At 61.0% G+C, this 54047-nt stretch carries 57 protein-coding genes, 5 tRNA genes and 1 pseudogene (2 of these 63 running past the window's edge); 34 read left to right on the top strand and 29 right to left on the bottom strand.

Annotation, left to right across the window (positions count from 1 at the left end):
• Together murI and PspCFBP13509_RS20695 are read left to right on the top strand one after the other, a co-directional pair.
• Nucleotides 1–718: the 3' portion of a glutamate racemase gene (gene murI, locus PspCFBP13509_RS20700; RefSeq protein ID WP_065924050.1), read on the top strand. It extends 77 nt beyond the left edge of the window; only the last 718 of its 795 coding nucleotides appear in the window; the start codon falls outside the window, past its left edge; the stop codon is at nt 716–718.
• Between the two features lie 102 nt (nt 719–820).
• The gene (locus PspCFBP13509_RS20695; RefSeq protein WP_027606880.1) at nt 821–1339 is read left to right on the top strand and encodes an acyloxyacyl hydrolase; all 519 of its coding nucleotides are present in this window, start codon (nt 821–823) and stop codon (nt 1337–1339) included.
• Nucleotides 1340–1414: 75 nt separating this feature from the next.
• Here PspCFBP13509_RS20695 and PspCFBP13509_RS20690 read toward each other — a convergent pair whose 3' ends face one another.
• The 12 genes from PspCFBP13509_RS20690 to PspCFBP13509_RS20635 all read right to left on the bottom strand — a co-directional run bounded on the left by PspCFBP13509_RS20690 (nt 1415) and on the right by PspCFBP13509_RS20635 (nt 11422).
• On the bottom strand, nt 1415–1720 hold the full coding sequence (locus tag PspCFBP13509_RS20690) for a YkgJ family cysteine cluster protein (RefSeq protein ID WP_027606879.1): 306 nt from the start codon (nt 1718–1720) through the stop codon (nt 1415–1417).
• Between the two features lie 54 nt (nt 1721–1774).
• Nucleotides 1775–2263 (bottom strand): DUF2878 domain-containing protein, encoded by a 489-nt coding sequence (locus tag PspCFBP13509_RS20685; protein ID WP_137212622.1) that lies wholly within the window; start codon nt 2261–2263, stop codon nt 1775–1777.
• The gene (locus tag PspCFBP13509_RS20680; RefSeq protein WP_137212621.1) at nt 2256–3527 is read right to left on the bottom strand and encodes an SAM-dependent methyltransferase; all 1272 of its coding nucleotides are present in this window, start codon (nt 3525–3527) and stop codon (nt 2256–2258) included. Before PspCFBP13509_RS20680 ends, PspCFBP13509_RS20685 begins: the two co-directional genes overlap by 8 nt.
• On the bottom strand, nt 3514–4323 hold the full coding sequence (locus PspCFBP13509_RS20675) for a DUF1365 domain-containing protein (protein WP_065924053.1): 810 nt from the start codon (nt 4321–4323) through the stop codon (nt 3514–3516). Before PspCFBP13509_RS20675 ends, PspCFBP13509_RS20680 begins: the two co-directional genes overlap by 14 nt.
• Nucleotides 4320–5567 (bottom strand): NAD(P)/FAD-dependent oxidoreductase, encoded by a 1248-nt coding sequence (locus PspCFBP13509_RS20670; protein ID WP_137212620.1) that lies wholly within the window; start codon nt 5565–5567, stop codon nt 4320–4322. The genes PspCFBP13509_RS20675 and PspCFBP13509_RS20670 overlap by 4 nt, the downstream gene beginning before the upstream one ends.
• The gene (locus PspCFBP13509_RS20665; protein ID WP_137212619.1) at nt 5564–6346 is read right to left on the bottom strand and encodes an SDR family NAD(P)-dependent oxidoreductase; all 783 of its coding nucleotides are present in this window, start codon (nt 6344–6346) and stop codon (nt 5564–5566) included. Before PspCFBP13509_RS20665 ends, PspCFBP13509_RS20670 begins: the two co-directional genes overlap by 4 nt.
• Complete coding sequence (locus PspCFBP13509_RS20660; RefSeq protein ID WP_065924056.1) at nt 6343–6765, bottom strand: nuclear transport factor 2 family protein; 423 nt, start codon at nt 6763–6765, stop codon at nt 6343–6345. The genes PspCFBP13509_RS20665 and PspCFBP13509_RS20660 overlap by 4 nt, the downstream gene beginning before the upstream one ends.
• A complete protein-coding gene (gene phrB / locus PspCFBP13509_RS20655) occupies nt 6758–8200 on the bottom strand; it encodes a deoxyribodipyrimidine photo-lyase (protein ID WP_065924057.1) in 1443 nt (480 codons plus the stop codon). The genes PspCFBP13509_RS20660 and phrB overlap by 8 nt, the downstream gene beginning before the upstream one ends.
• Complete coding sequence (locus tag PspCFBP13509_RS20650; protein ID WP_065924058.1) at nt 8201–9130, bottom strand: MerR family transcriptional regulator; 930 nt, start codon at nt 9128–9130, stop codon at nt 8201–8203. It lies immediately after the preceding gene.
• A gap of 15 nt (nt 9131–9145) precedes the next feature.
• Nucleotides 9146–10111, bottom strand: coding sequence for a YbgA family protein (locus tag PspCFBP13509_RS20645; RefSeq protein WP_074843663.1), 966 nt, complete (start codon nt 10109–10111; stop codon nt 9146–9148).
• Between the two features lie 112 nt (nt 10112–10223).
• Nucleotides 10224–10439, bottom strand: a complete 216-nt coding sequence (locus PspCFBP13509_RS20640) for a TIGR02450 family Trp-rich protein (protein WP_065924060.1) — start codon at nt 10437–10439, stop codon at nt 10224–10226.
• The gene (locus PspCFBP13509_RS20635; protein WP_065948467.1) at nt 10436–11422 is read right to left on the bottom strand and encodes an NAD(P)/FAD-dependent oxidoreductase; all 987 of its coding nucleotides are present in this window, start codon (nt 11420–11422) and stop codon (nt 10436–10438) included. The genes PspCFBP13509_RS20640 and PspCFBP13509_RS20635 overlap by 4 nt, the downstream gene beginning before the upstream one ends.
• Nucleotides 11423–11634: 212 nt before the next feature.
• Here PspCFBP13509_RS20635 and PspCFBP13509_RS20630 point away from each other — a divergent pair, with 212 nt between their 5' ends.
• Both PspCFBP13509_RS20630 and hemH read left to right on the top strand, forming a co-directional pair.
• Nucleotides 11635–12534 (top strand): TIGR01777 family oxidoreductase, encoded by a 900-nt coding sequence (locus tag PspCFBP13509_RS20630; protein WP_137212618.1) that lies wholly within the window; start codon nt 11635–11637, stop codon nt 12532–12534.
• A 15-nt stretch (nt 12535–12549) separates the two neighbouring features.
• Nucleotides 12550–13575 (top strand): ferrochelatase, encoded by a 1026-nt coding sequence (hemH, locus tag PspCFBP13509_RS20625; protein ID WP_065924063.1) that lies wholly within the window; start codon nt 12550–12552, stop codon nt 13573–13575.
• Between the two features lie 118 nt (nt 13576–13693).
• Here hemH and PspCFBP13509_RS20620 read toward each other — a convergent pair whose 3' ends face one another.
• Both PspCFBP13509_RS20620 and algW read right to left on the bottom strand, forming a co-directional pair.
• The gene (locus PspCFBP13509_RS20620; protein ID WP_137212617.1) at nt 13694–15790 is read right to left on the bottom strand and encodes a TonB-dependent siderophore receptor; all 2097 of its coding nucleotides are present in this window, start codon (nt 15788–15790) and stop codon (nt 13694–13696) included.
• 112 nt (nt 15791–15902) lie between these two features.
• Nucleotides 15903–17057 (bottom strand): Do family serine endopeptidase AlgW, encoded by a 1155-nt coding sequence (gene algW, locus PspCFBP13509_RS20615; protein WP_053131789.1) that lies wholly within the window; start codon nt 17055–17057, stop codon nt 15903–15905.
• A 102-nt stretch (nt 17058–17159) separates the two neighbouring features.
• Here algW and PspCFBP13509_RS20610 point away from each other — a divergent pair, with 102 nt between their 5' ends.
• From PspCFBP13509_RS20610 to cysN, 3 genes are all read left to right on the top strand, one after another.
• A complete protein-coding gene (locus PspCFBP13509_RS20610) occupies nt 17160–17918 on the top strand; it encodes a Nif3-like dinuclear metal center hexameric protein (RefSeq protein WP_065948464.1) in 759 nt (252 codons plus the stop codon).
• 136 nt (nt 17919–18054) lie between these two features.
• Nucleotides 18055–18972 carry a sulfate adenylyltransferase subunit CysD gene (cysD, locus tag PspCFBP13509_RS20600; RefSeq protein WP_017137614.1) on the top strand — a complete coding sequence of 306 codons (918 nt, stop codon included), beginning with the start codon at nt 18055–18057 and terminating at the stop codon, nt 18970–18972.
• A 9-nt stretch (nt 18973–18981) separates the two neighbouring features.
• Nucleotides 18982–20880 carry a sulfate adenylyltransferase subunit CysN gene (gene cysN, locus PspCFBP13509_RS20595; protein ID WP_065924067.1) on the top strand — a complete coding sequence of 633 codons (1899 nt, stop codon included), beginning with the start codon at nt 18982–18984 and terminating at the stop codon, nt 20878–20880.
• 280 nt (nt 20881–21160) lie between these two features.
• Here cysN and PspCFBP13509_RS20585 read toward each other — a convergent pair whose 3' ends face one another.
• From PspCFBP13509_RS20585 to PspCFBP13509_RS20575, 3 genes are all read right to left on the bottom strand, one after another.
• On the bottom strand, nt 21161–22060 hold the full coding sequence (locus tag PspCFBP13509_RS20585) for an acyltransferase (RefSeq protein ID WP_137212616.1): 900 nt from the start codon (nt 22058–22060) through the stop codon (nt 21161–21163).
• Nucleotides 22061–24160, bottom strand: coding sequence for a phosphate acetyltransferase (gene pta, locus PspCFBP13509_RS20580; RefSeq protein WP_137212615.1), 2100 nt, complete (start codon nt 24158–24160; stop codon nt 22061–22063).
• A gap of 79 nt (nt 24161–24239) precedes the next feature.
• On the bottom strand, nt 24240–24530 hold the full coding sequence (locus tag PspCFBP13509_RS20575; RefSeq protein WP_065948463.1) for a DUF3565 domain-containing protein: 291 nt from the start codon (nt 24528–24530) through the stop codon (nt 24240–24242).
• Here PspCFBP13509_RS20575 and PspCFBP13509_RS20570 point away from each other — a divergent pair.
• A complete protein-coding gene (locus tag PspCFBP13509_RS20570; RefSeq protein ID WP_027606858.1) occupies nt 24529–25014 on the top strand; it encodes an FKBP-type peptidyl-prolyl cis-trans isomerase in 486 nt (161 codons plus the stop codon). The two genes, PspCFBP13509_RS20575 and PspCFBP13509_RS20570, sit on opposite strands and share 2 nt — an antisense overlap.
• 201 nt (nt 25015–25215) lie before the next feature.
• Here the strand turns inward: PspCFBP13509_RS20570 and rpsT are convergent, their stop codons facing one another.
• The gene (gene rpsT / locus PspCFBP13509_RS20565; RefSeq protein ID WP_003188401.1) at nt 25216–25494 is read right to left on the bottom strand and encodes a 30S ribosomal protein S20; all 279 of its coding nucleotides are present in this window, start codon (nt 25492–25494) and stop codon (nt 25216–25218) included.
• Nucleotides 25495–25747: 253 nt separating this feature from the next.
• On the opposite strand from rpsT, the gene murJ reads away from it, so the two are divergent.
• From murJ to ispH, 6 genes are all read left to right on the top strand, one after another.
• Nucleotides 25748–27286: a murein biosynthesis integral membrane protein MurJ gene (gene murJ / locus PspCFBP13509_RS20560; RefSeq protein ID WP_137212614.1), complete on the top strand. Its 1539-nt coding sequence runs from the start codon at nt 25748–25750 to the stop codon at nt 27284–27286.
• A gap of 119 nt (nt 27287–27405) precedes the next feature.
• Nucleotides 27406–28344 (top strand): bifunctional riboflavin kinase/FAD synthetase, encoded by a 939-nt coding sequence (ribF, locus tag PspCFBP13509_RS20555; RefSeq protein ID WP_065948461.1) that lies wholly within the window; start codon nt 27406–27408, stop codon nt 28342–28344.
• A gap of 14 nt (nt 28345–28358) precedes the next feature.
• Nucleotides 28359–31190 (top strand): isoleucine--tRNA ligase, encoded by a 2832-nt coding sequence (gene ileS / locus PspCFBP13509_RS20550; protein WP_065924073.1) that lies wholly within the window; start codon nt 28359–28361, stop codon nt 31188–31190.
• Nucleotides 31183–31695 carry a signal peptidase II gene (gene lspA / locus PspCFBP13509_RS20545; protein WP_027606854.1) on the top strand — a complete coding sequence of 171 codons (513 nt, stop codon included), beginning with the start codon at nt 31183–31185 and terminating at the stop codon, nt 31693–31695. The genes ileS and lspA overlap by 8 nt, the downstream gene beginning before the upstream one ends.
• Nucleotides 31696–31702: 7 nt before the next feature.
• Nucleotides 31703–32140 (top strand): FKBP-type peptidyl-prolyl cis-trans isomerase, encoded by a 438-nt coding sequence (gene fkpB / locus PspCFBP13509_RS20540; RefSeq protein WP_174562729.1) that lies wholly within the window; start codon nt 31703–31705, stop codon nt 32138–32140.
• 111 nt (nt 32141–32251) lie between these two features.
• Entirely contained in the window at nt 32252–33199 is a 948-nt protein-coding gene (gene ispH, locus PspCFBP13509_RS20535) for a 4-hydroxy-3-methylbut-2-enyl diphosphate reductase (RefSeq protein WP_027606852.1), read from the top strand.
• On the opposite strand, the gene PspCFBP13509_RS20530 is transcribed toward ispH, so the two are convergent.
• Nucleotides 33153–33734, bottom strand: coding sequence for a GspH/FimT family pseudopilin (locus PspCFBP13509_RS20530; protein WP_065924074.1), 582 nt, complete (start codon nt 33732–33734; stop codon nt 33153–33155). The two genes, ispH and PspCFBP13509_RS20530, sit on opposite strands and share 47 nt — an antisense overlap.
• Nucleotides 33735–33937: 203 nt before the next feature.
• On the opposite strand from PspCFBP13509_RS20530, the gene pilV reads away from it, so the two are divergent.
• The 5 genes from pilV to thiO all read left to right on the top strand — a co-directional run bounded on the left by pilV (nt 33938) and on the right by thiO (nt 37244).
• Nucleotides 33938–34423 carry a type IV pilus modification protein PilV gene (gene pilV, locus PspCFBP13509_RS20525; protein ID WP_065924075.1) on the top strand — a complete coding sequence of 162 codons (486 nt, stop codon included), beginning with the start codon at nt 33938–33940 and terminating at the stop codon, nt 34421–34423.
• Complete coding sequence (locus tag PspCFBP13509_RS20520; protein WP_065924076.1) at nt 34420–35121, top strand: prepilin-type N-terminal cleavage/methylation domain-containing protein; 702 nt, start codon at nt 34420–34422, stop codon at nt 35119–35121. Before pilV ends, PspCFBP13509_RS20520 begins: the two co-directional genes overlap by 4 nt.
• Nucleotides 35122–35128: 7 nt before the next feature.
• The gene (locus tag PspCFBP13509_RS20515) at nt 35129–35659 is read left to right on the top strand and encodes a pilus assembly PilX family protein (RefSeq protein WP_065924077.1); all 531 of its coding nucleotides are present in this window, start codon (nt 35129–35131) and stop codon (nt 35657–35659) included.
• An 11-nt stretch (nt 35660–35670) separates the two neighbouring features.
• On the top strand, nt 35671–36072 hold the full coding sequence (locus PspCFBP13509_RS20510) for a type IV pilin protein (protein WP_065948457.1): 402 nt from the start codon (nt 35671–35673) through the stop codon (nt 36070–36072).
• A gap of 62 nt (nt 36073–36134) precedes the next feature.
• Nucleotides 36135–37244 carry a glycine oxidase ThiO gene (thiO, locus tag PspCFBP13509_RS20505; RefSeq protein ID WP_065948456.1) on the top strand — a complete coding sequence of 370 codons (1110 nt, stop codon included), beginning with the start codon at nt 36135–36137 and terminating at the stop codon, nt 37242–37244.
• Here thiO and PspCFBP13509_RS20500 read toward each other — a convergent pair.
• Both PspCFBP13509_RS20500 and PspCFBP13509_RS20495 read right to left on the bottom strand, forming a co-directional pair.
• On the bottom strand, nt 37231–37464 hold the full coding sequence (locus tag PspCFBP13509_RS20500) for a PP0621 family protein (RefSeq protein ID WP_027606845.1): 234 nt from the start codon (nt 37462–37464) through the stop codon (nt 37231–37233). The genes thiO and PspCFBP13509_RS20500 overlap by 14 nt on opposite strands.
• Before the next feature lie 125 nt (nt 37465–37589).
• Complete coding sequence (locus tag PspCFBP13509_RS20495; protein WP_027606844.1) at nt 37590–38615, bottom strand: outer membrane protein assembly factor BamD; 1026 nt, start codon at nt 38613–38615, stop codon at nt 37590–37592.
• A 149-nt stretch (nt 38616–38764) separates the two neighbouring features.
• On the opposite strand from PspCFBP13509_RS20495, the gene rluD reads away from it, so the two are divergent.
• From rluD to PspCFBP13509_RS20460, 7 genes are all read left to right on the top strand, one after another.
• On the top strand, nt 38765–39727 hold the full coding sequence (rluD, locus tag PspCFBP13509_RS20490) for a 23S rRNA pseudouridine(1911/1915/1917) synthase RluD (protein WP_027606843.1): 963 nt from the start codon (nt 38765–38767) through the stop codon (nt 39725–39727).
• Complete coding sequence (gene pgeF, locus PspCFBP13509_RS20485) at nt 39724–40449, top strand: peptidoglycan editing factor PgeF (protein WP_065924078.1); 726 nt, start codon at nt 39724–39726, stop codon at nt 40447–40449. Before rluD ends, pgeF begins: the two co-directional genes overlap by 4 nt.
• A gap of 146 nt (nt 40450–40595) precedes the next feature.
• On the top strand, nt 40596–43160 hold the full coding sequence (gene clpB / locus PspCFBP13509_RS20480; RefSeq protein ID WP_137212612.1) for an ATP-dependent chaperone ClpB: 2565 nt from the start codon (nt 40596–40598) through the stop codon (nt 43158–43160).
• A gap of 303 nt (nt 43161–43463) precedes the next feature.
• A tRNA-Asn gene (locus PspCFBP13509_RS20475) sits at nt 43464–43539 on the top strand.
• A 9-nt stretch (nt 43540–43548) separates the two neighbouring features.
• Nucleotides 43549–43625 (top strand) — tRNA-Pro (locus PspCFBP13509_RS20470).
• A gap of 5 nt (nt 43626–43630) precedes the next feature.
• Nucleotides 43631–43706 (top strand) — tRNA-Lys (locus PspCFBP13509_RS20465).
• Nucleotides 43707–43800: 94 nt separating this feature from the next.
• Nucleotides 43801–43877 (top strand) — tRNA-Pro (locus PspCFBP13509_RS20460).
• Nucleotides 43878–44008: 131 nt separating this feature from the next.
• Here PspCFBP13509_RS20460 and PspCFBP13509_RS20455 read toward each other — a convergent pair.
• From PspCFBP13509_RS20455 to PspCFBP13509_RS20445, 3 genes are read right to left on the bottom strand one after another with little or no spacing between them, the layout of a single operon-like run.
• Nucleotides 44009–45307 (bottom strand): NAD(P)/FAD-dependent oxidoreductase, encoded by a 1299-nt coding sequence (locus tag PspCFBP13509_RS20455; protein WP_065924079.1) that lies wholly within the window; start codon nt 45305–45307, stop codon nt 44009–44011.
• Nucleotides 45308–45367: 60 nt separating this feature from the next.
• On the bottom strand, nt 45368–45541 hold the full coding sequence (locus PspCFBP13509_RS20450) for a DUF3094 family protein (RefSeq protein ID WP_016976295.1): 174 nt from the start codon (nt 45539–45541) through the stop codon (nt 45368–45370).
• A gap of 53 nt (nt 45542–45594) precedes the next feature.
• A complete protein-coding gene (locus tag PspCFBP13509_RS20445) occupies nt 45595–46224 on the bottom strand; it encodes a DUF1780 domain-containing protein (RefSeq protein WP_027604891.1) in 630 nt (209 codons plus the stop codon).
• 104 nt (nt 46225–46328) lie between these two features.
• Here PspCFBP13509_RS20445 and PspCFBP13509_RS20440 point away from each other — a divergent pair, with 104 nt between their 5' ends.
• The 3 genes from PspCFBP13509_RS20440 (at nt 46329) to PspCFBP13509_RS20430 (ending at nt 47773) form a co-directional block, all read left to right on the top strand.
• A complete protein-coding gene (locus PspCFBP13509_RS20440) occupies nt 46329–46796 on the top strand; it encodes an FAD/FMN-containing dehydrogenase (RefSeq protein ID WP_065948455.1) in 468 nt (155 codons plus the stop codon).
• A complete protein-coding gene (locus PspCFBP13509_RS20435) occupies nt 46793–47482 on the top strand; it encodes an energy-coupling factor ABC transporter permease (protein WP_137212611.1) in 690 nt (229 codons plus the stop codon). Before PspCFBP13509_RS20440 ends, PspCFBP13509_RS20435 begins: the two co-directional genes overlap by 4 nt.
• A 75-nt stretch (nt 47483–47557) precedes the next feature.
• The gene (locus PspCFBP13509_RS20430; protein WP_003171680.1) at nt 47558–47773 is read left to right on the top strand and encodes a hypothetical protein; all 216 of its coding nucleotides are present in this window, start codon (nt 47558–47560) and stop codon (nt 47771–47773) included.
• On the opposite strand, the gene yacG is transcribed toward PspCFBP13509_RS20430, so the two are convergent.
• The 4 genes from yacG to PspCFBP13509_RS20410 are packed head-to-tail and all read right to left on the bottom strand — an operon-like array spanning nt 47770 to nt 50658.
• Complete coding sequence (gene yacG, locus PspCFBP13509_RS20425; protein ID WP_065924082.1) at nt 47770–47970, bottom strand: DNA gyrase inhibitor YacG; 201 nt, start codon at nt 47968–47970, stop codon at nt 47770–47772. The genes PspCFBP13509_RS20430 and yacG overlap by 4 nt on opposite strands.
• Nucleotides 47967–48590, bottom strand: coding sequence for a dephospho-CoA kinase (gene coaE / locus PspCFBP13509_RS20420; protein WP_137212610.1), 624 nt, complete (start codon nt 48588–48590; stop codon nt 47967–47969). The genes yacG and coaE overlap by 4 nt, the downstream gene beginning before the upstream one ends.
• The gene (locus PspCFBP13509_RS20415; RefSeq protein ID WP_074843856.1) at nt 48587–49453 is read right to left on the bottom strand and encodes a prepilin peptidase; all 867 of its coding nucleotides are present in this window, start codon (nt 49451–49453) and stop codon (nt 48587–48589) included. Before PspCFBP13509_RS20415 ends, coaE begins: the two co-directional genes overlap by 4 nt.
• Nucleotides 49450–50658, bottom strand: a complete 1209-nt coding sequence (locus tag PspCFBP13509_RS20410; protein WP_137212609.1) for a type II secretion system F family protein — start codon at nt 50656–50658, stop codon at nt 49450–49452. The genes PspCFBP13509_RS20415 and PspCFBP13509_RS20410 overlap by 4 nt, the downstream gene beginning before the upstream one ends.
• Before the next feature lie 202 nt (nt 50659–50860).
• Here PspCFBP13509_RS20410 and PspCFBP13509_RS20405 point away from each other — a divergent pair, with 202 nt between their 5' ends.
• The 5 genes and pseudogenes from PspCFBP13509_RS20405 to PspCFBP13509_RS32025 all read left to right on the top strand — a co-directional run.
• Nucleotides 50861–51271 carry a pilin gene (locus PspCFBP13509_RS20405; RefSeq protein ID WP_065924109.1) on the top strand — a complete coding sequence of 137 codons (411 nt, stop codon included), beginning with the start codon at nt 50861–50863 and terminating at the stop codon, nt 51269–51271.
• Nucleotides 51272–51306: 35 nt separating this feature from the next.
• Entirely contained in the window at nt 51307–52707 is a 1401-nt protein-coding gene (locus PspCFBP13509_RS20400) for an O-antigen ligase family protein (protein ID WP_065924086.1), read from the top strand.
• Nucleotides 52708–52755: 48 nt separating this feature from the next.
• Nucleotides 52756–52828, top strand: a tRNA-Thr gene (locus tag PspCFBP13509_RS20395).
• A 164-nt stretch (nt 52829–52992) separates the two neighbouring features.
• A complete protein-coding gene (locus tag PspCFBP13509_RS20390) occupies nt 52993–53298 on the top strand; it encodes a DUF6388 family protein (RefSeq protein WP_027604882.1) in 306 nt (101 codons plus the stop codon).
• A 21-nt stretch (nt 53299–53319) separates the two neighbouring features.
• Nucleotides 53320–53409: pseudogene (locus PspCFBP13509_RS32025) on the top strand (outer membrane lipoprotein carrier protein LolA); the annotation flags it as partial.
• A gap of 7 nt (nt 53410–53416) precedes the next feature.
• Here the strand turns inward: PspCFBP13509_RS32025 and nadC are convergent.
• Nucleotides 53417–54047: the 3' portion of a carboxylating nicotinate-nucleotide diphosphorylase gene (gene nadC, locus PspCFBP13509_RS20385; protein WP_137212608.1), read on the bottom strand. 218 nt of this gene lie beyond the right edge of the window; the window shows 631 of its 849 coding nt (coding positions 219–849); the start codon falls outside the window, past its right edge; it ends in the stop codon at nt 53417–53419.

The raw sequence follows: 54047 nt of genomic DNA, 5'->3' as shown, positions 1-54047 counted from the left end.
GCTGCCCCATGAGTCCCTGTTGTACGTGGCCGATTGCGGACATATCCCCTACGGCGAGAAAACCCCCGCGTTCATTCTTGAGCGCTCCCGGTCTGTCGCCGGGTTTTTCCGCGAGCAGGGCGCCAAGGCTTTTGTGATTGCCTGCAACACCGCAACCGTGGCGGCCGTCGCGGATTTGCGCCAGGACTACCCCGATTGGCCCCTGGTGGGCATGGAGCCCGCGGTCAAACCCGCCGCGGCGGCCACGCGCAGTGGCGTGGTCGGGGTGCTCGCCACTACCGGCACCCTGCAAAGCGCCAAATTCGCCGCGTTGCTCGATCGGTTTGCCACCGATGTGCGGGTGATCACCCAGCCGTGTCCGGGCCTGGTGGAGCTGATTGAAACCGGTGATCTGGACAGCCCGGCCCTGCGTCAGTTGTTGCAGGGCTATATCGACCCGCTGCTCAGCGCCGGCTGCGACACCATCATCCTCGGCTGTACCCACTATCCCTTCCTCAAGCCGCTTCTGGCGCAGATGCTGCCTGCCAGCATCATCCTCATCGACACCGGCGCTGCCGTCGCACGTCAGCTCAAGCGTTTGCTGGGCGAACGCGACCTGCTGGCCCTCGGCGATCCTGAGCCTGCACAGTTCTGGACCAGTGGCGATGTGTATCACCTAAGAAATATCCTACCGACACTATGGAAACATTCTGCAGTTGTGCGAAGCTTCGGGTCGTGAAAATTTCGTGAAATGTCGCTGAACTTCTGAGTGTGCGTCAGCTTCTATAGCGAGATGGCCTGTAAAAAATCATACAACTTTGTTTTCAAAGGACTGTTTCTTATGAAGCGCTTGTTCTGTTTGGCCGCGATTGCGGCCGTAGTGGTGGGACACTCTGTTTCGGCCCAGGCCGCAGGCCTGGAGTTTGGTGTGGGCAGCACCAGCGATTCGACGTTGACCTATCGACTGGGCCTGACCTCGGATTGGGACAAAAGCTGGATGCAGAGCGACGTCGGTCGTCTGACCGGCTATTGGAGCGGCGCCTATACCTATTGGGAGGGGGATGACCGTGCAGGTGCCAGCAGCCTGTCGTTCTCGCCGGTATTTGTGTATGAATTCGCCGGCCAGTCGGTCAAGCCTTACATAGAAGCCGGGATTGGCGTGGCAGTGTTTTCCCGTACCAAGCTGGAAGACAACAACATCGGCCAGGCTTTCCAGTTCGAAGACCGCCTGGGCTTTGGCCTGCGCTTCACCGGTGGGCATGAAGTCGGCATTCGCGCCACGCACTACTCCAATGCCGGGATCAGCAGCAATAACGATGGTGTAGAAAGCTACTCGCTGCACTACACCATGCCGCTGTAATTCCCAGGAACGCTGCAAGACAGTGTGGGCGGGGGCAAGCCCTCCCACACTTTTTGATCGTCATCAGTCTTCAGATCAGCGGTAGGCCGTGGCGATGCCTTCGCGTTCGGTCAGGCACTCCGGTGCGCCCATCTCGAACTCCCGGCAGATCAGCGGCCGACGTTCGTAAATCGTGCACATCATCGTGTCCCGATCCAGCGCCGCGCACCAGCCGTCATCCAGGCGCAGCATCACCTCACCGCCCCAATCGTCAGTGTCGATATAGCGCTCCGGCACGCCGGTGTCGGTGATCAGCATCACTTCCAGCTGGCAGCAGCAGGCCGCGCAGGTCGAGCAGGTGACGGCGGGTTCGGTGATTTGAATGTGGGGGATGTTGGTCATAGAGCAGCAGCTTCAAGCTTTAAGCGCCAAGCTGCAAGTAGAAGCCGACCGGCTTCAACTTTTGCGCATTGCGGCAACTGTCAACAGGGTGAAAACCATGGCCCAGAGCACAGCAAGCCCAACCAGGGTCGGCGCCGCGCCCAATCCGAACTGCACCCCCGCCAAGTGGCTGCCGGCGTAATACGACATTGGTCCGCCCAGCGCACCCATTAACGCCGCACGCCACCAGGGCCGTGCACTCCAGGCCAGGCAATGGCGCAGGGTGGTTGCCAGCAGGGCCCACAACAACATCAGCCAGAACGGAATCAACGGTCCCGGCTCGTTGAACTTGAACACGCCCAAAGCGCGCAACACCGTGTCCAATAGCGTGCCGGCCAGCGTCACGCTTATGATCAGCGTCGCGTCCCCAGCCCCTTTACTTATCCACAACAGATGGATAACCAGCACCGCCAGCCCCACCAGCAACCAAGGGCCATCGCCACCGAGTACGCAGGCAAACCACCCGCACTGGAACAGCACGGCATTGGCCAGTGGTTTAAGCACTGAAGCGCCCGAGCAACGGAGGGTTGATGGCCGACGGTTTGGCCAATAGCAATTGCGCGGTGCCAATGGTGCGCTCCATAAAGCCGCCCTCGCAGTAGCACAGGTAGAACTCCCACAACCGCAGGAAATATTCGTCGTAGCCCAGCTCCGTCAGGCGGCCGTGGGCGTGGCGAAAGTTCTCGTGCCACAGGCGCAGGGTTCGCGCGTAGTGCAGGCCGAAGTCCTCCATGTGCAGCAGGTTCATATCGGTGTCGCGGCTGACGATGTGCAGCATGTTCTGCACACTGGGCAGGGCACCGCCGGGGAAGATATAGCGCTGGATAAAGTCGACGCTGTTTTTCGCCTGCTCGAAGCGTTGCTCACGGATGGTGATGGCTTGCAGCAACATCAGGCCATCACGCTTGAGCAGGTGCGCGCACTGCTTGAAGTAGGTCGGCAGGAAGCGATGGCCCACCGCTTCGATCATCTCGATGGACACCAATTTGTCGTACTCGCCGGTCAGGTCGCGGTAGTCCTGCAGCAATAACGTGACCTGGTCTTGCAAGCCCAGGGCTGCGATGCGTTTTTCGGTGTAGGCGAACTGCTCTTTGGACAAGGTCGTGGTGGTGACCTTGCAGCCGTACTGCTGCGCCGCATACAGCGCCATGCTGCCCCAGCCGGTGCCGATTTCCAGCAGATGATCGGTGGGTTTGAGTGCGAGCTTCTGGCAGATGCGTTGCAGTTTGTTCAGTTGCGCCTGTTCCAGGCTGTCGTCGGGCGTCAGGAACTGCGCGGCCGAATACATCATGGTCGGGTCGAGGAATTCCGCGAACAGCTCATTGCCGAGGTCGTAGTGGGCGGCGATGTTTTTTTGCGAGCCCTTGCGCGTGTTGCGGTTGAGCCAGTGCAGGCCTTGGGTGAACGGCCGTGCCAATCGCGCCAGGCCACCCTCCATCGCGTCGAGCACATCCAGGTTACTCACCATCACCCGCACCACCGCCGTCAGGTCCGGGCTGGTCCAATAGCCGTGGATAAAGGCCTCGCCCGCACCGATGGAACCGTTGGCCGCCACCAGGCCCCAGACCGCCGAATCGACAATCTGGATTTCCCCCAGCAGGTGCGCTTCCCGTGCGCCGAATACCTGGCGCTCGCCGTCCTCGATCACCACCAACTGGCCATAGCGCAGTTGGCTGAGTTGGCGCAGCACGCCCTTGCGCAGCAGCGCACTGGTCATGCCGTTGACGTTCAGGCGGTTGGTTTTGACCGATAAGCTAGGGGATTTCATGGCGGCGATCCTTGGTGTACCCGACAGCTGTGCGAGAGGCGCCGTCGGCGGCCTGATGGGAAAAAATCGGTGTGCGCTTGAGCAACAGGCGCAGGGCCTGCCAATAGATGGCCAGGCAGGTCTTGGCGGTCATCCACGGATAGCGCCACAGGTAACGGTGCAGGCTGGCGCGGTTCAGCGTTTCCCTGTGCAGGCTCAAGGTGGCGTCGAAGACTTTCACCTCGCCCTGCCAATCGGCCATGTGCACGCCGAGCCTGGCGGCGGGCGGGCTGAAGCTCATGCGGTATTCCAGGTCGCGCGGCAAAAACGGCGACACGTGAAACGCCTTGGCCACGGCGAAGTGTTGGTGCTGATCCGCGCTGAGGGCCTGGGCCGGCAGCACGTAGTGATAGCGTTCGCGCCATGGGGTGTTGGTCACTTCGCACAGGATCGCGGCCAGTTGCCCATCGGCCTCGAAGCAGTAGAAGAAACTCACCGGGTTAAAAGCCAGGCCCCAACTGCGGGCCTGGGTCAGCAGGCAGATAACGCCCAGGGGTGTATGCCCCAGGGCCTTGCCGACTTCCTGGCGCACAGCATCGGTCAAGCTCATGCCGTGGCGCGTGAATTCACGCAGGTAGTCCTGCTGGCGAAAACCGAAGGGCGCCAGGCGACTCGCGCCGGCCAGGGGCGACAGCCCGAGCACTTGGTCTTGTTCGCTGAGGTCCAGGTACAGCAGGCCGATGCGGTAGCGAAAGGCGTGGGCTTTGGGTGCAAACCGCCGATGGGCGATCCAGCCGCTGTACAGGGCGCTGTTCACAGGCTTTCCCCAAAGGCTTCGGCCACGCGCAAGGCGCTGACGACGCCGTCTTCATGGAAGCCGTTGGCCCAGTAGGCGCCGCAATACCAGGTATGTCGGGTGCCGTTCAGTTCTCCCCAGCGTGCTTGCGCGGCTACGGCGGCCAGGCTGTATTGCGGGTGGGCGTAGGTATAGCGCGCGAGGATCTTCAGCGGGTTGATCATCGACGTCTGGTTGAGGCTGACGCAAAAGGTGGTGGCGCTGTCGATGCCTTGCAGGATGTTCATGTCATATGTGACAGCGGCCTGGGTCTGCACGTCGCCGCTCAGCCGGTAGTTCCAGCTGGCCCAGGCGAGTTCGCGGTCGGGCAGCAGGCGCGTGTCGGTATGCAGCACCACGTCATTGTCGGCGTAGGGCAGGGCGCCGAGGATCTCCTGCTCGGCCTGGCTCGGGTCGCCGAGCAAAGCGAGTGCCTGGTCGCTGTGGCAGGCGAACACCACCTTGTCGAAGGCTTCGGTGCCGGCGGCGCTGTAAATGATTACGCCCTCTGCGTCACGCTCGACCAGATGCACCGGGCAGTCGAGGCGGATCTGCTCGCGAAAGCTGCGGGTCAGCGGTTCGATATAACGGCTGGAGCCACCCTCGATCACGCACCACTGCGGCCGGTTGTTCACCGAGAGCAAACCGTGGTTCTTGAAGAAACGCACAAAGAACTGCAACGGGAAATCCAGCATGTCCGCCAGGGACATCGACCAGATCGCCGCGCCCATCGGTACGATGTAATGCCGGATAAACCGTGGCCCGTAGCCCCCGGCTTCGAGGTAGTCACCCAAGGTCATCTCGGCGCTGATGCGCTGTTCTTGCAGGTCCAGCGGGGCCTGGCGATTGAAGCGCAGGATGTCACGCAGCATGCCCCAGAAGCCTGGCGAGAGGATATTGCGGCGCTGGGCAAACAGGCTGTTGAGGTTGTTGCCGTTGTACTCGAAGCCGCTGCCCTGGTCGCACACCGAAAAGCTCATCTCGGTGGGTTTGAAGGTCACGCCGATCTGCCCCAGCAAGCGGATGAAGTTGGGGTAGGTCCAGTCGTTGAACACGATGAAGCCGGTGTCCACGGCATAGGGTTTGCCCTCGACGGTGACGTTGACCGTGTGGGTATGCCCGCCGATACGGTCGCCCGCCTCGAACAGCGTGATGTCGTGACGGCGGCTGAGCAGGTAGGCGCTGGTCAGCCCGGCGATGCCGCTGCCGATAATGGCGATCTTCACAGGTCGTCCTTTTTCGGTGGCGGGCTGCGCAACATGCGTTTGCCGATGATCAATTGCGCGCGGTTCGGCAGTTTCGACAGCGGCCACAGCGTGGCGATAAACAGTGCGGGGAAGGCGATCTCCAGCGGGCGTTTTTCCAGCTTGGCGAAGATATGCCGCGCGGCCTTGTCGGCTGGCCAGCTCAGGGGCATCGGGAAGTCATTGCGCTCGGTGAGTGGGGTGTCGACGAAGCCCGGGCTGATCACCGTGACATCAATGTTTTCGGGCGACAGGCTGATGCGCAGGGATTCGAACAGGTAGCGCAGCCCGGCCTTGGACGCGCCATACGCTTCGGCCCGTGGCATCGGCAGGTAGGTCACGGCGCTGGCGACGCCCACCAGGTGTGGTGTGCGCCCGGCGCGCAACAACGGCAGCGCCGCTTCAATGCAGTAACTGCTCGCCAGCAGATTGGTGCGCACCACGTGTTCGATAATCGAGGCATCGAATTGCCTGGCGTCGACATATTCACAGGTGCCGGCGTTGAGGATGACGGTGTCGACCGAACCCCAGGCCGCGCCGATGTGTTCACCGATCTCGCGCACGGTCTGGCTGTTGGTCAGGTCGCCGGCCACCACGAGCACCTGGCCGGGGTACCGTTGGGCGAGCGCTTCCAGCGGGCCTTTGGTGCGTGAACTGAGGGCCACGTGGGCGCCGCTGTTGAGCAGCTCCACGGCCAGCGCGGCGCCGATGCCACTGCTGGCACCGGTCAGCCAATAACGACGGGGCGGCAGTGCGTTCATCCCACTCTCCTTTTCAACCAACTGACGACCCCACCCAACACGGGAAGGTGTTCGTACAACAGGGCGCCGGCGTCGAAGTAATCGCGGTGGCGGTACACCTTGTCACGCCACATCAAATGCGAGCAGCCCTCCACGCGGATGATCTTGCCTTTGCCCAGGCGCGGGTGGCAGAAACTCATGTTCCAGCGCAGGTAACCTTCGCCTTCGGCCACCTGGTCGAAACCATGGAAGTCGAAGCGTAGCTGGCTGACGTTGCTGTACAGCTCGGCGAAATACGTGTGCAGCGCGGTCAGTCCATGGACTTCATGCAGCGGGTCGGTGAACGCGATGTCCTGGCTGTAGAGGCTGTCGAGCAGTTGCAGGTTGTGCTTGTCCAGCGAGGCAAAGGCCTGGGCGAAGCGGCGCAGGAAGTCACTCATGTTCGGCGACCTCCTGGCGTGAAGGCAGGTTGCGAAAGGCTGCGAGGGCGCGTTCGCGGGATTTTTTCAGGTCGACAATCGAGCGCGGGTAATCCGCCACGCCAAACAGGCCGCCGAGCGCCTGCGGGTTGTGCACTTCCTTCTTGTTCAGCGTGGCCAGCTCCGGCAGCCAGTGCTTGATAAACACGCCTTCGCTGTCGAATTTTTCCGACTGGCTCAGCGGGCTGAAAATCCGGAAATACGGCGCCGAATCGGTGCCGGTGGATGAACTCCATTGCCAGCCGCCGTTGTTGGCGGCCAGGTCGCCGTCGATCAGGTGGCGCATGAAGAAGCGCTCGCCTTCGCGCCAGTCGATCAACAGGTTCTTGGTCAGGAACATCGCCACCACCATGCGCAGGCGGTTATGCATCCAGCCGGTTTCCAGCAACTGGCGCATGGCGGCATCGATGATCGGCAGGCCGGTGCGCGCCTGTTGCCAGGCGGCGAGGTCCTCGGGCGCATCGCGCCAGGCCAGGGCTTCGGTCTCGGGACGGAAAGCGCGGTGACGGGAGACCCGTGGGTAGCCGACCAGAATGTGCTTGTAGAACTCACGCCATAGCAGCTCGTTGATCCAGGTGATGGCGCCGATGTCGCCGCTTTCGAACTCGCCCTGGTTGGTTTGCAGTGCGGCGTGCAGGCATTGGCGCGGCGAAACCACGCCGGCGGCCAGGTAGGCGGAGAGCTGGCTGGTGCCGGGCTTGGCCGGAAAATCCCGTTCGTCTTTGTAGTAGCTGATCTGCTGGTCGGCAAAGGCGTCGAGGCGGCGACGGGCTTCGTCTTCGCCGGCGGGCCAGAGGGCGCGCAAGGTGTCGCTGGGCGGTTCGAAGCCGTCGACCTGTTCGGGAATCGGATCGCTCTTGAGCGTGAGCACGGCTTGGGCCTTGGGCGTTGCGACCCGACGCGGCAGGGCGCTGTGCAGGCGCGCGTAGCAGACCTTGCGGAACTGGCTGAACACCTGGAAGTAGGTGCCGGTCTTGGTCAGCACGCTGCCCGGTTGGAAAAGCAGTTGGTCCAGGTAGCTGTGGAACGTCACGCCGCCGGCTTCCAGCGCCTCAGCGACAGCTGCATCGCGACGGCTTTCATGGATGCCGTATTCCTCGTTGACGTGCACCGACTCTACGGCCAGTTCCCGGCACAGTTCACTTAACACGGCGGGAACCTGATCCCAGGTAGCAGCGTGGCGGATCAGCAAGGGAATGTTCAGGGTGCCCAGGGCCTGGCTCAAGTGCTGCAGGTTGCGCAGCCAGAAATCCACTTTGCAGGGGGCATCGTCATGGGCCAGCCATTGCTCGGGCGTGACCAGGTACACGGCCGCCACCGGGCCTCGCTGGCAGGCCGCGGCCAGGGCGGTGTTGTCGTGAAGGCGCAAGTCGGTGCGCAGCCAGATCAAGTGCATTTAGATAAGTCCACGCTGGATCAGGAGCTGATGGGCCGACAACGGGTCTTCGGCCACGAACAATTGCGCAATGTCTTGGGTTAATACGGCCAGCTCGGCCTGGTGGATGCAGACCGTGGGTCCGACGAGCAGTTTTGCGCAATTGACGCCAGCCAGCAGCTTGGTCAATGCCGGCAATTGCAGGGCCTTGCTCGAGTACAGGAGCACGGCGCGCGGTTGCAGGTGTTCCGCCGCAAGGGCCAACTCGCCGGTGGGCAACGGCCAGTCGAAGACTTCCACCGGGCAATCGGCGCTGCTGGCCAGCCAGGCGCTGAGCCACAGGTGCGGCTCCAGGGGCAGGTCGGAGTGGTTGACCAGCAGCAACGGCGCGCCGTGCAACTGCCGGTTGTTGTGGTAGATGCGTGCACCAAACTTGCTGCGCAGCCAGGACAGGAAAAACACCCGCTCCATCTGAGCGCCAAACTGGCCTTGCCAGCGCTGTTCCAGCTCCTGCAGCAGCGGCAGCAGCAATTGCTCGCACAGGGTGCGCGGCGGGTACAGCGCCATGGCCTGGTTAAACACATCGTCCACCCGGCGTTCGGCCAGTTCGCTGACGGCCTGCACCAGGTTCTGGCGCAAGGCTTGCCATTCGTTCTCTACGGCATCGGGAAGGGCCTGGGCGGAATCGATCAGGCCTTTTACCTGGCTGACCGGCACGCCGCGATTGAGCCAGGTGAGGATGGTGTGGATGCGTTGTACATGCTCGGCATTGAACAGCCGATGGCCCTTGGGGGTGCGCTGGGGCACGATCAGGCCATAACGGCGTTCCCAGGCGCGCAGGGTCACGGCGTTGACGCCGGTCTGGCGCGCCACTTCACGAATCGGCAGCCAGCCGTCTTCGAGGGCTTGGGCGATGTCTGCACCGGGTTCGTCTTGCAAGATAGCGGTCATGACGCTTTTCATGGTTTAGATCGCATTACGCAGGCTGAGATTTTCCGGGTGCGGCTGCAAGTAGGCCTGCTGCGCGATGTAGCGGTCCGGGTGTTGGCGAAAGTGATGCTTGAGCAGGGTCAATGGCACCACCAGCGGCACGATGCCCTGGTGATACTGGCTGATGACTGTCTGCATTTCCTGTTTGTCATCGGCGCTGATGGCCTGCTTGAGGTAGCCGCTGATGTGTTGCAGCACGTTGGTGTGGGTGCCGCGGGTGGCGCACTTTTTCAGGCCGGTCATCAGGTCGCTGAAATAGCAGGCGGCCACCTCGTCGAAGTTGACGTCCCTGGCCATGCTGCCGAGGCGGTGGCCCAGGCTCTTGTAATGCATCAGGCTGTGGGCCATCAGCAAATACTTGTAGCGCGCGTGAAACGCCAGCAGGCGGTGGCGGGTCAGGCCCTCGGCCAGCAGTTGCTGCCAACTGGCGTAGACGAAGACGCGGGTCAGGAAGTTTTCCCGCAGTACCGGGTCATTCAGGCGGCCATCTTCTTCCACAGGCAGGTTCGGGTGGCGCGCGCAGAACGCCTGGGCGTAGATGCCACGCCCGCCGCCCTCCACCGGCGCTCCGTTTTCACGGTAGACCTTGACGCGTTCCAGGCCGCAGGACGGCGACTTCTGCATGAAGATGTAGCCGCACAGGTCGGTGTGTTCGGCGGCCATTTTGCGGCCGTATGCGTCCAGCGGCGCGGTGACATTCAGTTCGCGGTGTACGGTGCCGACGGCCTGGGGCTGTTCGGCATCGCCCACCAGGCGAATGGTTTCACGGGGGATACCCAGGCCGATCGCCACTTCCGGGCACAGCGGCACGAAGTCGAAGTACTTGGCGAGGACCTCGCTGCATAGCTGGGATTGCTTGTGACCGCCATTGAAACGCACGTTTTCGCCCAGCAGGCAGGCGCTGATGCCAATCTTCGGCTTGATGGACGGTGTGCTGGGCATGGCCAAACCTCTGCAAGATTCCTGTACAAGATCTGAAATATGTACAACTAAATCTCATCATAGGTTTGATGCTGTACAAGTCAAATATTTTGTACAAGTATTTGCGCGGAGGCTATTTCCAGCCGATTTGCCAAGCCTCGGCATTTTGCAGGGTTTGCCAGGCCAGGCGCTCAGCGCGCAGGGTCATCACGGCTTGCAACTCGATTTCCAGCACTGTGCCGTCCTCGTCACGAAACAGTTCGGTGACCAGGAAGTGTTTTTCCTTGTTGCGGGGCCGGGCTGCCGTCCACTTCGACAGCAGCAATTTGGCCGGGTTGATGCGGTTCATTGCAGGTGCTCGATCAATCGTCGCGCGGCTTCCTGGCCACTGAGCCATGCCCCTTCCACGCGCCCCGAGAGGCACCAGTCGCCACACACGTACAGGCCCAGGTCGGCGTCGGCCAGCACCCCGAACTCATGGGCGCCTGACGGTCGTGCGTAGAGCCAGCGGTGGGCCAGGCTGAAGGACGGTGGGGGCATGGCGCTGTGCAGCAATTCGGCGAAGGCACCGTGCAGGTGTTCGATCACCGCTTCCTTGGACAGGTCCAGGTGGGCCTTGCTCCAGGTGCTGGTGGCGTGCAGCACCCAGGTGTCGAGGGTCGTATCGCGCCCGGGCTTGCTGCGGTTGCGCGCCAGCCAGTCCAGCGGGCTGTCTTGCACGAAGCAGCCTTCCATGGGGGTATCCAGGGGCTTGTCGAAGGCCAGGGCAATGGCCCAGGACGGCTCCATCTTCACGCCGGCGGCGGCACTCGCCAATTTGGGCGCTGCCGCCAACAGGGCCGTGGCCTGGGGGGCGGGCGTGGCGATGATCACATGGCTGAACGGGCCGTGGTTTTCGCCGTCGGCATCCAGCAGGTTCCAGTGTTGCTTGCCTTGGAACACCTCGGTGATCCGGCAGCCGAACTCCACCGGCAGGTCGTCAAGCAGGGCGCGGGTGATGGCGCTCATGCGCGGCGTGCCGACCCAGCGGATCTGTTCATCGGGGGAGGGGGTGAGTTGGCCGGACTTGAAATTGTACAGCTGGGGCTTCCATTGCTCGGCCCAGCCGTTGCTTTGCCAGCGCTGCACTTCGTTGACGAAGCGTCGGTCGCGGGCGGTGAAGTATTGGGCACCCATGTCCAGTGCGCCGGCGTCGCTGCGCTTGCTGGACATGCGGCCGCCGCTGCCGCGGCTTTTATCGAAGAGTTGTACAACGTGCCCGGCGTCTTGTAACGCTCGGGCGGCGGAGAGACCGGCGATGCCGGTGCCGATGATCGCGATGGGGACAGTCATGGGAGGCCTCGTTTTACCGTTGGGTACAGGCTACGCCGACACCAATAGCTGTACAATATTATTTTTTGGTATAAGTTTTGGCGTACCTGATCGCTTGGCGTGACCTATGGTTAACCATGAGGCTTAAACAAAAGTCACGCTCGATTACAAATTGATCCCTGCTTATAAAATAGACTAGTGATCGGCGGCGAACGTTACATGAGGAGCGTCCCATGCATATTTTGCTGACCGGCGGTACCGGCCTGATCGGTCGCCAACTCTGCCAACACTGGATTGCCCAAGGTCATCGCCTGACGGTGTGGAGCCGCCATCCTGAAGACGTCGCCCGGTTATGCGGTGCAACGGTGCTCGGGGTGGCTCGTCTGGAGGAGGTGATTGGCGCGGTGGACGCGGTGGTCAACCTGGCGGGTGCGCCGATTGCTGACCGTCCCTGGACCCACAAACGCAAGGCGCTGCTCTGGAGCAGCCGCATCGGCTTGACCGAAACCCTGCTGGCCTGGCTCGAAAGCCAGGCGCAGAAACCGGCGGTGCTGGTTTCCGGTTCGGCGGTGGGCTGGTACGGCGACGGTGGCGAGCGCGAACTGACCGAGGCCAGCGGCCCGGTACAGGACGATTTCCCCAGCCAACTCTGCATCGCCTGGGAAGAAACCGCCCAACGTGCCGAAGCGATGGGCATCCGCGTGGTGCTGGTGCGCACCGGCCTGGTACTGGCGGCCGAGGGCGGCTTTTTGTCGCGCCTGTTGCTGCCGTTCAAACTCGGGCTGGGCGGGCCTATCGGCAGCGGGCGGCAGTGGATGCCGTGGGTTCATATCAAGGATCAAATCGCCCTGATTGATTTTCTTCTGCACAAGGATGACGCCAGCGGTCCTTATAATGCCTGCGCGCCGCACCCAGTGCGTAACCGCGAGTTCGCCAAGACATTGGGCCAGGCGCTGCACCGCCCGGCGTTCATGCCGATGCCGGCCTTTGCATTGAAGGTGGGTTTGGGCGAGTTATCGGGGCTGTTGCTGGGCGGGCAGAAGGCGATCCCCGAACGCTTGATGGCCGCCGGTTTCATTTTCCAGTTCACTGAGTTGCATGCGGCTTTGGATGACTTGTCCAGCCGCCTCTAAGAGATAGGATGTTGCATGACGGATCACGCGTTGTTACTGGTCAACTTGGGTTCACCGGCCTCCACTTCGGTGGCCGATGTGCGCAGCTACCTCAATCAGTTCCTGATGGACCCTTATGTCATCGACCTGCCGTGGCCGGTGCGGCGCTTGCTGGTATCGCTGATCCTGATCAAGCGCCCCGAGCAATCGGCCCATGCCTACGCCTCGATCTGGTGGGACGAGGGTTCGCCGCTGGTGGTGCTCAGCCGTCGCCTGCAGCAGCAGATGACCGCGCAGTGGACCCAGGGGCCCGTGGAGTTGGCGATGCGTTATGGCGAGCCTTCCCTGGAAACGACGCTCACGCGGTTGGCCGCCCAAGGTATTCAGAAAGTGACTCTGGCGCCTCTGTACCCGCAGTTTGCCGACAGCACCGTGACCACGGTGATTGAAGAAGCCAAGCGGGTAGTGCGCGAGAAAAAGCTCAACGTACAGTTCTCGATCCTGCAGCCATTCTACGATCAGGCGGAATACCTCGACGCGTTGGCCGCCAGCGCCCGACCTTATATAGACGCGCATTACGACCACTTGCTGCTGAGCTTCCACGGCTTGCCCGAGCGCCATCTGAAAAAGCTCGACCCGACCGGCCAGCATTGTTTCAAGGATGCGGACTGCTGCAAGAACGCCTCGCCTGAGGTGCTCGCGACCTGCTACCGCGCACAATGCTTCAGCGTTGCCCGCGACTTCGCCGCGCGCCTGGGCTTGCCTGACGACAAATGGTCAGTGGCGTTCCAGTCGCGCCTGGGCCGTGCGAAGTGGATCGAACCCTACACCGAGGCACGCCTGGAAGCGCTGGCCCGTCAAGGGGTGAAAAAGCTGCTGGTGATGTGCCCCGCGTTTGTTGCCGACTGCATCGAGACCCTGGAAGAGATCGGTGATCGTGGTCGGGAGCAATTCCGCGAGGCGGGCGGTGAGGAGTTGGTGCTGGTGCCGTGTTTGAATGACGATCCGCAGTGGGCGGCGGCGCTCAATACGCTCTGCGAAAGAGCACCGCTGTCACTGTAGGAGCGAGGGGGACGCCTAGTTCTTGCTCGCGAAGGTCGTTAACGATAACGCAGCGCCTCTGGGGTAACGCGGCGCTCTCAGGTGCTTCGCGAGCAAGCTCGCTCCTACAAGGGGGGGGTTACAGGTTGAGGGTCAAGCTTACGGTGAGATTGCGCGGCTCGCCGGGATTGACCCAGTAATTGCTGTAGGACCGCTCGTAGTACTTTTCATCGAACAAGTTGTTGAGGTTCAGGCCCACGGTGACGTTCTGCGTGGCCTTGTAATGGGCCAGCAAATCGACGGTGTGGTAGGCGGGCAGTTCAAAGCGGCTGCCGGCTTCACCTGAGCGATCCCCCACATAGGTGAACGCCGCGCCCAGGTCTGAACCGCGCAGCGCGCCGTCCTGGAATTCATACACCCCCAACAGGCTGCCGCTGCGCTTGGCTACGCCGAGGATGCGGCTGCCCGCAGGAATGGCTTTATCACCCTTGGTCACTTCGGCATCTATGTAGGCAAAGGCGCCGATCACGCGTACCGCATCGGTCAGTTGTCCTGTCAGTTGCAGGTCGAAGCCCTGGCTGCGTGCCTTGCCCATGGCGCGGTTGGTATTGGTGGCCGGGTCCAGGGCCAGCACGTTTTCCTTTTCGATATGGAAAGCGGCGAGGGTGGCGCTGAGGCGGTCGTCGAACAGCTCGCTCTTGATCCCTACCTCATAGCCTACGCCTTCTTCGGGCTTGAAGGTCTTACCGCTGGCGTCCAGGCCGCTGTTGGGCTTGAACGAGGTGGAAGCGTTGGCGAATACGCCGACCTCTGGCGTCAGTTGATACAGCAGGCCGGCGCGCTGGGTAAGTGCGTCGTGGGTTTGCCGACTCTTGGCGTGGTTGCGGGTAAAGTCGTCGGTGCTTTGTTCGAAATGCTCGAAGCGCGCGCCGACCATGCCGCGCAGGCGGTCGGTGAAGATGATCTGGTCTTGCAGGTTCAGCGCCTGGCTTTTGGTCTGTTCGAAGAAGTCGGTGCCGGAGCGCGCGCCATTGGGTTTGGGCTGGCCGTAGACCGGGTTGTAGAGGTCGATGGCGTAGGGGCTGCCGGCTATGGCGGTGACGCGCTCCTTCTTGCGGTAGTCCTCGTATTCGGTGCCGACCAGCAATTCGTGCTGCCAACTGCCAAGGTCGAACAGGCCGCGCAGTTCCAGCTGGGTGATGCTGTCGTGCCAGCCCGTGGAGCGTTCGCGGTAACGGCGGTTAAGGGTATGGCCGTCGGTGTTCAGTGCGCGGTTTTCCGAGGCGTCGCCCCACAGGCTGCCTTGTTTGTAATGGCTGGCCAGGCGCAGTTTCCAGGCGTCGTTGAGATGATGCTCGAGGGTCGCCTGGATGCGGTTGTTGTGGTTGTCGATATCACCGTCGTTGGGTTCGCCGAGGAAGGTGGAGCGCGATACGCCTGGGGCATCGACGATGCCCCGGTCGAAGGTGGAGCTGTGGCGGACGAATTCGCTCTCCACCAGCAGGGACGTGTCCGGGTCCAGCTGCCAGCTGAATGAGGGCGCGACAAATACACGCTTGCTCTCGACGTGATCGCGGAAGCTGTTGTTGTCTTCCACCGCCAGGTTGACCCGTGACAGCAGGTTGCCCTCGCTGTCCAGCGGCGTGTTGACGTCCAGGGCGGTGCGATAACGGTCCCAACTGCCGGCGCTGGTTTGCAGGGTGGTGAAGGCTTCAGGCTGAGGCTTTTTGGTGACGATATTCACGGTGCCGCCGGGATCACCACGGCCATACAGGCTGGCGGCCGGGCCCTTGAGCACTTCGATGCGCTCGATATTGGCCGCGTCCGGCGTGCTCGGGTAGCCGCGGTTGGCGCTGAAACCATCCTGGTAGAACTCCGACGTGGTGAAGCCGCGCACGCTGTATTCGTAGAGCGTGAGGCCGCCAAAATTGTTCTGTTTGGACACGCCGCCGGCAAACTCCAGGGCGCGTTCCACGTTGGTGCTGCCCAGGTCCGTGAGTACCGAGGCGGGAATCACGCTGATGGACTGTGGGATATCGCGAAGGGCGGTGTCAGTTTTGGTCGCGCTGGCAGAGCGGGTGGCGCGGTAGCCGTTGACCGGGCCGGTGGCGGATTCATAGGCGTCGGTGGTGACGCTGATGGTCTCCAGCTCAACGCTGTTGTCTTCGGCAAAGGCGGGATCCAGCAGCAAACCCAAGGCCAGGCCAGCCAGGGGGGCAAACGTTCGAGACGGCATGATAGAGCGTTCCAATAGCGATATTGAAACAATATAACATGACTGATGAGAATGGATTCGTTTTGAAATATGAGCTTACAGGTACCCGCGAACGGGTACCTGCCGAGGTGATTTATTCCTCTTCCTTGACCGGGGCAGGGGGTGGACGCAGGCCGATCTCCGCCAGCAGCTTGATCTCTTTACCGTTGCGCATCACCTGGATCGCCACCTTGTCGGTCGGCTTGATCCGAGCCACCTGGTTCATCGACTTGCGCCCATCACCGGCCGGTTCGCCGTTGATGCTGAGGATCACATCCCCCAGCTGCAGGCCGGCTTTCTGCGCCGGGCCATCGCGGAAAATCCCGGCGACCACGATGCCAGGGCGCCCGGTCAGGCCAAACGACTCGGCCAGTTCCTTGGTCAACGGCTGTACTTCAATCCCCAGCCAGCCGCGAATTACCTGGCCGTGCTCGATGATCGACTTCATCACTTCCATCGCCAGCTTTACCGGGATCGCAAAGCCGATGCCCTGGGAACCGCCGGACTTGGAGAAAATCGCCGTGTTGATGCCGGTCAGGTTGCCATTGGCATCCACCAGTGCGCCGCCGGAGTTGCCCGGGTTGATCGCCGCGTCGGTCTGGATGAAATCTTCGTAGCTGTTAAGCCCCAGTTGGTTACGCCCGGTGGCGCTGATGATGCCCATGGTCACCGTCTGGCCCACCCCGAACGGGTTGCCGATGGCCAGTGCCACATCACCCACCCGCAGCCCATCGGAGCGGCCTAGGGTGATGGACGGCAGGTTTTTCAAATCGATCTTCAGGACCGCGAGGTCGGTTTCCGGGTCGCTGCCCACCACGCGGGCGAGGGTTTCGCGGCCGTCACGCAGGGCCACCACAATCTGGTCGGCGCCGGTGGTCACGTGGTTATTGGTGAGGATGTAGCCTTCGGGGCTCATGATCACCCCGGAACCCAGGCTGGACTCCATGCGGCGCTGCTTGGGCCCATTGTCACCGAAATAGCGGCGAAACTGCGGGTCTTCAAACAGCGGATGCGCCGGCTTGTTGATGACCTTGGTGGTGTACAGGTTGACCACGGCGGGGGCCGCAATGACTACCGCATCTGCATAAGTCACCGGGCCTTGCACTACCGCACTGGTTTGCGGTGCCTGTTGCAGGTTCACATCAAGGCTGGGTAAGCCCACCCACTGGGGATAACGCTGAATAATCAGCATCGCGATCAGCACGCCAGCCAACAATGGCCATCCAAAAAAACGCAGTGCCTTGAGCATCAAGTAAGTCCTGACAGGTTGCAGGGGGCGGGAGAGCGCCCATAATGTCGCGCATTATACGAGGCTGCGAGCGCCTCGGAACGGGATATTTAGGAGTCTTTTATGGCCGTCCCCCTTACCACCCTCGTCGAGGAAGCGGACCGCTACCTTGGCAGCGCAAAAATTGCCGATTACTGCCCCAATGGCCTGCAGGTCGAGGGGCGGCCGCAAGTGATGCGCATCGTCAGCGGCGTCACGGCGAGCCAGGCTTTGCTGGACGCGGCCGTCGAAGCCCAGGCCGATTTGATCCTGGTGCACCACGGTTATTTCTGGAAAGGCGAAAACCCCTGTATCACCGGCATGAAGCAACGCCGCCTGAAAACCCTGCTCAAACACGACATCAGCCTGCTGGCCTACCACCTGCCGCTGGACCTGCACCCCGACGTTGGCAATAACGTGCAACTCGCCCGCCAGTTGGACATCACCGTCGAAGGCCCACTGGACCCGAGCAACCCCAGGATCGTCGGCCTGGTCGGCTCGCTCGCCGAACCGCTGTCGCCCCGCGACTTCGCCCGGCGTGTGCAGGATGTGATGGGCCGCGAGCCGCTGCTGATCGAAGGCAGCCAGATGATCCGCCGCATCGGCTGGTGCACCGGCGGTGGCCAGGGTTACATCGACAACGCCATCGCCGCGGGCGTCGACCTGTTCCTGAGCGGCGAAGCTTCCGAGCAAACCTTTCACAGCGCGCGCGAAAACAACATCAGCTTTATCGCCGCCGGACACCACGCCACTGAGCGTTACGGTGTACAGGCGCTGGGCGATTACCTGGCGCGGCGCTTTGCCTTGGAGCATCTGTTCATCGATTGCCCCAACCCGATTTGACTGCCAAACCTTGGGGCATATTGATATACCGTTTCGATCTAGCTGGTGCCCTGAATAGAAGAAGGTGCTGTGCTAGCATGCCCCGCTCGAACACGGCCCGCTGGCCGTCCATAAGATCGTTTTTCCGTGAGTAACCATGGTCGACAAACTGACGCATCTGAAACAGCTGGAGGCGGAAAGCATCCACATCATCCGCGAGGTCGCCGCCGAGTTCGACAACCCGGTGATGCTCTACTCGATCGGTAAAGACTCCGCCGTGATGCTGCACCTGGCGCGCAAGGCCTTCTTCCCGGGCAAGCTGCCGTTCCCGGTGATGCACGTCGACACCCGCTGGAAATTCCAGGAGATGTACAAGTTCCGCGACAAAATGGTCGAGGAGCTGGGCCTGGACCTGATCACCCACGTCAACCCGGATGGCGTGGCGCAGGGCATCAACCCGTTCACCCACGGCAGCGCCAAGCACACCGACATCATGAAGACCGAAGGTCTCAAGCAGGCCTTGGACAAGCATGGTTTCGACGCCGCCTTCGGCGGTGCCCGTCGCGATGAAGAGAAATCCCGTGCCAAAGAGCGCGTGTACTCGTTCCGCGACAGCAAGCACCGATGGGACCCGAAGAACCAGCGCCCGGAGCTGTGGAACGTCTACAACGGCAACGTCAACAAGGGTGAGTCGATCCGTGTGTTCCCGCTGTCCAACTGGACCGAGCTGGACATCTGGCAGTACATCTACCTGGAAGGCATCCCGATCGTGCCGCTGTACTTCGCCGCCGAACGCGATGTCATCGAGAAGAACGGCACGTTGATCATGATCGACGACGACCGCATCCTCGAGCACTTGTCCGACGAAGACAAAGCCCGAATCGTCAAAAAGAAAGTACGTTTCCGTACCCTTGGCTGCTACCCGTTGACGGGCGCGGTGGAGTCCGAAGCCGAGACGCTGACGGACATCATTCAGGAAATGCTCCTGACGCGAACTTCCGAGCGCCAGGGCCGTGTCATTGACCACGATGGTGCCGGCTCGATGGAAGATAAAAAACGTCAAGGCTATTTCTAAGGGGCTGTCATGTCGCATCAATCTGATTTGATCAGCGAGGACATCCTCGCCTACCTGGGCCAGCACGAGCGCAAGGAAATGTTGCGCTTCCTGACCTGTGGCAACGTCGACGACGGCAAGAGCACCCTGATCGGGCGCCTGCTGCACGACTCCAAGATGATCTACGAAGATCACCTGGAAGCCATCACCCGTGACTCGAAAAAGTCCGGCACCACCGGTGACGACATCGACCTGGCGTTGCTGGTCGACGGCCTGCAGGCCGAGCGTGAGCAGGGCATCACCATCGATGTCGCCTACCGCTACTTTTCCACCGCCAAGCGCAAATTCATCATCGCCGACACCCCCGGCCATGAGCAGTACACCCGCAACATGGCCACCGGTGCATCCACCTGTGACCTGGCGATCATCCTGATCGACGCGCGCTACGGCGTGCAGACCCAGACCCGTCGCCACAGCTATATCGCCTCGTTGCTGGGCATCAAGCACATCGTGATCGCCGTCAACAAGATGGACATCAATGGCTTTGACCAAAGTGTGTTCGAGTCGATCAAGGCCGATTACCTGAAGTTCGCCGAGGGCATCGCCTTCAAGCCGAGCACCATGGCATTCGTGCCGATGTCGGCACTCAAGGGCGACAACGTGGTGAACAAGAGCGAGCACTCGCCCTGGTACACCGGCCAGTCGCTGATGGAGATCCTCGAGACCGTCGAGATCGCCAACGACCGCAACTACACCGACCTGCGTTTCCCGGTGCAGTACGTCAACCGCCCGAACCTGAACTTCCGTGGGTTCGCCGGTACCCTGGCCAGCGGCATCGTGCATAAGGGCGACGAAGTCGTGGTGCTGCCGTCAGGCAAGAGCAGCCGCGTCAAATCCATCGTCACCTTCGAAGGTGAGCTGGAACACGCCGGCCCAGGCCAGGCCGTGACCCTGACCATGGAAGACGAGATCGACATCTCTCGTGGCGACCTGCTGGTGCATGCCGACAACGTGCCGCAAGTGACCGACGCCTTCGACGCCATGCTGGTGTGGATGGCCGAAGAGCCGATGCTGCCGGGCAAGAAATACGACATCAAGCGCGCCACCAGCTACGTGCCGGGTTCCATCACCAGCATCGTGCACCGTGTGGACGTGAACACCCTGGCCGAAGGCCCGGCGAGTTCGCTGCAGTTGAACGAGATCGGCCGGGTCAAGGTCAGCCTCGATGCTGCCATTGCGTTGGATGGCTATGACAGCAACCGCACCACCGGTGCGTTTATCGTCATCGACCGCCTGACCAACGGCACCGTGGGCGCCGGCATGATCATCGCACCGCCGGTCACCCACGGCAGTGCGGCGCATCACGGCAAGTTGGCCCATGTCGCCACCGAGGAGCGCGCCCAGCGTTTCGGCCAGCAACCGGCTACCGTGTTGTTCAGCGGCCTGTCAGGCGCGGGCAAGAGCACCTTGGCCTATGCGGTCGAGCGCAAGCTGTTCGACATGGGCCGTGCGGTGTTCGTGCTGGATGGTCAGAACCTGCGCCACGACCTGAACAAGGGCTTGCCCCAGGACCGTGCCGGACGTACCGAAAACTGGCGCCGTGCCGCTCACGTGGCGCGTCAGTTCAACGAAGCCGGCCTGCTGACCCTGGCCGCATTCGTCGCCCCGGATGCCGAAGGCCGTGAACAGGCCAAGGCGCTGATTGGCAGCGACCGCCTGCTGACCGTGTACGTGCAGGCGTCGCCGCAGGTGTGTGCCGAGCGTGATCCGCAGGGCTTGTACGCGGCGGGTGGGGATAACATCCCTGGCGAATCCTTCCCGTACGACGTGCCGTTGAATGCCGACCTGGTAATCGATACCCAGGCCCTGTCACTGGAAGACAGCGTCAAGCAAGTGCTGGAACTGTTGCGTCAGCGCGGCGCGATCTAAGTCTCGCGGCCACAAAAAAGCCCGCCACCGAGTGATCGGTGGCGGGCTTTTTCACATCTTCAAGACCTGGCGCGGTCAAATGTGGGAGGGGGCAAGCCCTAATGCCAGTCAGTTAAGCTTACATCGCCTCCTGTAGGAGCGAGCTTGCTCGCGAAAAACGTCAACGATAACGCGTGCTTCCTGAATGAGCGCGGCGCCTGTGAGTTTTTCGCGAGCAAGCTCGCTCCTACAAAAAGCCTTAACTGACTGGCATTTGGGCAAGCCCCCTCCCACAGGTTGATCATCGCTTGCTTGGGAATTCGGTGTGAAGCTGATCCAGCAACGCATCCTTGGTTTCCCACAGCTGGTTGATCCACCCCTGGAACGCCAGTCGATACTCCCCATCCTGCTCATAATTCCTGCCGATAAACTCTGCCGGAATCTGCACCTCTTCAAGCTGCACCACCACGTCCTGCACCTTCCCGCACAGCAGGTCCCAATACCCAGGACGTCCGCCAGGGTAGTGAATGGTCACATTGACCAGTGATTTCAGCTGTTCCCCCATGGCATCCAGCACAAACGCGATACCACCCGCCTTGGGCTTGAGCAGGTAGCGAAACGGCGACTTCTGCTGCGCATGCTTGCCCGGTGTAAAACGCGTGCCTTCGGCAAAGTTGAAAATACCCACGGGGTTGTCGCGAAACTTCGCACAGGTCTTGCGAGTGGTTTCCAGGTCCTTGCCTTTCTTCTCCGGGTGTTTTTCCAGGTAGGCCTTGGTGTAGCGCTTCATGAAGGGAAAACCCAGTGCCCACCACGCCAGGCCAATCACCGGCACCCAGATCAACTCCTGCTTGAGGAAGAATTTCAGCGGGCGAATCCGACGATTGAGCACGTATTGCAGGACCATGATGTCGACCCAGCTCTGGTGATTGCTGGTCACCAGGTACGAGTGCTGGTAGTCCAGGCCTTCAAGGCCTTTAAGGTGCCAACGGGTATGGCGCACCAGGTTCATCCAGCCCTTGTTGTTGGTGACCCAGGCTTCATGGGTGTGGTTCATCAGCCATTCGCTGAAGCGCTTGGCGAAGGGCAACGCCTTGAACAGCGCCACGATAAACAGGAACGAACACAGCAGGATCGTATTCAGCGCCAACAGCAGCGAAGCGATCACCCCGCGTACGGCGGCAGGTAGAAAATCCAGCATTTAGATATCCATAGGTCGGTTGGCGGCTTGGATCGCAGTCAGCGCGATGGTGTACACGATGTCGTCGACCTGGGCGCCGCGTGGCAGGTCGTTGACCGGTTTGCGCAGGCCCTGGAGCATCGGCCCGAGGCTGACGCAATCGGCACTGCGTTGCACGGCCTTGTGCGTGGTGTTGCCGGTGTTCAGGTCCGGGAACACGAACACGGTGGCTTTGCCGGCGACCAGGCTGTCGGGGGCCAGTTGGCGGGCGACGGTTTCGTTGGCGGCGGCGTCGTATTGCAGCGGGCCGTCGATCAGCAGTGAGCTTTGCTGTTCATGGGCGAGCAGGGTGGCTTCGCGGACTTTCTCCACTTCCTCACCGCTGGCCGAGTCGCCGCTGGAGTAGCTGATCATCGCCACACGCGGGGTGATGCCGAAGGCGGCGGCCGAGTCGGCGCTTTGCAGGGCGATTTCCGCCAGCTCGGCGGCACTGGGGTGCGGGTTCATCACGCAGTCGCCGTAGACCAGCACCTGCTCGGGGAACAGCATGAAGAACACCGACGACACCAGGGTGCAGCCCGGTGCGGTCTTGATCAACTGCAGGGCCGGGCGAATGGTGTTGGCGGTGGAGTGGATAACCCCGGAAACCAAGCCGTCCACTTCATCCAGTGCGAGCATCATGGTGGCGATCACCACGGTGTCTTCCAGTTGCTGCTCGGCCATCGGCGCATTCAGGCTCTTGCTCTTGCGCAGGGCAACCATGGGCTCCACGTAGCGCTGGCGAATCAGGTCCGGGTCGAGAATCTCCAGGCCTTCGGGCAATTCGATGCCCTGGGCGCGCGCGACCGCTTCTACGTCAGCCGGCTTGGCCAGCAGCACGCAGCGCGCGATGCCCCTTGCCTGGCAGATAGCGGCGGCTTGCACGGTCAGCGGCTCGCTGCCCTCGGGCAGCACAATGCGTTTGTTGGCCGCCTGGGCGCGCTGGATCAACTGGTAGCGGAACACCGCCGGCGACAGGCGCATCTCCCGTGGCGTGCCGCAGCGCTGGTGCAGCCAGCGCGCATCGAGGTGGCTGGCGACGAAGTCGGTGATGATCTCCGCGCGCTCGCGGTCATCGATGGGGATTTCCTTGTTGAGGTTGTTGAGCAGGTTGGCGGTCTCGTAGGAACCGGTACTCACCGACAAAACCGGCAGCCCAGCCTGGAACGCGCCGCGGCACAGATCCATGATGCGCGGGTCGGGCAGGGTGTCGCTGGTCAGCAGCAGGCCGGCCAGGGGCACACCGTTGATCGCGGCCAGGCTGACGGCGAGGATGATGTCGTCACGGTCGCCGGGGGTCACCACCAGCACGCCGGGCTTGAGCAGCTCCACGGTGTTACGCATGGTGCGGGCGCAGATGATGATCTTGGTCATGCGCCGGGTTTCGTAGTCGCCGGCGTTGAGGATTTGCGCGCTCATCAAGTCGGCCACGTCGCGGGTGCGCGGCGCGTTGAGTTCCGGCTGGTAAGGAATGCAGCCGAGCAGGCGGAAATCACCGCTGCGCAGCAGGGGCGAATGCTCCTTGAGGCGCGCCGAGAAGGCTTCCATGCTCTCGTCGGTGCGCACCTTGTTCAGGATCACGCCGAGCACTTTCGGGTCTTTCGGGCCGCCGAACAACTGCGCCTGCAGTTCCACGCGGCCGGAGAGTTCGGTGAGCACTTCGTTTTCCGGGGCCGAGACCAGGATCACTTCCGCATCCAGGCTCTTGGCCAGGTGCAGGTTGACCCGGGCCGCATAGCTGGCGCTGCGGGTCGGTACCATACCTTCGACGATCAGCACGTCCTTGCCCACGGCGGCCTGCTGATAAAGGGTGATGATTTCTTCGAGCAGCTCGTCGAGCTGGCCGTCGCCGAGCATGCGTTCCACGTGAGCCAGGCCTAGCGGTTGTGGCGGCTTGAGGCCATGGGTGCGAGCCACCAGCTCGGTGGAGCGTTCGGGGCCGGTATCGCCGGGATGTGGCTGGGCAATCGGCTTGAAAAAACCGACTTTCAGGCCGGCTCGCTCAAGGGTACGCACCAGCCCAAGGCTGATGGAGGTCAGACCCACACCAAAATCGGTGGGCGCGATAAAAAAAGTCTGCATGCGAATTCTCTGGAGGTGCATGGCTTCGGTGGCGCCCTATGGTTGAGTGCCTACCGGGAATCAGGCGCCAAGGTTATCGTTATTCGGGCGCTTGCGCACACCAGCCGCAGGCAAAGGGCTGGCCTATTTTTTCCAGGCGCTGTGTGGCGTCGAGTACCCAGGCGCGAGACTGCCATGGCGGCTGGTGGCGCAGGTGCTGGGTGTGGCCGCAGGACAGCTCGGCAACCCAGTGACCCTCCTCGTCCTGGTGGAAGCCGATGATCAAGGATGCCGTTGATCGGCCCCGTCCGTCCGGGTTCTGTTCGCTTTCGGGCAAATCCTTGTTTAGACTTGTCCGTTCTTCATTCTTATGCAAAAGGTCTCGCCCCATGACGATCGCCGCTAACAAGGCTGTCTCCATCGACTATACCCTGACCAACGACGCTGGTGAGGTCATCGACAGCTCAGCCGGCGGCGCGCCGCTGGTCTACCTGCAAGGCGCAGGTAACATCATCCCAGGCCTGGAAAAGGCTCTGGAAGGCAAGAGCGTTGGTGATGAGCTGACCGTTGCCGTAGAACCTGAAGATGCCTACGGCGAATACTCCGCCGAACTGGTCAGCACCCTGAGCCGCAGCATGTTCGAAGGTGTTGATGAGTTGGAAGTGGGCATGCAGTTCCACGCCTCCGCGCCGGACGGTCAAATGCAGATCGTCACCATTCGTGATCTGGACGGCGACGACGTCACCGTCGACGGCAACCACCCTCTGGCTGGCCAGCGCCTGAACTTCCAAGTGAAGATCGTTGCCATCCGCGACGCTTCCCAGGAAGAAGTGGCCCACGGCCACGTACACGGTGAAGGCGGTCATCACCATTGATTGATGTTTTGATCAAGTGGTAGCCAAAACGCCCCGACTGGTTCGGGGCGTTTTTTGTGCGCTTGAAAATCTCTACCGGATCCCCCCGCCACATTTTGATCGTGGTGTATTTTCAGGCACAAACAAAAATGCCCCAGACCTTTCGGTACGGGGCATTTTTTAACTGTTTCGCAACCTGGGCTGCGTGGCAGTTGTTACCACTTAGGCAGCAGCAGGAACGCTCAGAGCCTTGATGTGGCCATTCAGGCGGCTCTTATGACGAGCGGCCTTGTTCTTGTGGATGATGCCTTTATCGGCCATACGGTCGATAACTGGCACAGCCAGAACGTAAGCTGCTTGAGCTTTTTCAGCGTCTTTGGTGTCGATGGCTTTAACTACATTCTTGATGTAGGTACGAACCATGGAACGCAGGCTGGCGTTGTGGCTGCGACGCTTCTCAGCCTGTTTTGCACGTTTTTTGGCGGAAGGTGTGTTGGCCACCGTCGAGCTCCTCGAAAGACTTTTTAGGAAATAGCAAACAAAATAGGCCGCGAATCATGCCGATGACTTGATGTGTTGTCAAGGCCGGCTGATGCGAACTGCTGAGTGGTCGATCTGAAGAGGCGGGTGATTTATTTCCGGCGCTTGACCTGTAAACTCGCGAGCTTTGGCGCTGTGCTGTTGCAGGCGCGCAGTATCGCATAAGTAGGCGCTTAGTTCGCCTGCTCTTTATCTATAGGCGCAAACTCTTTCAATGAATCTGCTCAAATCGTTGGCCGCCGTCAGCTCTATCACGATGATCTCCCGGGTTTTGGGGTTCGTGCGTGACACCCTGCTGGCGCGTATTTTTGGCGCCAGCATGGCCACGGATGCGTTCTTTATTGCGTTCAAACTGCCCAACCTGCTGCGGCGGATCTTTGCCGAGGGCGCGTTTTCCCAGGCGTTCGTGCCGATTCTGGCCGAGTACAAGACCCAGCAGGGGGAGGAGGCGACCCGTACCTTCATTGCCTATGTCTCGGGCCTGCTCACCCTGGTGTTGATGCTGGTGACCATCGTCGGCATGCTCGCCGCGCCCTGGGTGATCTGGGCCACGGCGCCGGGTTTTGCCAATACGCCGGAAAAATTCGCGCTGACCACTGACCTGTTGCGGGTGACCTTTCCTTATATATTGCTGATCTCACTGTCATCCCTGGCCGGTGCGATCCTCAACACCTGGAACCGTTTCTCGGTGCCGGCGTTCGTGCCGACGCTGCTTAACGTCAGCATGATTATTTTTGCGCTGTTCCTGACACCTTACTTCGATCCGCCGGTCATGGCCCTTGGCTGGGCCGTGCTGGCCGGTGGCCTGGCGCAGTTGCTCTACCAACTGCCGCACCTGAAAAAGATCGGCATGCTCGTATTGCCGCGCCTGAATCTCAAGGACGCCGGCGTCTGGCGCGTGATGCGCAATATGTTGCCGGCGATCCTTGGGGTGTCGGTGAGCCAGATTTCCCTGATCATCAACACCGCCTTCGCCTCGCTGCTGGTATCCGGCTCGGTGTCATGGATGTATTACGCCGACCGCCTCATGGAACTGCCGTCTGGCGTGCTGGGCGTAGCCCTCGGCACCATTTTGCTGCCGACGCTGGCACGCACCTATGCCAGCAAGGATCGCCAGGAATACTCGCGCATCCTCGATTGGGGCCTGCGCCTGTGCTTTGTGCTGGTGCTGCCGTGCGCACTGGCGTTGGGGATCCTGGCCGAGCCGCTGACAGTGTCGCTGTTCCAATACGGGCAATTCGATGCCCATGACGCGTTGATGACCCAGCATGCGCTGGTGGCTTATTCCGTCGGGCTGCTCGGCATCATCGTGATCAAGGTGCTGGCGCCTGGCTTCTATGCCCAGCAGAACATCCGCACGCCGGTAAAGATCGCGATCTTCACCCTGATCGTCACGCAACTGCTCAACCTGGTGTTTATTGGTCCGCTGGCCCACGCCGGCCTGGCCCTGGCCATCAGTGCCGGTGCGTGCATCAATGCCGGCCTGCTGTTTTATCAGCTGCGCAAACAACAGATGTTCCAGCCTCAGCCTGGCTGGGGCATGTTCGCCCTCAAGTTGCTGGTGGCGGTTGCGATGATGTCGGCGGTATTGCTCGGCCTGATGCACTTCATGCCGGCCTGGGATGAGGGGCATATGCTGGAGCGCTTCATGCGCCTGGGCGTGCTGGTCGTGGCCGGCGTGGTGGTGTACTTCGGGATGTTGCTGCTGCAAGGCTTCCGCCTGCGGGATTTCAATCGCAAGTCGTTGAGCTAGAGAGTTTGCCGCGATAAAACGGTTGTTTTATCGATTCGATCCATTTGCCCTGCGCTGTTGCCTGTCGTCCAGGGCCGGGTGTGGTTATAATCGACCACTTTATGAGCAAGAAGCGCGTTATGCAGCTGGTTCGAGGTCTCCACAACCTGCGCCCTGAGCATCGGGGCTGCGTCGCCACTATTGGCAACTTTGACGGTGTTCACCGTGGCCACCAGGCTATCCTGGCCCGGCTGCGCGAGCGTGCGGTCGAGTTGGGCGTACCCAGCTGCGTGGTGATTTTCGAGCCGCAGCCGCGGGAATACTTCACCCCGGAAACGGCACCGGCACGTCTGGTCCGTCTGCGGGACAAGCTGCAACTGCTGGCCGAAGAAGGCGTGGACCGCGTCCTCTGCCTGGCTTTCAACCAGCGTTTGCAAAGTCTCAGCGCTGCCGAGTTCGTCGACCGCATACTGGTAGATGGCCTGGGCGTACAGCATTTGGAGGTCGGCGACGACTTCCGTTTTGGCTGCGACCGGGTCGGGGATTTCGAGTTCCTGCAACACGCCGGTATCACCCAGGGCTTTACCGTCGAAGCCGCGCAAACCGTCGAACTGGACGGCCTGCGCGTGAGCAGCACCCAGGTGCGTAACGCCCTGGCCGCTGCCGACTTCGCCTTGGCCGAGCGTTTGCTCGGTCGCCCGTTCCGCATTGCCGGGCGGGTACTGCACGGCCAGAAGCTGGCGCGCCAACTGGGCACGCCAACCGCCAACGTGCAACTCAAGCGCCGCCGTGTGCCGCTGACTGGGGTTTACCTGGTGAGCGTCGACATCGACGGCCAATCGTGGCCGGGAGTCGCCAACATAGGCGTCAGGCCCACGGTTGCAGGTGATGGCAAGGCCCACCTGGAAGTTCATCTGTTGGATTTTGCCGGTGATCTGTATGACCGGCGTTTGACGGTGGTTTTCCACCAGAAGCTGCGTGAAGAGCAGCGTTTCGCCTCGCTTGAGGCGTTGAAAACGGCGATCAATGCGGATGTCGCCGCCGCCCGTGCACTAGCCGCACCTAGCGCCCATCGCTAACCGAAGAGCCTTAAATGACCGACTATAAAGCCACGCTAAACCTTCCGGACACCGCCTTCCCAATGAAGGCCGGCCTGCCACAGCGCGAACCGCAGATCCTGCAGCGCTGGGACAGTATTGGCCTGTACGGAAAGTTGCGCGAAATTGGCAAGGATCGTCCGAAATTCGTCCTGCACGACGGCCCTCCTTATGCCAACGGCACGATTCACATCGGTCATGCGCTGAACAAAATTCTCAAGGACATGATCCTGCGCTCGAAAACCCTGGCGGGTTTCGACGCGCCTTATGTCCCAGGTTGGGACTGCCATGGCCTGCCGATCGAACACAAGGTCGAAGTGACCTACGGCAAGAACCTGGGCGCGGATAAAACCCGCGAACTGTGCCGTGCCTACGCTGCCGAGCAGATCGAAGGGCAGAAGTCCGAGTTCATCCGCCTGGGTGTGCTGGGCGAGTGGGACAACCCGTACAAAACCATGAACTTCAAGAACGAGGCCGGTGAAATCCGTGCCTTGGCCGAAATCGTCAAGGGCGGTTTCGTGTTCAAGGGCCTCAAGCCCGTGAACTGGTGCTTCGATTGCGGCTCGGCCCTGGCTGAAGCGGAAGTCGAATACGAAGACAAGAAGTCCTCGACCATCGACGTGGCCTTCCCGATCGCCGACGACGCCAAGCTGGCCGAGGCCTTTGGCCTGGCAAGCCTGAGCAAACCGGCTGCCATCGTGATCTGGACCACCACCCCGTGGACCATTCCCGCCAACCAGGCGCTGAACGTGCACCCGGAATTCACCTACGCCCTGGTGGACGTCGGTGATCGCCTGCTGGTGCTTGCCGAGGAAATGGTCGAAGCGTGCCTGGCTCGCTACGAGCTGCAAGGTTCGGTAATTGCCACCACTACCGGTTCCGCGCTGGAGCTGATCAACTTCCGTCATCCATTCTATGACCGTCTGTCGCCGGTGTACCTGGCTGACTACGTCGAGTTGGGTTCGGGTACAGGTGTGGTTCACTGCTCGCCGGCCTATGGCGTGGACGACTTCGTGATCTGCAAGAAGTACGGCATGGTCAACGATGAGATCATCAACCCGGTGCAAAGCAACGGTGTTTATGTGCCGTCGCTGGAGTTCTTCGGCGGCCAGTTCATCTTCAAGGCCGACCAGCCGATCATCGACAAGCTGCGTGAAGTCGGTGCGCTGATGCAAACCGACACCATCAAGCACAGCTACATGCACTGCTGGCGCCACAAGACCCCGCTGATCTACCGCGCCACCGCGCAATGGTTTATCGGCATGGACAAAGAACCGGCCAGCGGCGACACCCTGCGTGTGCGCTCGCTCAAGGCTATCGAAGACACCAAGTTCGTCCCGGCCTGGGGCCAGGCGCGCCTGCATTCGATGATCGCCAACCGTCCGGACTGGTGCATCTCCCGTCAACGCAACTGGGGTGTGCCGATCCCGTTCTTCCTCAACAAGGAAAGCGGTGAGCTGCACCCACGCACCGTCGAACTGATGGAAGTGGTGGCCCAGCGTGTCGAACAGGAAGGCATTGAAGCCTGGTTCAAGCTGGACGCCGCCGAGTTGCTGGGTGACGAAGCGCCGCTGTACGACAAGATCAGCGACACCCTCGACGTATGGTTCGACTCCGGTACCACCCACTGGCACGTGCTGCGCGGCTCGCACCCGATGGGTCACGAAACCGGCCCGCGTGCCGACCTGTACCTGGAAGGCTCCGACCAACACCGGGGCTGGTTCCACTCGTCGCTGCTGACCGGTTGCGCCATCGACAACCACGCCCCGTATCGCGAGCTGCTGACCCACGGGTTCACCGTCGACGAGACGGGCCGCAAGATGTCCAAGTCGCTGAAGAACGTGATCGAGCCGAAAAAGATCAACGACACCTTGGGCGCCGACATCATGCGCCTGTGGGTGGCGTCGACCGATTACTCCGGCGAGATCGCCGTGTCGGACCAGATCCTGGCCCGTAGCGCCGATGCCTACCGCCGTATCCGTAATACCGCGCGCTTCCTGCTGTCGAACCTGACCGGTTTCAACCCGGCCACCGACATCCTGCCGGCCGAGGACATGCTCGCCCTGGACCGTTGGGCCGTGGACCGTACCCTGTTGCTGCAGCGCGAGTTGCAGGAGCACTACGGCGAATACCGCTTCTGGAACGTGTACTCGAAGATCCACAACTTCTGTGTGCAGGAGTTGGGTGGTTTCTACCTCGACATCATCAAGGACCGCCAGTACACCACCGGTGCCAACAGCAAGGCCCGCCGTTCGGCGCAGACCGCGCTGTACCACATCTCCGAAGCGCTGGTGCGCTGGATCGCACCGATCCTGGCCTTCACCGCCGACGAACTGTGGGAATACCTGCCGGGCGAGCGTAACGAGTCCGTCATGCTCAATACCTGGTACGAAGGCTTGACCGAACTGCCGGCCGACTTCGAACTGGGCCGCGAGTACTGGGAAGGCGTAATGGCCGTCAAGGTTGCGGTGAACAAGGAGCTGGAGGTTCAGCGTGCGGCCAAGGCCGTCGGTGGCAACCTCCAGGCCGAAGTTACCCTGTTTGCCGAGGAAGGCCTGACTGCCGACCTGACCAAGCTGAGCAATGAGCTGCGCTTCGTGTTGATCACTTCCACTGCGAGCCTGGCACCGTTTGCCCAGGCACCGGCGGATGCCGTAGCCACCGAAGTGCCGGGCCTCAAGCTCAAGGTGGTCAAGTCGGCCTTCCCTAAGTGCGCCCGTTGCTGGCACTGCCGTGAAGACGTCGGGGTGAACCCTGAGCATCCGGAAATCTGCGGTCGTTGCGTCGACAACATCTCGGGTGAAGGCGAGGTTCGCCACTATGCCTAATGCAGCCAGTCGTTTCGGACGCCTGGGCTGGCTCGTACTGAGCGTGCTGGTCCTGGTCATTGACCAGGTCAGCAAGGCTCATTTCGAGGGCTCCCTGGAAATGTTCCAGCAAATCGTGGTGATCCCGGATTACTTCAGCTGGACCCTGGCCTACAACACCGGCGCCGCCTTCAGCTTCCTGGCTGACGGCGGCGGCTGGCAGCGCTGGCTGTTCGCCCTGATCGCAGTGGTGGTCAGTGCGGTGCTCGTGGTCTGGCTCAAGCGCCTGGGCCGCGATGACACCTGGCTGGCCATCGCCTTGGCCCTGGTGTTGGGCGGTGCCCTGGGCAACCTGTACGACCGTATTGCCCTGGGCCATGTGATCGACTTTATCCTGGTGCATTGGCAGAACCGCCATTACTTCCCGGCGTTCAATTTTGCCGACAGCGCCATCACCGTCGGTGCAATCATGCTGGCGCTGGACATGTTCAAAAGTAAGAAAACCGGAGAGACCGTCAATGACTGATCAGGTATTGGCTGAGCAACGCATCGGCCAGAACACGGAGGTCACCTTGCATTTCGCACTGCGCCTGGAGAATGGCGACACGGTCGACAGCACGTTCGACAAAGCCCCGGCGACTTTCAAGGTCGGCGACGGCAACCTGTTGCCAGGTTTTGAAGCGGCCCTGTTCGGTTTCAAGGCCGGCGACAAGCGCACCCTGCAGATCCTGCCGGAAAACGCCTTTGGCCAGCCCAACCCGCAAAACGTGCAGATCATCCCGCGTTCGCAGTTCCAGGACATGGACCTGTCGGAAGGCCTGCTGGTGATCTTCAATGATGCGGCGAATACCGAACTGCCCGGTGTGGTCAAAGCCTTCGATGACGCGCAGGTAACCATCGACTTCAACCACCCGTTGGCCGGTAAAACCTTGACGTTCGACGTTGAAATCATCGACGTTAAAGCTCTTTGATCAACGCCCCGATCTAAAGTGTGGGAGGGGGCAAGCTCGCTCCCGCCCTTGGTCGCCATTGTCAGTTCAGCAGCATCAACTCTGGCCCAAGCGCCAGACACGAGGCACAGCATGCAAATCAAACTCGCCAACCCCCGTGGCTTCTGCGCCGGCGTGGACCGGGCGATCGAAATCGTCAACCGCGCCCTGGAAGTCTTCGGGCCGCCGATCTATGTGCGCCATGAGGTCGTCCATAACAAGTTCGTGGTCGAAGACCTGCGCGCACGTGGCGCCATCTTTGTCGAAGAACTGGAGCAGGTGCCGGACGACGTTATTGTTATCTTCAGCGCCCACGGTGTTTCCCAGGCCGTACGTACCGAAGCGGCTGGCCGTGGCCTGAAAGTATTCGACGCCACCTGTCCGCTGGTCACCAAGGTACATATCGAAGTCGCGCGCTACAGCCGTGATGGTCGCGAATGCATCCTGATTGGCCATGCCGGTCACCCGGAAGTCGAAGGCACCATGGGCCAATACGACGGCAGCAATGGTGGCGCCATCTACCTTGTGGAAGACGAAAAAGACGTCGCCAGCTTGCAGGTTCACAACCCGGAGCGGTTGGCGTTCGTGACCCAGACCACCTTGTCCATGGACGACACCAGCCGCGTCATCGACGCGCTGCGCAGCCGCTTCCCGGCCATTGGTGGGCCACGCAAGGACGACATCTGCTACGCCACCCAAAACCGCCAGGATGCAGTCAAACAGTTGGCCGATGAATGCGATGTAGTGCTGGTGGTCGGCAGCCCTAACAGCTCCAATTCCAACCGCCTGCGCGAATTGGCCGAACGCATGGCGACACCGGCGTACCTGATCGACGGTGCTGAAGATATGCAGCGCAGCTGGTTCGATGGTGTCGAGCGTATTGGCATCACGGCTGGCGCTTCGGCCCCGGAAGTCCTGGTGCGCGGCGTCATCCAGCAGTTGCATGCCTGGGGGGCTACGGGCGCCGATGAGTTGGCCGGTCGTGAAGAGAACATCACTTTCTCCATGCCCAAGGAGCTGCGGGTTCGCTCCCTCCTCTGAATGCCAGGGTGCCGGAGTAACTTCGGCACAACGCCTGTTCGGCTCTATCGCTGCGCAGGCTGATGCGCCCACTGGGCGCCAGCACCACCTGGTACAGGCTCTGTACCGAGTCCGTGGCGCATATATGTACAGTGCCGGCACGAAAACCTCCCCCAGCAAATACCGGCTCGCCCAATCCGCTGAAGCGTACCTGGCTTTTGACCGGTCCATTCCCGACGATCGGCACCCGTCCGCTGCCCTGGCGCTCCAGTAACACCGGGTTGTCGTCGTCCAGATGGCCACGCCCGCTTACATCCAGCACGACCCGCCAACCCCGGCTCCAGTCATCATCCAGTGCGTGGATGACCACCGCGCGGTTACGCGTGATGGCTTCAGTGCGTGCGAAGCGAAATCCGTTTGTCAGTGATTGCGCCGCGCTTTGTCGCTGCTGTGATTCCAGCAGGCCGGTGAAACTGGGCGTAGCCAGATGCGCCAGGATGCCGCTCACGATCAGTCCGAGCAGCAGTTCGATCAGGGTGAAACCTCGTTGCTCCATAGGCCGTCCCTCCGTGGGCGTGTGTACATACAGGGTTGAAACATAGGTATAGCGTCCGGCTCGGAGTGTCGAATGATGGCCTTTATGTCCAAAGTATTTCCCTTTGTTCCGTAACCGGCGCCGGCGAAAAACCGACGCTAGTCTTGGGTCTCACAGCAGGGTTTTCCTGCTTTTTTCGGCCCTCGACACGGATGACGACGGTAATGCCTGCCTGCCTGAAAACCTGTTTCTTCCCGACTTTTCCTCGGTACCAAATCGGCATGACATTGATTGAAGTGCTGGTGGCGGTGCTGATTCTCGCCGTCGGGCTGTTAGGTGCAGTGATGCTCCAGCTCAACGCCCTCAAGTACACCGACAGTTCGAGGATGACCAGCCAGGCCAGTTTCATCGCCTACGATATGCTCGACCGAATCCGTGCCAATTCCGGTGCCGACTACTCGTTGCGTCGTGGCGCTCGAGCGCCGGCCAGTACCGTGACCACCAGCGTGCGTGACGTGGACCTGCATGATTTTGAAGCCAATATTCGCGGTTTTGCCGGGGAGAGCGGCAAAGGCTCTGTGGCGGTCAGTGCAGATGAAGTGACTGTCAGTATCAGTTGGGATGACAGCCGGGGTGCAAACACGCCTGGCGCGCGGGAAACCTTCACCCTGACCAGTCGCATCGATAATGAGCCGGGGGTGATGCAATGAGGCATCGGGTTAGAGGTTTCAGCCTGGTGGAATTGTTGCTGGCCCTGGCCGTCGGTTTGGTGCTGGTGCTTGGCGGGAGCCAGGTGCTGATCAATTCCCGAGCGACCCACGCCAGCCAGCAGGCAGCCATGTTGCTGCAGGATGATGCGCGGTTTGTGCTGGGCAAGATGATCCGGGATATTCGCCAGGCGGGTATGTTTGGCTGTTTGGCCCCGGCCTTTATCGAGAATGCCCCGCCAGCCTTTGAAAGGCCGGTCAGCTGGAATGCCGGGGGCAGTTCAAAGTCGCTGACGCTGGTCACTGCCGATGTCGGCGGCGGCAGGCCTGACTGGACGGTGCTCTCCGACTGCACTGCTGGCGCCCAAGCCTATTCAGGCAGCTCACCTGCACCTGCTCCCGGGCAGATTCGATTTGCGATTCGGCAACTGACCTACACCTTCGAGGCGGGCCAGTTGAAGGTCAGCACGCTTGCGTCGCCGGCCAGGGCTGTGTTGGTGGATAACGTACGGGCTTTCGATGTCAGTTTCGGCGTGGCTGCCAGCCCGGTATCCGTTCGGGTTGTGCGTTATGACGCTATCCCGACCGATGAGTCCTTGATCCGCAGTGTGCGCATCCGCATGACGTTGCAAGACCCGACGGGGCGGGTAAAAGATCAAACCTACAGCGTCGTGGCGGCGCTGCGAAACCGCTTGGGCTAGGGCGACCATGGTGCTTGCTGGGGGTGTTTCTTCGCGGCAGGGGGGGATGGTCCTGCTGATAAGCCTGGTGTTTTTGCTGCTGTTGTCGTTGATCGGCCTGTCTTCGATACAGGGGGCGGTCACCCAGCAAAAGATCACCGGTAGCCTGTGGCACCGCAACCAGTCGCTGCAAGCCGCAGAAAGTGGCTTGAGGCTGGGAGAGCAAGGTGTGAGGCGAAAGGGCGCGGCCTTGCCGCAGTGCCAGTCGATCGCTGCCTGCGGGCCACCGGATGAAGCGTTTTCGGTGGTGGGTGCCGGGCCCCATCCTGTGTCATCGGTTAACTGGGTTGCCATCAAGGGTGGTCTCTACGGTATTCAGTCCCTGGGGCCTGGCGCAGGGCTGCCGCATGTGCCGCCGCAAGCCCTGGCGACGTTGTACCGGGTAACAGCGGTCGGGCTCAGTGGTCAATCGCGCACGGTATTGGAGAGCGTATATGCGCGGGTGGAGGAGGAGAGTGGCTCGCGGTTTCGGCGGGTTTCGTGGCGGCAACTTCAATAAGGAGCAATGGAATGGGCATGGACAGCCAGGGTTTTACCCTGATCGAGCTATTGATCACCGTGGCGATCATCGCGTTTCTGGCCGGAATCGCTTACCCCGGGTACACCGGCCATGTGAAAAAGGTCTATCGCACGGAAATCGTCGCGCTGTTGACCGAGCAGGCTCAGCGCCTGGAGCGGTTTCATATGAGGAACGGCACTTTTATTGACGCAAGCGGCGTCAGTACGGGCAATGATCGCTATAGAATCACCGCAGCGTTGAACCCTCAGGATTTCTACCTGGTTGCTACACCGGGCGCCGATTCGTTGATGGCCGGCGACCCTTGCGGTGACTTCAGCCTGGACAGCAGCGGTGCGCGTGGCAATCCAGGTGCGGCACCTGAAATGTCGCGCCAGACATGCTGGGGGCAATGATGAGGGTGCTGGATGATTGGGCGCCGGGGGCGTTTATTCCTATTTATCGACTGGATCAAATGATGGCTAAGCAACAGCAAGTGGTGATTGTCGGTGGCGGAGTCATCGGCTTGTTGACGGCGTTCAATCTGGCAACCCAGGGGCAGGCTGTGATCCTGCTGGAGCGTGCCGGTGTGGGGCAGGAGTCGTCATGGGCGGGCGGAGGCATTGTTTCGCCACTGTATCCGTGGCGCTATAGCCCGGCGGTCACAGCGTTGGCCCATTGGTCCCAGGATTTTTATCCGCAACTGGCTGAGCGGCTGTTTGCCGCTACCGGTGTCGACCCGGAGGTCCATACCACGGGGTTGTACTGGCTGGACCTGGACGATGAAACCGAGGCGCTGGACTGGGCTGCTCGTGAAGGTCGGCCTCTGAGCAAGGTCGATGTGTCTGCCGCCCATGACGCGGTTCCTGTCTTGGGTGGCGGGTATGCCCAGGCGATCTATATGGCCAACGTGGCCAACGTGCGCAACCCGCGCCTGGTCAAATCCCTGAAGGCCGCGCTATTGGCCCTGCCTGCCGTGACCGTTCACGAACAGTGCACAGTGACCGGTTTTGTTCTGGATGGCGGCAACGTAGTGGGCGTGGATACGGCAGAGGGGCCGATTCTAGGGGATCAGGTGGTGCTTGCAGCGGGGGCGTGGAGCGGCGAGTTGCTCGGCACACTGGGCTTGGCGCTGCCGGTAGAGCCGGTCAAGGGGCAGATGATTTTGTACAAATGCGCGTCGGACTTCCTGTCGAGCATGGTCCTGGCCAAAGGGCGTTATGCGATCCCTCGGCGTGATGGGCACATCCTCATCGGCAGCACTCTGGAATATGAGGGGTTCGACAAGACGCCAACCGACACCGCGCTGGAAAGCCTCAAGGCTTCGGCTGTGGAACTGATTCCCGCCCTGGCCGACGCCGAAGTGGTGGGGCATTGGGCCGGCTTGCGGCCCGGCTCGCCGGAGGGCATCCCCTATATCGGTCGGGTACCCGGCTTCAGCGGGCTGTGGCTCAACTGCGGGCATTACCGCAACGGGTTGGTCCTGGCGCCGGCATCGTGCCAGTTATTTGTCGATTTGCTGCTGGAGCGTGCGCCGATCATCGATCCGGCACCCTATGCCCCCGAAGGTCGGATCAACGCTGGATAGACTTCGGTCCTTGCTCCAGATGCGCCTGGGTGCAATACCACTCCTGGCGCGAACTCAGGGCGCGATCCTGCGGCAAGTGCACACCGCAATGTGCGCAGCGCACCATCAACGCAGCGCCGGGCTCGCTGGTGCGTTGCTGCCTGGCGGTCGGGCTTTTGAATTTGCGCCAGAACCATACCGCGGCAGCAATAACGGCAATCCAGAACAGAAGACGAAGCATGATGGGCGGTTTCTCGATAAGGAATGCGCCAGTTTAGCCAAGGACGTGGCAGGCGCACAGCGCAATAATCCTTGCCCATAAAAAAGGAGCCCCGAAAGGCTCCTTTTTGCGTTGCGTCGACAGGCTCAGTCGAACACACCGAAGGTCATGTAGCTGAACCACGAGCGGTCCTGGTTGTTGCCCAGGGCCTGCGGCTCTTCTTCTTCGATCACGTCGCCGTTCTCGTCGTGCGGCTTGAGGTCCGAAGGAATGGCTTCCTTGGCATCCTGGAACTGCTTGATCACGTCCTGGTTGGCGCGAGTTTCGCCCGGCGGCAACGGCGGCCGCGACTCGATCAAGCCCAGGGTGTACTTGCTCAGCCACGAGCGGTTGTCTGCTTCGGCAACCTGAGGCACGAACTGGCCGTCTTTCAGGCTCGGGTGATCAGGGTAGTTGAGCTTCAGGGTTTCCAGGCTGGTGCTGGCCAAGTCGTCCAGGTGCAGACGTTGGTAAGCCTCGGTCATCACCGCCAGGCCGTCACCCACGGAAGGGGTTTCCTGGAAGTTTTCCACCACATAACGACCACGGTTGGCGGCAGCTACATACGCCTGGCGGGTCAGGTAGTAGTGGGCCACGTGGATTTCGTAGGAAGCCAGCAGGTTACGCAGGTAGATCATGCGCTGCTTGGCGTCCGGCGCGTAGCGGCTGTTTGGGTAGCGGCTGGTCAACTGGGCGAACTCGTTGTAGGAGTCGCGAGCGGCGCCTGGGTCTCGCTTGGTCATGTCCAGCGGCAGGAAGCGCGCCAGCAGGCCAACATCCTGGTCGAACGAGGTCAGGCCCTTCATGTAGTAGGCGTAGTCCACGTTCGGGTGTTGCGGGTGCAGGCGGATGAAGCGCTCGGCGGCGGACTTGGCAGCCTCCGGCTCGGCGTTCTTGTAGTTGGCGTAGATCAGCTCAAGCTGGGCCTGGTCGGCGTAGCGCCCGAACGGATAGCGCGACTCCAGGGCCTTCAGCTTCGCTGTGGCGCTGGTGTAGCTATTATTGTCCAAGTCTTTCTGTGCCAGTTGGTACAGCTCGACTTCGCTCAGGTTTTCGTCGACGACTTCCTTTGTTGACGAGCAAGCAGCAGTCATGGCGAGGATGGCGATCAGCAGCAGGTGTTTCACTTGCATGGCGGCTTGCGTCCCTATGACGGCCGCTGTCTTGGGCGGGGCCGTCCTGTTATGATGAGCGCCCCGTTGAAAGCCTCGGGGCAAAAGACGCCGTATTTAACCACAAGCGCGCAGCCGAAACCAAAGGCTGTGCCACGCCTAGTCTGAGCATGTCCGATAAAATTGAACTTCGCGCAGAGGTGCCGTCCGAATTGGGCGGCCAACGCCTCGATCAAGTCGCCGCACAATTATTCGCTGAGCACTCGCGCTCGCGCCTTTCCGCCTGGATCAAAGACGGCCGCCTGACTGTGGATGGAGCGGTTATCCGCCCGCGAGACATAGTCCATGGCGGTGCGATTCTTGAGCTGACTGCCGAGCAGGAAGCCCAGGGAGAATGGGTCGCCCAGGACATCGAGCTGGACATCGTCTATGAAGACGACGACATCCTGGTCATCAACAAACCCGCAGGCCTGGTGGTTCACCCGGCGGCCGGGCACGCTGATGGCACCTTGCTCAATGCCCTGTTGCACCACATCCCCGACATCGTCAACGTGCCGCGTTGCGGCATCGTGCACCGTCTGGACAAGGACACCACCGGCTTGATGGTGGTGGCCAAGACCATTCAGGCGCAGACGCAACTGGTTACGCAATTGCAGAGCCGTAGCGTCAGCCGTATCTACGAGTGCATCGTGATCGGTGTGGTCGTGGCTGGCGGCAAGATCAATGCCCCAATCGGTCGCCACGGCCAGCAGCGCCAGCGTATGGCGGTGATGGAAGGCGGCAAGCAGGCGGTGAGCCACTACCGCGTGCTCGAGCGTTTCCGTTCCCACACCCATGTGCGGGTCAAGCTGGAAACCGGTCGTACCCACCAGATTCGCGTGCATATGGCCCACATCAACTTCCCGTTGGTGGGCGATCCGGCCTATGGCGGCCGCTTCCGCATTCCGCCTGCGGCGAGCCAGACCATGGTCGAATCGCTCAAGACGTTCCCGCGCCAGGCCTTGCATGCACGTTTCCTGGAGCTGGACCATCCGACGAGCGGTAAGCGCATGAGCTGGGAATCGCCACTTCCAGACGATTTTGTCTGGTTGCTGTCGCTGCTCAAGCAGGATCGCGAGGCGTTTGTCGGATGAATGACTGGCTGATTCCTGACTGGCCCGCGCCTGTCGGGGTGAAAGCCTGTGTGACTACCCGTACGGGCGGCGTCAGCCAGGCGCCGTTCGACAGCCTTAACCTGGGCGATCACGTTGAGGACAGCCTTGAGGCCGTCCTTGAGAATCGTCGTCGCCTTACCGAAGCCTTTGATATTCAGCCGGCCTGGCTGCGCCAGGTTCATGGCGTGGATGTGGTCGAGGCCGACCCTGGCCGCACCGCCGAAGCCGACGGTAGCTGGAGCAGCACCCCCGGCATCGCCTGCACCGCGATGACCGCCGATTGCCTGCCTGCGTTGTTCTGCAACCGTGCCGGCACTCGTGTGGCTGCGGCCCATGCCGGTTGGCGTGGGCTGGCGGCGGGCGTGCTGGAGGCGGCCTTCGAAAGCCTCGACGCAGAGCCTTCGGACGTCTTGGTATGGCTGGGCCCGGCGATTGGCCCACAAGCTTTTGAGGTTGGCCCTGAGGTGCGTGAAGCCTTCATGCAGCACCTGCCGACAACTGCCGAAGCCTTTGTACCAAGCCTCAATCCCGGCAAATTCATGGCCGACATCTATCAGTTGGCCCGCCTGCGCCTTGCTGCGCGGGGCATCACCGCTGTTTATGGTGGTGGCTTCTGCACCGTGACCGACCCGCGCTTCTTTTCGTACCGGCGCAGCCCCCGCACCGGACGTTTTGCCTCCCTTATCTGGCTTGAACGCTAGACTCTGCTGATCTGGGTCAACGCTGATCCATATCAACCGCCGCTCGCTTGAATCTTCCAGAATCCACCCCATCTATAAGGGTATCTGGCAGGTTTCTTCATTCAGGATGTTTTATAGCTCCGGCCTGCTCAAAAGGAAGGTGACTAATGCGTATTGATCGTTTAACCAGCAAATTGCAGTTGGCCTTATCGGACTCCCAATCCTTGGCGGTGGGGCTTGACCACCCGGCCATTGAGCCTGCGCACTTGATGCAGGCACTCCTGGAACAGCAAGGTGGTTCTATCAAGCCCTTGCTGATGCAGGTGGGCTTTGATGTCAATAGCCTGCGCAAGGAGTTGAGCAAAGAGCTCGACCAACTGCCGAAAATCCAAAACCCTACCGGCGACGTGAATATGTCGCAGGATCTGGCGCGCCTGCTTAACCAGGCCGACCGCCTGGCCCAGCAGAAGGGGGACCAGTTCATCTCCAGCGAACTGGTGCTGCTCGCCGCCATGGACGAGAGCAGCAAGCTTGGTAAGTTGTTGCTCGGCCAAGGCGTGAGCAAGAAGGCCCTGGAAAACGCCATCAACAACCTGCGGGGCGGTGATGCGGTTAACGACCCTAACCACGAGGAGTCGCGCCAGGCCCTGGACAAGTACACCGTCGACCTGACCAAGCGTGCCGAAGAGGGCAAGCTTGACCCGGTGATCGGCCGTGACGATGAAATTCGTCGCACCATCCAGGTTCTGCAGCGTCGCACCAAGAACAACCCGGTGTTGATCGGTGAACCTGGCGTGGGTAAAACCGCGATTGCCGAAGGCCTGGCCCAGCGCATCATCAATGGTGAAGTGCCGGACGGCCTTAAAGGCAAACGCCTGCTGTCCCTGGATATGGGGTCGTTGATCGCCGGTGCAAAGTTCCGCGGTGAATTCGAAGAGCGCCTGAAATCCCTGCTTAATGAACTGTCGAAGCAGGAAGGGCAGATCATTCTGTTTATCGACGAGCTGCACACCATGGTCGGCGCCGGCAAAGGCGAGGGCTCAATGGATGCTGGCAACATGCTTAAGCCCGCCTTGGCGCGAGGTGAGCTGCATTGTGTCGGTGCTACCACGCTTAACGAATATCGCCAGTACATTGAGAAAGATGCGGCCCTTGAGCGTCGTTTCCAGAAAGTCCTGGTGGAAGAACCGAGCGAAGAGGACACCATCGCGATCCTGCGGGGCCTGAAAGAGCGCTACGAGGTCCACCATAAAGTGGCGATCACCGACGGCGCGATCATTGCGGCGGCCAAATTGAGCCATCGCTACATTACCGACCGTCAATTGCCGGACAAGGCCATCGACTTGATCGACGAAGCGGCCAGCCGCATTCGCATGGAGATCGACTCCAAGCCGGAAGTGCTCGACCGCCTGGATCGTCGCCTGATTCAGCTGAAAGTCGAATCCCAGGCCCTCAAGAAAGAAGAGGACGACGCGGCCAAGAAACGCCTGGAAAAACTCCAGGAGGAAATCGTCCGCCTGGAGCGCGAGTATTCGGATCTCGAAGAAATCTGGACCTCGGAAAAAGCCGAAGTACAGGGCTCTGCGCAGATCCAGCAAAAGATCGAGCAGTCGCGCCAGGAGCTGGAAGCCGCACGTCGTAAAGGTGACCTGAACCGCATGGCCGAGTTGCAGTACGGGGTGATCCCGGACCTGGAACGCAGCCTGCAAATGGTCGACCAGCACGGTAAGGCTGAAAATCAGCTGTTGCGCAGCAAGGTGACCGAGGAAGAAATCGCCGAAGTCGTTTCCAAGTGGACCGGCATCCCGGTGTCGAAAATGCTCGAAGGCGAGCGTGACAAGCTGCTGAAGATGGAGCACCTGTTGCACCAGCGCGTGATCGGCCAGGAAGAGGCGGTCGTGGCGGTGTCCAACGCGGTACGGCGTTCCCGCGCCGGCTTGTCCGACCCGAACCGTCCGAGCGGCTCGTTCATGTTCCTCGGCCCGACCGGCGTGGGTAAGACCGAGCTGTGCAAGGCCCTGGCCGAGTTCCTCTTTGATACTGAAGAGGCCATGGTACGGATCGACATGTCCGAATTCATGGAGAAGCATTCGGTGGCTCGCCTGATCGGGGCTCCACCAGGCTATGTGGGCTACGAGGAGGGCGGTTACCTGACCGAGGCCGTGCGGCGTAAGCCTTACTCGGTGATCCTGCTGGATGAGGTCGAGAAGGCTCACCCGGACGTGTTCAACATCTTGCTGCAAGTGCTGGAAGATGGACGACTCACGGACAGCCACGGGCGTACTGTGGACTTCCGCAACACGGTGATCGTCATGACCTCCAACCTGGGTTCGGCGCAGATCCAGGAACTGGTAGGTGATCGTGAGGCCCAGCGCGCTGCTGTAATGGATGCATTGACCACGCACTTCCGTCCGGAATTCATCAACCGGGTCGACGAAGTGGTGATCTTCGAGCCATTGGCGCGGGATCAGATCGCGGGCATCACCGAGATCCAGCTGGGGCGTCTGCGCGGTCGCCTGGCGGAACGCGAGTTGTCGCTGGAGCTGAGCCGCGAGGCGTTGGACAAGCTGATCGCGGTTGGTTACGACCCGGTGTATGGTGCACGGCCTTTGAAACGTGCGATCCAGCGCTGGATCGAGAACCCGCTGGCGCAGTTGATCCTGTCGGGCAGCTTTATGCCGGGCACCAGCGTCGAGGCGACTGTGGAGAACGACGAAATCGTCTTCCACTGAGCCCGGATTGCACTGCAATAAGAGAAGGCCCTGTATCCCAGGGCCTTTTTTTTCGATAGGGCGTTGAACTGTAAGGCAAAGGCTTGTAAAGTGCGCCCCGCAGCAACGTCAGCCCACGGGTTTCTTCTCCCCAAGAAGAAATCAGAAAGAAGCGCAAATCATTGTCTTAAAAGCAATTTAAAGGGTTGACAGGGGTTTTTAAGATTGTAGAATAGCGCGCCTCAGAGACGCTAACGTAGCGATACGGGCAGGGTCGAAGAGAAGGTTACACAGCAGTAAAAGTTGTACTTTGAAATATGTAGTTCCGTGATAGCTCAGTCGGTAGAGCAAATGACTGTTAATCATTGGGTCCCAGGTTCGAGTCCTGGTCACGGAGCCAATTTCAAACCGGGGTATAGCGCAGTCCGGTAGCGCGCCTGCTTTGGGAGCAGGATGTCGGGAGTTCGAATCCCCCTACCCCGACCATATTTGGGTCGTTAGCTCAGTTGGTAGAGCAGTTGGCTTTTAACCAATTGGTCGTAGGTTCGAATCCCACACGACCCACCATTTTTGAGACCAGTTAACGCTGGAATCGAATCTTAAGATCAGAGGCCAAAAGCGCTGATCGAAGAAGGCGACTGAAAGGTCGCCTTTTTTTTACCGGGGTATAGCGCAGTCCGGTAGCGCGCCTGCTTTGGGAGCAGGATGTCAGGAGTTCGAATCCCCTTACCCCGACCATATTAAAAATCCTCGTATCGAAAGATACGGGGATTTTTTTTGCCTTAAATTATCTCAACTCCAACACAATACTAATGTGGAAGGGAGCAATCCCCTCCCACATTGACCGAGTCCCACCAGGGACTCTGTTGTCAGTGAAGTTTCAGGCGCGGCTCAGTCCCGCGTCCAATCTTGCTGCCCAGCATCAGCATCGCCGTGCGGAAGAAGCCATACAGTGCCATCTGGTGCATGCGGTACAGCGACACATAGAACATCCGCGCCAGCCAGCCTTCCAGCATCACGCTTCCGGTCAGGTTGCCCATCAGGTTACCCACCGCCGAGAAACGCGACAGCGAGATCAGCGACCCATAGTCGGTGTACTTGTACGCCGGCAGGTCCTTGCCCTCGATACGCAGTTTCAATGACTTGGCCAGCAACGAGGCCTGTTGGTGCGCGGCCTGGGCCCGTGGCGGCACATTGCGGTCGGTGCCCGGTTGCGGGCACGCGGCGCAGTCGCCAAAGGCGAAGATGTTTTCATCACGGGTGGTTTGCAGCGTCGGCAGCACTTGCAGTTGATTGATGCGATTGGTTTCCAGGCCATCGATGTCCTTGAGGAAAGCCGGGGCACGAATCCCGGCGGCCCACACCTTGAGACTGGCAGGAATCACCTGGCCACTGCTGGTGATCAATGCGTCGGCGGTCACTTCGCTGACCGCTGAGTTGGTCAGCACCGTCACCCCGAGCTTTTCCAGGGTTTTATGCACAGGCCCGCCAATCCGCTCCGGCAAGGCAGGCAGTACACGAGGGCCGGCTTCGATCAGGGTGATGTGCATGTTTTCCGGCTTGATGCGGTCCAGGCCGTACGCCGCCAGTTCGTGGGCCGCGTTATGCAACTCTGCGGCCAGTTCGACGCCCGTTGCACCCGCACCGACGATGGCGACGCTGATCTTTTCCACCACATCGGTCTGCCCGGCATGGGCGCGCAGGTAGTGGTTGAGCAGCTGTTGGTGGAAACGCTCGGCCTGCTTGCGGGTATCGAGGAACAGGCAGTGCTGCGCCGCGCCCTCGGTGCCGAAATCGTTGGTGGTGCTGCCTACCGCAATCACCAGGCTGTCATAGCCCAGCACGCGTGCAGGCACCAATTCGCGGCCTTCTTCGTCGAGGGTGGCGGCCAGCTGGATTTTCTTCTGTTCGCGGTCGAGCCCGCTCATGCGCCCCAGTTGGAACTCGAAGTGGTTCCATTTGGCCTGGGCGACGTAATTGAGTTCGTCTTCCGAGGAGTTCAGTGAGCCGGCAGCGACTTCGTGCAGCAAAGGCTTCCAGATATGGGTGAGGTTGGCGTCCACCAGCGTGATGCTGGCGGTGCCGCGCTTGCCCAGAGTCTTACCCAGGCGGGTAGCCAACTCCAGGCCGCCGGCGCCGCCGCCGACGATAATAATACGATGGGTCATGGGGGTATCTCGCAAGGCTAAAGGAAATCGGAGCAGTTACCCCCGCGAGCGCCAGGCAGCTCATAGCGTCAGGTAACTCAAAAGGCGGCTGAGCAGGCCGAGCCCGATCACCACCACCAGCACCACACCAAGGAGCAGCCACGGCCGGAAAGGCTTGCGCTCGACTCGGTTCTGGGAGAGTTGCAGGTACTCTTCGACATGCTGTTGGTCGTCGGGGTTCAGGCGGCTGGTCATATAAGGCCTCGTCAGGTAGACGTTGCAAAAGGGCGCCACGTTACAGTGGGGGATCAGAGGCTGATGCCCACATCGAACACTATGCTGCGCCCCAGGTTGTTGCGCAAGAAATCCGGCGCGTCCGGGTGGGCGAACAGCACCCGGGCAAATGTCGGCCCCACCAGCGACAGCGAGCGCCAGCCCTGGCGCAAGTATTCGGTGGGTGGGGGGAAGTGGCTGTTGAGGTCGAGCACTTCGCGCTTGAGGCTGGTGAACGCGACGATATCCAATTCGCCCAGGTCCATCCCGCGCTCTTTGTAGTTATGGGCCTTCTTGCGCAACGTGGGCGCCAGTCGCAGCAGGAATTCATGGGCGGGGATACGCCGCGGCTTGGCTTCGCGCCGCACCAGCTGGCTCAGGGAGAATGCACTGCGTCGACGCAACAGCTCGTCACGCCATTCGTCGTTCAGGCGGCGCCCTTCATCGAGTACGAAAAACACCTCGAAACTGGCATCGCGAAACAACACATCGGGCGGTTCTTGCCCGGCGGGGTGAAACTCTTCGGCGCGGTAGGGCACATTCAAGCCTTGCAACAGGCGCTGGCAGACCCAACGCTCACGCTCCCATTTGCGGGCATTGGACAGGAACGCATTGGCTTGTTCGGCTGCTACGGTGAGCAGGCGCAAATAATCTGAGTCATCCATGCCTGCAGCTTAGCGTCCAAATGATGACCGCAGGAAGTCCTGCTGCAAAAGCCAGGGTGTAGACTGGCCTTTCAAGCGTAATTCCCCCGAATGAGGAGCGTGCAGTGAAGTGTCTGGTGGTGCTGTTGCTGAGTCTTTTGCCGGTATGGGCACAGGCTGTTGAAGTGGGCGAACGCCTCGCTCCCTGGACCTTGCTCGATCAATTCGACCAAGCCTATACCCTCGATAACCAGGCACGGATTCTGTTGGTGGCGCGCAGCATGGACGCGGCCAAGCTGGTCGACGCGGCGCTGCAAGGCCAACCTGCAGGCTACCTCGAAGCGCGGCATGCCGTGTTCGTCGCTGACATCCAGCGCATGCCTCGACTGATCGCCAAATTGTTTGCGGTGCCGGCCATGCAATCCTACAACTACCGCGTCATGCTGGACCGTGACGCACGTATCGCCCCGCGTTATCCCGCGGCGGCGGATAAAGTGCTGTGGCTGCAGTTGGATCACGGTACGTTGGTTTCTCAACATGAATACGGCACTGCTGCCGAACTGCGCCAGGCCCTGGAGCAGGTGAAGCCGTGATCAGTGCCGCAGTGCTGGCGCCCACAACCCTCGGCATCGGCTGGCTGTTGTATGCACCGGTACTGCTGTGGGCGATCCTGCGTTCGCCCTGGGTCGAGTTGTTTGCCGACCGGCGGCGCCAGCATTTGCTGTTCGGTACGGTGTTCGCACTGTTCATGTTGTGGCTGGTACGACGGGATTTCGATACCGGCGTGTCCTACCACTTTATCGGTATGACCGCCGTAACCCTGCTGGTGGATTGGCCCCTGGCTATCGTCGGTGGTTTTGCCGCCCAGTTCGGGTTAATGCTGCTTGGGCGCCAGGACCTGGCAGCCCTTGGCATCAATGGCCTGCTGCTGGTCGTGCTGCCGGTGCTGGTCACCGAAGGCTGTGCGCTTGTGGTCGAGCGAGCGCAGCCGCGCAATCCCTTCGTGTATATCTTCTGCTCCGGTTTTTTTGCTGCCGCGTTGTCGGCCTTGTTTTGCCTGCTGCTGGGGCTGGGGTTGCTGTGGTTCGACGGTCGTTTTGCCATGCCGGAATGGCTGGAGGATTTCGTTGGCTACCTGTGGCTGATCATCTTCCCCGAAGCCTTTATCAACGGCATGGTGATCAGCGCCCTGGTGGTGTTTTGTCCGGAATGGCTGGAGACATTCAACCGCACACGCTACCTCTCGGCGCCCTGGAAGGATGACGAATCGCAGCGTTGACCCAGATCAAATCCCGCGCAGCCGAGCAGGCCCATGCTCTGCGAAATTTTCCTAGGCAAGGCGGGAGCACGAATCATGAGTGTGTACGAGTGGGCACGGCAGGAGTTGCGCAGAAGCCAGGATGCGGCACAGGAAATCGGTTTCGACCCGGGCTTGACCCTGCGCGCCATGCTCAGCGCGGTGGTGCAGCAGAGCAAGGGCGTACGCAGTTTCGAAGACCTGGCCGACGAGCTGCAATACCTCGCAGAAAACCTCGACGACCAGCAGGAATACGCCTTTATGCGGCCTTAGTGGCGCGGCGGCAAGTCTTCGGAAAACAGCTCGTCTTCGGCATCCGGGGCCACGGGAATCTTGTGTTCCTCGGCGGCCCACGCGCCCAGGTCGATGAGTTTGCAACGGTCCGAGCAGAACGGCCGGTTGGGGTAGGCTGCATTCCATTCCACGGGTGCACCGCAGGTTGGGCAGTCGACGGTCAAGGGTTGGCTCATGATCGGCCTCCACGCAAAGTTAGGTAAAAGTGGTGCAGTCGCTCGACCTCGCTGTGCAGCCAGGCGAGATCCTGGTCATTGACCAGCACGTCATCGGCATGGTTCAGGCGGTCTTCACGGCTGGACTGTGCCTTGAGAATTGCCTGAACCTGTTGTTCGCTGATGCCGTCGCGCTGCAGGGTACGCTGAATTTGCAGCGATTGCGGCACGTCGATCACCAGGATGCGCTGGGTCATGCTGTACTGGCCGGATTCGATCAGCAGCGGGGACACCAGGATCGCGTAAGGCGAGCGGGCGCGAGCCAGGTGACCGCGAATCTCCTCGCCAATCAACGGGTGCAGCAAGGCTTCCAGCCAGCGGCGCTCTTCGGGCACCTCAAAGATCAGCTTGCGCAACGCGGCGCGGTCCAACTGGCCGTCGGGCTGCAATACGCCAGCACCAAAATGCTCGGCGATGCGGGCCAGCGCCGGCCGGCCGGGTTCGACCACCCAGCGCGCGGCGTGATCGGCGTCCACCAGGTCAATGCCCAGGTCGATAAAGTGCTGGGCTGCCGCACTTTTACCGCTGCCGATGCCACCGGTGAGGCCGAGAATCCAAGGTGTTGTAACAGGAGTGGTCATCTGAAACCGACAGACTGCAAATAGAAGTCGGTTATTTGACCACCCCAGAGCAATGCAATCCAGCCGGCAATTGCCAGATACGGACCAAACGGCATCGGCGTGGACGCCAGGGTCTTGCGCAGGCGCATCAGGATCAACCCGACAAACACCCCTACCAGCGACGACATCAACAGTGTCATCGGCAATATCTGCCAGCCGCCCCAGGCGCCGAGCAAGGCCAGCAACTTGAAATCACCGTGGCCCATGCCGTCTTTGCCGGTGACCAGCTTGAACAGCCAGAACACGCTCCACAGGCTCATGTAGCCGATCACGGTGCCCCATAGTGCGTCGGGTAATGTCGTCAGTAATCCAAAGCTGTTGACGATCAGCCCCAGCCACAGCAATGGCAGCACCAGCACATCAGGCAGCAACTGGTGGTCTGCGTCGATCAGGCTCATTGCCAGCAACCCCCAACTCAACACCAGCACCGCTGCGGCCTGCCAGCCAAAGCCGAAATGCCAGGCAACCCAGGCCGAGATCAACCCACAGGCGAGTTCCGTGAAAGGGTAGCGGGGGCTGATGGCTCCCTGGCAATGGGCGCAGCGCCCCCTGAGCATCAGGTAGCTGAGCAGTGGGATATTTTCCCACGGCCGGATTGGATGATCACAGTGTGGGCAGCATGAGTTGGGGTGCATCAGGTTGTAGGTCGGCCCGCCAGGTTCGGCAGGCAAGCCGAGCACTTCATGGGCCTGGTCACGCCATTCCCGTTCGAGCATTTTTGGCAGGCGCCAGACCAGCACGTTGAGGAAACTGCCGACGATCAGCCCCAGTACCAGCGCGATGGTGACAAAGGCCAATGGGTGCTCGTTCAACAGCAGGCTCAAAATGCACTCCCCAGCTGGAAGACCGGCAGGTACATGGCGATGACCAGCGCGCCGACGATGCCCCCCAGCACCACCATGATCAATGGCTCCATCAGGCTGGTGAGGTTGTCGACCTGGTTGTCCACGTCAGCCTCATAGTGGTTGGCGACCTTTTCCAGCATGTGTTCCAGGGTGCCTGACTCTTCGCCGATCGCCGTCAGTTGGATCGCCATGCCGGGAAACAGGCCGCTGTTGGCCATGGATTGATTCAGTTGCATGCCGTTGGATACATCGTGACGCATATGTTCGATTGCCTGTTTGAACGGGCCGTTTCCCACGGCGCCGGCGACTGAATCCAATGCCTGGACCAGTGGAACACCGGCGGCGAAGGTCGTGGAGAGCGTGCGGGCGTAGCGGGCCACGGCGGATTTTGTCAGCAGTTTGCCTGCCAGGGGCGCTTTCAACAAACCTGTGTCCAGCCAGTAGCGAAAGCCCGACGAAGCCCGATAGGCCTGGCGCAGCCCAGCGGCTCCCGCGACTATGCCCAATACCAGCATCCACCATGCGTGCTGCATGAACGCCGACAGGGCGATCACGTGCAAGGTAAATGCCGGCAGTTTGCCGTCGACTCCGGCGAACAGGGCCTGGAACTGCGGTACCACGTGGACCAGCAGTATGCCGGTGACCAGGCTGGCAACCACCAGGACAGCAATGGGGTAGGTCATGGCCTTTTTGATCCTGGCCTTGAGCTGTTCACTCTTTTCCCGGTGGATCGCCACCCTTTCCAGCAGTGTCTCAAGCGCCCCGGCCTGTTCGCCGGCGGCCACCAGGTTGCAGTACAACTCATCGAAATAACGCGGTTGTTTGCGTAATGCCTCAGCCAGGCTGCTGCCGGCGGCGATCGCCTGTTTAAGTCCCAGCACCTGCTCACGCACAGCGCGATTGTCGACGCCTTCGCTGATGATGTCGAAGGCTTGCAGGAGTGGAACCCCAGCCTTCAGCAACGTCGCCAGTTGGCGCGTGAACAGCGTGATGTCAGCCGCTTTGACTGATGGGGTGAGGCTTGGCGGCAGCGGGGATTGCTTGCGCACACGACCGGGGCTGATCCCTTGCTGGCGCAGTTGTGCCTTGACCAGGGCAGCGTTGTGCCCCTTGGTTTGCCCGGACACCCTGCGCCCTTTGCGGTTGATGCCTTCCCAGGCGTAAGTCGTTGAAGCGTTGTCCATGTCGCGGTTCCGCATACAGGCTGTCGAAGATTTATAGCTTAGTCAGGTGACGGATTCGGGCATGCCGATGGCGCGGGATAAAAATGTCAGAATGTGCGTCTTGAGCGCGATTGGCCGCTTGCGGGTGAGTACACTGGCGCCGTTGCAAAAACGGGGTGCAGGACGCGCCTTGTCATGAGTTCTATTCGGGAGAGTGAATGTGATACGTCAGAAAGGCTTTACCTTGATCGAGTTGTTGATCGTCGTGGCAATCATCGGCATTTTGGCCACCATCGGCCTGCCCATGTACACCACCCACCAGGCCAAGGCCAAGTTCACTGCCGGCCTGGCTGAAATTGCCGCGTTGAAGGCTGGTTACGAAGACACCATGAACCAGGGCACCGTACCTACCGTGGCCTTGATCGGCGGCACCAGCCCTACGGCCAACTGCAAGATCGACGTGGCAGGCGATGTGGCCACGGGGGCGGGCTCCATCAGCTGCGAAATACTCGACGCACCGGCACCGGTGCTGGGCAAGACCATCACCCTGGTCCGCAGCGCCGCCGGCTGGAAGTGCGCGACGACCGCTGAAGCGAAATATGCCAGCAAGGGCTGCGGCGCCGACGGCGCATAACTGCTAAACCATCCACAGGGAAGTAGAGGTGGCCGATGGTGTTATCCGTACAGCAGCGAGGCGGTGTTTTCCTGGTAGCAGCGGTGTGCCTGTTGAGTGTCGGCATCTGTGCACCGTTCGGCGGGCATGATCTACAGCGTGTCATGCAAATTGCCATCGGGTTTTGCGCGGTGCTGTATGGGTTGTCGGTTACCTCCACTGAACCCTGGGTAGACAGGCCCACTGCCTGGGGCGTGGTGCTGGTTGTGGTGCTGGGCCTGCTGTCCTCGGCGCTGGCCCATCAGCCGCTGTGGGCACTCACCGAAGTGGCGCTGTTTGTCAGCTGCGCGGCGATTGCCGTCGCCTTTGCCCTGCTTCGTCGTCACGGCGGCGAGCCTCTGGATCGCGTGCTGATCCTGGTTGTGGTGTTGCTGTGCCTGATCAAGTCGCTCCAGTATCTGTATGCCGGTACGCTGGCGTTCACCAGCGGCGAGCGCATGCTGGATCCTGACCGACTGCTCTCCGGCTTTTCCAACAAGCGTTTCTACGGACAGTTTCAGACATTTACCTTGCCATTGCTGGCGCTGCCTTTGCTGATACCCAATGTCTCCCGCGCCTTGCGGGGGATGGTGTTTGCGTTGCTGTGTGTCTGGTGGCTGATAGCAATCAGCGGCGGTACGCGGGGTACCTGGCTTGGCATGGGCGTGGCGGGCGTGGTGTTGGCGCTGCTTGGGCCATGGGGGCGTCGCTGGCTGGGCTGGCAATTGGTCGCGGTGTTGGTTGGGCTGTTGCTGTATTGGCTGATATTCACGGGGCTGGCGGATTACCTGGGGATTGAACTCACCAGTGATGCCGCGGATCGCCTCACCACTTCGCTGTCGGGACGGGGCCCGATCTGGTGGCAGGCGTGGCATATGCTCGTCGAGCGACCGTGGCTTGGTTACGGACCGATGCATTTTGCCGATATTGCCAACAGGATTGCCGCTCATCCCCATCAGGCGATCCTGCAATGGGCCAGCGAGTGGGGTGTACCCTCGGCGCTGTGCGTGGCGGTGTTGGCATGGCGAGGCGGCTGGACCACCTTGGCTGTGCTACGCGAGCGAGCGCTGTCCGCCGCGCGGGTTGACCTGCTGCGCTTGTGCCTGTTTGCGGCGTTGGTGGGGACGCTGGTGCAGGCCATGGTCGATGGCGTGATCGTGATGCCCAACTCCCAGGTCTGGTTGGCTCTGGTGGTGGGCTGGCTGATGGCGCTGCATGAGTTGCGCGTGCCAGCAAGCGCTGTGCTGCCGTTGGCGCGGAACCTATGGAAAGCCTTGGGTGTGTTGGCCGTTGGTCTGTTGGTATTTATCGCGGTGCGCGATGTGCCTCACCTCCAACAAGCCCAGCAGCAGTACCAGGACCGCAAAGGTAATTACCTGCAACCACGCTTCTGGGCTCAGGGGGTGATTGCTCGTTGAAGGGTGCAAGTTGCCGGGCGCCCGATGCGGTGCTAGCTTTAGTCCACCGCCCGTGTAGCTCAGTTGGTAGAGCAGCGCACTCGTAACGCGAAGGTCGCAGGTTCGATTCCTGTCTCGGGCAAAAAGGCGCTACTTTTTTAGCGGCAGTGCTTCAAAGGCAATGTTTTCAGATGATCCCAGAATGGTTCTGAAGGCCAGACGAGTTGGCACGTGTGCCCTCTCTTTTGTATCTGCGCAACCTTGATGACCCAGATGCATCCCCATTCCTCGATCTAAGAGAACGACATGACCACGACTGAAATGACCCAGGAAGTTCGGCATCAAGCAGCCCTCGAAAAATACCTTGAGGAATCGCCGCAGCTTAAAGAAGAGATCAAGGACCTGAGCGCCGATGATCAGCGCGACCAGATCCAGTGGGCGTTTGAGGACGAGGCCGAGAGCCAGGGCTTCCAGCCTTGGGAACTGACCCTCAAGTACACCTCGACGCCGGAAGAGTTCGAAGCGGCACGGCTGGCCTTGCACAAAGAGGCGGCCGAGGTGCTGGGTGTCGAATGGGAAGAATACTGCGAGATGAACGACCTGGTCGTTTAGACGCAGCTTGTAGGAGCGAGCTTGCTCGCGAAAATCGCTAACGATGACGCGGGCTGCCTGGTTCCCTGCGGCGTTCTCAGGTTTTTCGCGAGCAAGCTCGCTCCTACAGTTAAGGTGCTCAGATACTGAGGCGCATCGACAAATCCACCGCCTTCACATCCTTGGTCATCGCACCAATGGAGATGTAGTCCACCCCCGTCTCTGCGATAGGCAGCAGGGTGCTTTCATTGATCCCGCCGCTGGCTTCCAGCTTGGCCTTGCCGCCATTCAGGCGCACGGCTTCCCGCATGTCTTCCAGGCTCAATTCATCGAGCATGACGATGTCGGCGCCCGCCGCCAGCGCTTCGCGCAGTTCGTCCAGGCTCTCCACTTCAATTTCCACCGGCTTGCCGGGTGCGATCTTGTGGGCGGCGCTGATGGCCTGGGCAATCCCGCCGCTGGCAGCGATGTGGTTTTCCTTGATCAGGAACGCGTCATACAAACCGATACGGTGGTTGTGGCAGCCACCGCAGGTCACCGCGTACTTCTGCGCGAGGCGCAGGCCGGGCAGGGTTTTTCGAGTGTCCAGCAGCTTGACCTGGGTGCTGGCGACAAAATCCGCCAGGAACCGGGCGCGTGTGGCGATCCCGGAGAGTAACTGCAGGAAGTTCAAGGCAGAGCGCTCGCCACTGAGCAGCGAACGCGCCGGCCCCTCCAGATGGAACAGTGCCTGGTTGGGGCTGACGCGTTCGCCGTCGGCCACCTGCCAG

Origin of the sequence: Pseudomonas sp. CFBP13509, assembly GCF_005233485.1 — a bacterium.
GTDB lineage: Bacteria > Pseudomonadota > Gammaproteobacteria > Pseudomonadales > Pseudomonadaceae > Aquipseudomonas > Aquipseudomonas marginalis.
This window is presented reverse-complemented; position numbering and strand designations above follow the sequence as displayed.

Coding starts and splice junctions, on each gene's coding strand:
- PspCFBP13509_RS20695 (WP_027606880.1), top strand. CDS start 821: ATGAAGCGCTTGTTCTGTTTGGCCGCGATTGCGGCCGTAGTGGTGGGA.
- PspCFBP13509_RS20690 (WP_027606879.1), bottom strand. CDS start 1,720: ATGACCAACATCCCCCACATTCAAATCACCGAACCCGCCGTCACCTGC.
- PspCFBP13509_RS20680 (WP_137212621.1), bottom strand. CDS start 3,527: ATGAAATCCCCTAGCTTATCGGTCAAAACCAACCGCCTGAACGTCAAC.
- PspCFBP13509_RS20665 (WP_137212619.1), bottom strand. CDS start 6,346: ATGAACGCACTGCCGCCCCGTCGTTATTGGCTGACCGGTGCCAGCAGT.
- PspCFBP13509_RS20660 (WP_065924056.1), bottom strand. CDS start 6,765: ATGAGTGACTTCCTGCGCCGCTTCGCCCAGGCCTTTGCCTCGCTGGAC.
- phrB (WP_065924057.1), bottom strand. CDS start 8,200: ATGCACTTGATCTGGCTGCGCACCGACTTGCGCCTTCACGACAACACC.
- PspCFBP13509_RS20650 (WP_065924058.1), bottom strand. CDS start 9,130: ATGACCGCTATCTTGCAAGACGAACCCGGTGCAGACATCGCCCAAGCC.
- PspCFBP13509_RS20645 (WP_074843663.1), bottom strand. CDS start 10,111: ATGCCCAGCACACCGTCCATCAAGCCGAAGATTGGCATCAGCGCCTGC.
- PspCFBP13509_RS20640 (WP_065924060.1), bottom strand. CDS start 10,439: ATGAACCGCATCAACCCGGCCAAATTGCTGCTGTCGAAGTGGACGGCA.
- PspCFBP13509_RS20635 (WP_065948467.1), bottom strand. CDS start 11,422: ATGACTGTCCCCATCGCGATCATCGGCACCGGCATCGCCGGTCTCTCC.
- PspCFBP13509_RS20630 (WP_137212618.1), top strand. CDS start 11,635: ATGCATATTTTGCTGACCGGCGGTACCGGCCTGATCGGTCGCCAACTC.
- hemH (WP_065924063.1), top strand. CDS start 12,550: ATGACGGATCACGCGTTGTTACTGGTCAACTTGGGTTCACCGGCCTCC.
- PspCFBP13509_RS20620 (WP_137212617.1), bottom strand. CDS start 15,790: ATGCCGTCTCGAACGTTTGCCCCCCTGGCTGGCCTGGCCTTGGGTTTG.
- algW (WP_053131789.1), bottom strand. CDS start 17,057: ATGCTCAAGGCACTGCGTTTTTTTGGATGGCCATTGTTGGCTGGCGTG.
- PspCFBP13509_RS20610 (WP_065948464.1), top strand. CDS start 17,160: ATGGCCGTCCCCCTTACCACCCTCGTCGAGGAAGCGGACCGCTACCTT.
- cysD (WP_017137614.1), top strand. CDS start 18,055: ATGGTCGACAAACTGACGCATCTGAAACAGCTGGAGGCGGAAAGCATC.
- cysN (WP_065924067.1), top strand. CDS start 18,982: ATGTCGCATCAATCTGATTTGATCAGCGAGGACATCCTCGCCTACCTG.
- PspCFBP13509_RS20585 (WP_137212616.1), bottom strand. CDS start 22,060: ATGCTGGATTTTCTACCTGCCGCCGTACGCGGGGTGATCGCTTCGCTG.
- pta (WP_137212615.1), bottom strand. CDS start 24,160: ATGCAGACTTTTTTTATCGCGCCCACCGATTTTGGTGTGGGTCTGACC.
- PspCFBP13509_RS20570 (WP_027606858.1), top strand. CDS start 24,529: ATGACGATCGCCGCTAACAAGGCTGTCTCCATCGACTATACCCTGACC.
- PspCFBP13509_RS20575 (WP_065948463.1), bottom strand. CDS start 24,530: ATGGGGCGAGACCTTTTGCATAAGAATGAAGAACGGACAAGTCTAAAC.
- murJ (WP_137212614.1), top strand. CDS start 25,748: ATGAATCTGCTCAAATCGTTGGCCGCCGTCAGCTCTATCACGATGATC.
- ribF (WP_065948461.1), top strand. CDS start 27,406: ATGCAGCTGGTTCGAGGTCTCCACAACCTGCGCCCTGAGCATCGGGGC.
- ileS (WP_065924073.1), top strand. CDS start 28,359: ATGACCGACTATAAAGCCACGCTAAACCTTCCGGACACCGCCTTCCCA.
- lspA (WP_027606854.1), top strand. CDS start 31,183: ATGCCTAATGCAGCCAGTCGTTTCGGACGCCTGGGCTGGCTCGTACTG.
- ispH (WP_027606852.1), top strand. CDS start 32,252: ATGCAAATCAAACTCGCCAACCCCCGTGGCTTCTGCGCCGGCGTGGAC.
- PspCFBP13509_RS20530 (WP_065924074.1), bottom strand. CDS start 33,734: ATGGAGCAACGAGGTTTCACCCTGATCGAACTGCTGCTCGGACTGATC.
- pilV (WP_065924075.1), top strand. CDS start 33,938: ATGCCTGCCTGCCTGAAAACCTGTTTCTTCCCGACTTTTCCTCGGTAC.
- PspCFBP13509_RS20520 (WP_065924076.1), top strand. CDS start 34,420: ATGAGGCATCGGGTTAGAGGTTTCAGCCTGGTGGAATTGTTGCTGGCC.
- PspCFBP13509_RS20515 (WP_065924077.1), top strand. CDS start 35,129: ATGGTGCTTGCTGGGGGTGTTTCTTCGCGGCAGGGGGGGATGGTCCTG.
- PspCFBP13509_RS20510 (WP_065948457.1), top strand. CDS start 35,671: ATGGGCATGGACAGCCAGGGTTTTACCCTGATCGAGCTATTGATCACC.
- thiO (WP_065948456.1), top strand. CDS start 36,135: ATGGCTAAGCAACAGCAAGTGGTGATTGTCGGTGGCGGAGTCATCGGC.
- PspCFBP13509_RS20500 (WP_027606845.1), bottom strand. CDS start 37,464: ATGCTTCGTCTTCTGTTCTGGATTGCCGTTATTGCTGCCGCGGTATGG.
- PspCFBP13509_RS20495 (WP_027606844.1), bottom strand. CDS start 38,615: ATGCAAGTGAAACACCTGCTGCTGATCGCCATCCTCGCCATGACTGCT.
- rluD (WP_027606843.1), top strand. CDS start 38,765: ATGTCCGATAAAATTGAACTTCGCGCAGAGGTGCCGTCCGAATTGGGC.
- pgeF (WP_065924078.1), top strand. CDS start 39,724: ATGAATGACTGGCTGATTCCTGACTGGCCCGCGCCTGTCGGGGTGAAA.
- clpB (WP_137212612.1), top strand. CDS start 40,596: ATGCGTATTGATCGTTTAACCAGCAAATTGCAGTTGGCCTTATCGGAC.
- PspCFBP13509_RS20455 (WP_065924079.1), bottom strand. CDS start 45,307: ATGACCCATCGTATTATTATCGTCGGCGGCGGCGCCGGCGGCCTGGAG.
- PspCFBP13509_RS20450 (WP_016976295.1), bottom strand. CDS start 45,541: ATGACCAGCCGCCTGAACCCCGACGACCAACAGCATGTCGAAGAGTAC.
- PspCFBP13509_RS20445 (WP_027604891.1), bottom strand. CDS start 46,224: ATGGATGACTCAGATTATTTGCGCCTGCTCACCGTAGCAGCCGAACAA.
- PspCFBP13509_RS20430 (WP_003171680.1), top strand. CDS start 47,558: ATGAGTGTGTACGAGTGGGCACGGCAGGAGTTGCGCAGAAGCCAGGAT.
- yacG (WP_065924082.1), bottom strand. CDS start 47,970: ATGAGCCAACCCTTGACCGTCGACTGCCCAACCTGCGGTGCACCCGTG.
- coaE (WP_137212610.1), bottom strand. CDS start 48,590: ATGACCACTCCTGTTACAACACCTTGGATTCTCGGCCTCACCGGTGGC.
- PspCFBP13509_RS20410 (WP_137212609.1), bottom strand. CDS start 50,658: ATGGACAACGCTTCAACGACTTACGCCTGGGAAGGCATCAACCGCAAA.
- PspCFBP13509_RS20400 (WP_065924086.1), top strand. CDS start 51,307: ATGGTGTTATCCGTACAGCAGCGAGGCGGTGTTTTCCTGGTAGCAGCG.
- PspCFBP13509_RS20390 (WP_027604882.1), top strand. CDS start 52,993: ATGACCACGACTGAAATGACCCAGGAAGTTCGGCATCAAGCAGCCCTC.